The sequence below is a fragment of the Micromonospora zamorensis genome (genome assembly GCF_900090275.1).
GTDB classification, from domain to species: Bacteria; Actinomycetota; Actinomycetes; order Mycobacteriales; family Micromonosporaceae; genus Micromonospora; species Micromonospora zamorensis.
Genome location: NZ_LT607755.1, coordinates 4563334 through 4619692, shown reverse-complemented (window position 1 = coordinate 4619692; position 56359 = coordinate 4563334). Strand labels below are relative to the sequence as shown.

Annotated in this window: 50 protein-coding genes (2 of these 50 running past the window's edge); 29 read left to right on the top strand and 21 right to left on the bottom strand. The window is 72.2% G+C overall.

The features are described 5' to 3' along the window. Nucleotides 1-552, bottom strand: the 5' portion of a protein-coding gene (locus GA0070619_RS20230) for a TetR/AcrR family transcriptional regulator (RefSeq protein ID WP_088949519.1). The gene continues 48 nt to the left of window position 1, outside the view; 552 of the gene's 600 nt are visible here — the first part of the coding sequence; it begins with the start codon at nucleotides 550-552; its stop codon lies beyond the left edge, outside the window. Between the two features lie 122 nt (nucleotides 553-674). Between GA0070619_RS20230 and GA0070619_RS20225 the strand changes: the two genes are divergently transcribed. The 3 genes from GA0070619_RS20225 (at nucleotide 675) to GA0070619_RS20215 (ending at nucleotide 3836) form a co-directional block, all read left to right on the top strand. Next, entirely contained in the window at nucleotides 675-1511 is an 837-nt protein-coding gene (locus GA0070619_RS20225) for an SDR family oxidoreductase (RefSeq protein WP_088949518.1), read from the top strand. A gap of 156 nt (nucleotides 1512-1667) precedes the next feature. Then, the gene (locus tag GA0070619_RS20220; RefSeq protein ID WP_088949517.1) at nucleotides 1668-2894 is read left to right on the top strand and encodes an epoxide hydrolase family protein; all 1227 of its coding nucleotides are present in this window, start codon (nucleotides 1668-1670) and stop codon (nucleotides 2892-2894) included. Then, nucleotides 2895-3836: a redoxin family protein gene (locus GA0070619_RS20215; protein WP_088949516.1), complete on the top strand. Its 942-nt coding sequence runs from the start codon at nucleotides 2895-2897 to the stop codon at nucleotides 3834-3836. On the opposite strand, the gene GA0070619_RS20210 is transcribed toward GA0070619_RS20215, so the two are convergent. Beyond that, on the bottom strand, nucleotides 3823-4707 hold the full coding sequence (locus tag GA0070619_RS20210) for a transglutaminase-like domain-containing protein (protein ID WP_088949515.1): 885 nt from the start codon (nucleotides 4705-4707) through the stop codon (nucleotides 3823-3825). The genes GA0070619_RS20215 and GA0070619_RS20210 overlap by 14 nt on opposite strands. A gap of 65 nt (nucleotides 4708-4772) precedes the next feature. Between GA0070619_RS20210 and GA0070619_RS20205 the strand changes: the two genes are divergently transcribed. Beyond that, nucleotides 4773-5339 (top strand): GNAT family N-acetyltransferase, encoded by a 567-nt coding sequence (locus GA0070619_RS20205; protein WP_172862079.1) that lies wholly within the window; start codon nucleotides 4773-4775, stop codon nucleotides 5337-5339. Between the two features lie 54 nt (nucleotides 5340-5393). Here the strand turns inward: GA0070619_RS20205 and GA0070619_RS20200 are convergent, their stop codons facing one another. Next, nucleotides 5394-5984, bottom strand: coding sequence for a GrpB family protein (locus GA0070619_RS20200; protein WP_157744057.1), 591 nt, complete (start codon nucleotides 5982-5984; stop codon nucleotides 5394-5396). A gap of 143 nt (nucleotides 5985-6127) precedes the next feature. Between GA0070619_RS20200 and GA0070619_RS20195 the strand changes: the two genes are divergently transcribed. From GA0070619_RS20195 to GA0070619_RS20185, 3 genes are read left to right on the top strand one after another with little or no spacing between them, the layout of a single operon-like run. After that, the gene (locus GA0070619_RS20195; protein ID WP_088949512.1) at nucleotides 6128-7000 is read left to right on the top strand and encodes an AraC family transcriptional regulator; all 873 of its coding nucleotides are present in this window, start codon (nucleotides 6128-6130) and stop codon (nucleotides 6998-7000) included. 20 nt (nucleotides 7001-7020) lie between these two features. Then, nucleotides 7021-7353, top strand: a complete 333-nt coding sequence (locus GA0070619_RS20190; protein WP_088949511.1) for a PadR family transcriptional regulator — start codon at nucleotides 7021-7023, stop codon at nucleotides 7351-7353. Beyond that, nucleotides 7347-8309, top strand: a complete 963-nt coding sequence (locus GA0070619_RS20185) for a hypothetical protein (RefSeq protein WP_231927115.1) — start codon at nucleotides 7347-7349, stop codon at nucleotides 8307-8309. Before GA0070619_RS20190 ends, GA0070619_RS20185 begins: the two co-directional genes overlap by 7 nt. Nucleotides 8310-8315: 6 nt before the next feature. Here GA0070619_RS20185 and GA0070619_RS20180 read toward each other — a convergent pair whose 3' ends face one another. Continuing rightward, nucleotides 8316-8813, bottom strand: a complete 498-nt coding sequence (locus GA0070619_RS20180; protein WP_088949510.1) for an NUDIX hydrolase — start codon at nucleotides 8811-8813, stop codon at nucleotides 8316-8318. 174 nt (nucleotides 8814-8987) lie between these two features. Between GA0070619_RS20180 and GA0070619_RS20175 the strand changes: the two genes are divergently transcribed. From GA0070619_RS20175 to npdG, 4 genes are all read left to right on the top strand, one after another. Then, complete coding sequence (locus GA0070619_RS20175; protein WP_088949509.1) at nucleotides 8988-9191, top strand: hypothetical protein; 204 nt, start codon at nucleotides 8988-8990, stop codon at nucleotides 9189-9191. An 82-nt stretch (nucleotides 9192-9273) separates the two neighbouring features. Continuing rightward, complete coding sequence (locus GA0070619_RS20170; protein WP_197699555.1) at nucleotides 9274-10113, top strand: histone; 840 nt, start codon at nucleotides 9274-9276, stop codon at nucleotides 10111-10113. A gap of 86 nt (nucleotides 10114-10199) precedes the next feature. Further along, nucleotides 10200-11630: an RNB domain-containing ribonuclease gene (locus GA0070619_RS20165; protein WP_088949508.1), complete on the top strand. Its 1431-nt coding sequence runs from the start codon at nucleotides 10200-10202 to the stop codon at nucleotides 11628-11630. Between the two features lie 87 nt (nucleotides 11631-11717). Continuing rightward, nucleotides 11718-12416 (top strand): NADPH-dependent F420 reductase, encoded by a 699-nt coding sequence (gene npdG / locus GA0070619_RS20160; RefSeq protein WP_088949507.1) that lies wholly within the window; start codon nucleotides 11718-11720, stop codon nucleotides 12414-12416. A 108-nt stretch (nucleotides 12417-12524) separates the two neighbouring features. Here the strand turns inward: npdG and panB are convergent, their stop codons facing one another. Continuing rightward, nucleotides 12525-13370, bottom strand: a complete 846-nt coding sequence (gene panB, locus GA0070619_RS20155; RefSeq protein WP_088949506.1) for a 3-methyl-2-oxobutanoate hydroxymethyltransferase — start codon at nucleotides 13368-13370, stop codon at nucleotides 12525-12527. Between the two features lie 192 nt (nucleotides 13371-13562). Continuing rightward, nucleotides 13563-15320: an NAD+ synthase gene (locus GA0070619_RS20150; protein ID WP_088949505.1), complete on the bottom strand. Its 1758-nt coding sequence runs from the start codon at nucleotides 15318-15320 to the stop codon at nucleotides 13563-13565. A 261-nt stretch (nucleotides 15321-15581) separates the two neighbouring features. Between GA0070619_RS20150 and glnA (GA0070619_RS20145) the strand changes: the two genes are divergently transcribed. The 4 genes from glnA (GA0070619_RS20145) to GA0070619_RS20130 all read left to right on the top strand — a co-directional run bounded on the left by glnA (GA0070619_RS20145) (nucleotide 15582) and on the right by GA0070619_RS20130 (nucleotide 18823). Beyond that, nucleotides 15582-16931 carry a type I glutamate--ammonia ligase gene (gene glnA / locus GA0070619_RS20145; RefSeq protein WP_088949504.1) on the top strand — a complete coding sequence of 450 codons (1350 nt, stop codon included), beginning with the start codon at nucleotides 15582-15584 and terminating at the stop codon, nucleotides 16929-16931. Between the two features lie 134 nt (nucleotides 16932-17065). Then, a complete protein-coding gene (locus tag GA0070619_RS20140; RefSeq protein ID WP_088949503.1) occupies nucleotides 17066-17491 on the top strand; it encodes a DUF350 domain-containing protein in 426 nt (141 codons plus the stop codon). Between the two features lie 134 nt (nucleotides 17492-17625). Next, nucleotides 17626-18318, top strand: coding sequence for a helix-turn-helix transcriptional regulator (locus GA0070619_RS20135; protein WP_088949502.1), 693 nt, complete (start codon nucleotides 17626-17628; stop codon nucleotides 18316-18318). A 127-nt stretch (nucleotides 18319-18445) separates the two neighbouring features. Next, the gene (locus tag GA0070619_RS20130; protein ID WP_088949501.1) at nucleotides 18446-18823 is read left to right on the top strand and encodes a VOC family protein; all 378 of its coding nucleotides are present in this window, start codon (nucleotides 18446-18448) and stop codon (nucleotides 18821-18823) included. Nucleotides 18824-19067: 244 nt separating this feature from the next. Here the strand turns inward: GA0070619_RS20130 and GA0070619_RS20125 are convergent, their stop codons facing one another. Further along, nucleotides 19068-19550 (bottom strand): hypothetical protein, encoded by a 483-nt coding sequence (locus GA0070619_RS20125; protein WP_088949500.1) that lies wholly within the window; start codon nucleotides 19548-19550, stop codon nucleotides 19068-19070. Nucleotides 19551-19734: 184 nt separating this feature from the next. On the opposite strand from GA0070619_RS20125, the gene GA0070619_RS20120 reads away from it, so the two are divergent. Beyond that, on the top strand, nucleotides 19735-20616 hold the full coding sequence (locus tag GA0070619_RS20120; RefSeq protein ID WP_088949499.1) for a Vgb family protein: 882 nt from the start codon (nucleotides 19735-19737) through the stop codon (nucleotides 20614-20616). Nucleotides 20617-20780: 164 nt separating this feature from the next. Here GA0070619_RS20120 and GA0070619_RS20115 read toward each other — a convergent pair whose 3' ends face one another. Next, entirely contained in the window at nucleotides 20781-21716 is a 936-nt protein-coding gene (locus GA0070619_RS20115; RefSeq protein ID WP_088949498.1) for a S66 peptidase family protein, read from the bottom strand. Between the two features lie 114 nt (nucleotides 21717-21830). On the opposite strand from GA0070619_RS20115, the gene GA0070619_RS20110 reads away from it, so the two are divergent. Genes GA0070619_RS20110 through mptB (GA0070619_RS20090) form a run of 5 tightly spaced genes read left to right on the top strand, consistent with a single transcriptional unit; the run spans nucleotide 21831 to nucleotide 30327 of the window. After that, nucleotides 21831-22598: a type 1 glutamine amidotransferase gene (locus GA0070619_RS20110; RefSeq protein WP_088949497.1), complete on the top strand. Its 768-nt coding sequence runs from the start codon at nucleotides 21831-21833 to the stop codon at nucleotides 22596-22598. Next, nucleotides 22598-25618 carry a bifunctional [glutamine synthetase] adenylyltransferase/[glutamine synthetase]-adenylyl-L-tyrosine phosphorylase gene (locus tag GA0070619_RS20105; protein ID WP_088949496.1) on the top strand — a complete coding sequence of 1007 codons (3021 nt, stop codon included), beginning with the start codon at nucleotides 22598-22600 and terminating at the stop codon, nucleotides 25616-25618. Before GA0070619_RS20110 ends, GA0070619_RS20105 begins: the two co-directional genes overlap by 1 nt. After that, nucleotides 25611-27233 (top strand): hypothetical protein, encoded by a 1623-nt coding sequence (locus GA0070619_RS20100; RefSeq protein ID WP_231927114.1) that lies wholly within the window; start codon nucleotides 25611-25613, stop codon nucleotides 27231-27233. Before GA0070619_RS20105 ends, GA0070619_RS20100 begins: the two co-directional genes overlap by 8 nt. A 47-nt stretch (nucleotides 27234-27280) precedes the next feature. Continuing rightward, nucleotides 27281-28681 carry a polyprenol phosphomannose-dependent alpha 1,6 mannosyltransferase MptB gene (mptB, locus tag GA0070619_RS20095; RefSeq protein WP_172862078.1) on the top strand — a complete coding sequence of 467 codons (1401 nt, stop codon included), beginning with the start codon at nucleotides 27281-27283 and terminating at the stop codon, nucleotides 28679-28681. A 14-nt stretch (nucleotides 28682-28695) separates the two neighbouring features. Beyond that, on the top strand, nucleotides 28696-30327 hold the full coding sequence (mptB, locus tag GA0070619_RS20090) for a polyprenol phosphomannose-dependent alpha 1,6 mannosyltransferase MptB (protein ID WP_414855610.1): 1632 nt from the start codon (nucleotides 28696-28698) through the stop codon (nucleotides 30325-30327). A 450-nt stretch (nucleotides 30328-30777) separates the two neighbouring features. Here mptB (GA0070619_RS20090) and glnA (GA0070619_RS20085) read toward each other — a convergent pair whose 3' ends face one another. Further along, nucleotides 30778-32202: a type I glutamate--ammonia ligase gene (gene glnA / locus GA0070619_RS20085; RefSeq protein WP_088949494.1), complete on the bottom strand. Its 1425-nt coding sequence runs from the start codon at nucleotides 32200-32202 to the stop codon at nucleotides 30778-30780. Nucleotides 32203-32465: 263 nt separating this feature from the next. Here glnA (GA0070619_RS20085) and GA0070619_RS20080 point away from each other — a divergent pair, with 263 nt between their 5' ends. After that, on the top strand, nucleotides 32466-32864 hold the full coding sequence (locus GA0070619_RS20080) for an RDD family protein (protein WP_088949493.1): 399 nt from the start codon (nucleotides 32466-32468) through the stop codon (nucleotides 32862-32864). Nucleotides 32865-32933: 69 nt separating this feature from the next. Here GA0070619_RS20080 and GA0070619_RS20075 read toward each other — a convergent pair whose 3' ends face one another. Beyond that, the gene (locus GA0070619_RS20075; RefSeq protein ID WP_088949492.1) at nucleotides 32934-33620 is read right to left on the bottom strand and encodes a DUF4191 domain-containing protein; all 687 of its coding nucleotides are present in this window, start codon (nucleotides 33618-33620) and stop codon (nucleotides 32934-32936) included. Nucleotides 33621-33827: 207 nt separating this feature from the next. Here GA0070619_RS20075 and GA0070619_RS32855 point away from each other — a divergent pair, with 207 nt between their 5' ends. After that, nucleotides 33828-33998 carry a hypothetical protein gene (locus tag GA0070619_RS32855; RefSeq protein WP_172862077.1) on the top strand — a complete coding sequence of 57 codons (171 nt, stop codon included), beginning with the start codon at nucleotides 33828-33830 and terminating at the stop codon, nucleotides 33996-33998. A gap of 119 nt (nucleotides 33999-34117) precedes the next feature. Then, nucleotides 34118-37027, top strand: coding sequence for a helix-turn-helix transcriptional regulator (locus tag GA0070619_RS20070; protein ID WP_088951924.1), 2910 nt, complete (start codon nucleotides 34118-34120; stop codon nucleotides 37025-37027). 477 nt (nucleotides 37028-37504) lie between these two features. Here the strand turns inward: GA0070619_RS20070 and GA0070619_RS20060 are convergent, their stop codons facing one another. Continuing rightward, nucleotides 37505-39253 carry a hypothetical protein gene (locus GA0070619_RS20060; protein WP_088949490.1) on the bottom strand — a complete coding sequence of 583 codons (1749 nt, stop codon included), beginning with the start codon at nucleotides 39251-39253 and terminating at the stop codon, nucleotides 37505-37507. A gap of 53 nt (nucleotides 39254-39306) precedes the next feature. After that, a complete protein-coding gene (lipA, locus tag GA0070619_RS20055) occupies nucleotides 39307-40302 on the bottom strand; it encodes a lipoyl synthase (RefSeq protein WP_088949489.1) in 996 nt (331 codons plus the stop codon). A gap of 453 nt (nucleotides 40303-40755) precedes the next feature. On the opposite strand from lipA, the gene aspS reads away from it, so the two are divergent. Beyond that, the gene (gene aspS / locus GA0070619_RS20050) at nucleotides 40756-42042 is read left to right on the top strand and encodes an aspartate--tRNA(Asn) ligase (protein WP_088949488.1); all 1287 of its coding nucleotides are present in this window, start codon (nucleotides 40756-40758) and stop codon (nucleotides 42040-42042) included. Between the two features lie 21 nt (nucleotides 42043-42063). On the opposite strand, the gene lipB is transcribed toward aspS, so the two are convergent. From lipB to GA0070619_RS20035, 3 genes are all read right to left on the bottom strand, one after another. Beyond that, nucleotides 42064-42705 (bottom strand): lipoyl(octanoyl) transferase LipB, encoded by a 642-nt coding sequence (lipB, locus tag GA0070619_RS20045; protein WP_088949487.1) that lies wholly within the window; start codon nucleotides 42703-42705, stop codon nucleotides 42064-42066. A gap of 81 nt (nucleotides 42706-42786) precedes the next feature. After that, a complete protein-coding gene (locus tag GA0070619_RS20040; protein ID WP_157744055.1) occupies nucleotides 42787-44028 on the bottom strand; it encodes a hypothetical protein in 1242 nt (413 codons plus the stop codon). A gap of 57 nt (nucleotides 44029-44085) precedes the next feature. Then, nucleotides 44086-45918 carry a DUF2079 domain-containing protein gene (locus GA0070619_RS20035; protein ID WP_088949485.1) on the bottom strand — a complete coding sequence of 611 codons (1833 nt, stop codon included), beginning with the start codon at nucleotides 45916-45918 and terminating at the stop codon, nucleotides 44086-44088. A gap of 218 nt (nucleotides 45919-46136) precedes the next feature. On the opposite strand from GA0070619_RS20035, the gene GA0070619_RS20030 reads away from it, so the two are divergent. After that, nucleotides 46137-47384, top strand: a complete 1248-nt coding sequence (locus GA0070619_RS20030) for an extracellular catalytic domain type 1 short-chain-length polyhydroxyalkanoate depolymerase (RefSeq protein WP_088949484.1) — start codon at nucleotides 46137-46139, stop codon at nucleotides 47382-47384. A gap of 109 nt (nucleotides 47385-47493) precedes the next feature. Here GA0070619_RS20030 and GA0070619_RS20025 read toward each other — a convergent pair whose 3' ends face one another. After that, nucleotides 47494-48393 (bottom strand): TIGR01777 family oxidoreductase, encoded by a 900-nt coding sequence (locus tag GA0070619_RS20025; protein ID WP_088949483.1) that lies wholly within the window; start codon nucleotides 48391-48393, stop codon nucleotides 47494-47496. Nucleotides 48394-48496: 103 nt separating this feature from the next. Here GA0070619_RS20025 and GA0070619_RS32515 point away from each other — a divergent pair, with 103 nt between their 5' ends. Beyond that, nucleotides 48497-48634: a hypothetical protein gene (locus GA0070619_RS32515; RefSeq protein ID WP_157744054.1), complete on the top strand. Its 138-nt coding sequence runs from the start codon at nucleotides 48497-48499 to the stop codon at nucleotides 48632-48634. A gap of 26 nt (nucleotides 48635-48660) precedes the next feature. Here GA0070619_RS32515 and GA0070619_RS20020 read toward each other — a convergent pair whose 3' ends face one another. Continuing rightward, nucleotides 48661-49659 (bottom strand): aldo/keto reductase, encoded by a 999-nt coding sequence (locus tag GA0070619_RS20020; protein WP_088951923.1) that lies wholly within the window; start codon nucleotides 49657-49659, stop codon nucleotides 48661-48663. 54 nt (nucleotides 49660-49713) lie between these two features. On the opposite strand from GA0070619_RS20020, the gene GA0070619_RS20015 reads away from it, so the two are divergent. After that, nucleotides 49714-50133 (top strand): MerR family transcriptional regulator, encoded by a 420-nt coding sequence (locus GA0070619_RS20015; RefSeq protein ID WP_088949482.1) that lies wholly within the window; start codon nucleotides 49714-49716, stop codon nucleotides 50131-50133. Here the strand turns inward: GA0070619_RS20015 and GA0070619_RS20010 are convergent. Together GA0070619_RS20010 and GA0070619_RS20005 are read right to left on the bottom strand one after the other, a co-directional pair. Then, nucleotides 50123-50611 (bottom strand): hemerythrin domain-containing protein, encoded by a 489-nt coding sequence (locus GA0070619_RS20010; protein ID WP_231927113.1) that lies wholly within the window; start codon nucleotides 50609-50611, stop codon nucleotides 50123-50125. The genes GA0070619_RS20015 and GA0070619_RS20010 overlap by 11 nt on opposite strands. Nucleotides 50612-50703: 92 nt before the next feature. Continuing rightward, nucleotides 50704-52041, bottom strand: a complete 1338-nt coding sequence (locus GA0070619_RS20005) for a low temperature requirement protein A (protein WP_088951922.1) — start codon at nucleotides 52039-52041, stop codon at nucleotides 50704-50706. Nucleotides 52042-52195: 154 nt separating this feature from the next. On the opposite strand from GA0070619_RS20005, the gene GA0070619_RS20000 reads away from it, so the two are divergent. Then, nucleotides 52196-53131 carry an SDR family NAD(P)-dependent oxidoreductase gene (locus tag GA0070619_RS20000; RefSeq protein ID WP_088949480.1) on the top strand — a complete coding sequence of 312 codons (936 nt, stop codon included), beginning with the start codon at nucleotides 52196-52198 and terminating at the stop codon, nucleotides 53129-53131. A gap of 62 nt (nucleotides 53132-53193) precedes the next feature. Here the strand turns inward: GA0070619_RS20000 and sucB are convergent, their stop codons facing one another. Together sucB and lpdA are read right to left on the bottom strand one after the other, a co-directional pair. Next, on the bottom strand, nucleotides 53194-55047 hold the full coding sequence (gene sucB, locus GA0070619_RS19995; protein WP_088949479.1) for a 2-oxoglutarate dehydrogenase, E2 component, dihydrolipoamide succinyltransferase: 1854 nt from the start codon (nucleotides 55045-55047) through the stop codon (nucleotides 53194-53196). A 67-nt stretch (nucleotides 55048-55114) separates the two neighbouring features. After that, nucleotides 55115-56359, bottom strand: the 3' portion of a protein-coding gene (lpdA, locus tag GA0070619_RS19990) for a dihydrolipoyl dehydrogenase (RefSeq protein WP_088949478.1). The gene runs 147 nt beyond the window's last position; only the last 1245 of its 1392 coding nucleotides appear in the window; its start codon lies beyond the right edge, outside the window — the gene reads right to left on this strand; its stop codon occupies nucleotides 55115-55117.

The following is a 56359-nucleotide window of genomic DNA, read 5'->3' as shown; positions in this document are numbered from 1 at the left end:
GAGGTCGGCGTACTCGGCGGTGAGCGGTCCGCTGCGTTGCAGCCATCGGCTGAACAACGGTCCCCAGATCAGGTCCACCGCCGCGTCGAGGTCGATGTCGTCGGCGAGTTGCCCGGCCTGCTGGGCGCTGCGTAGGCGCTGCCGTTTGGCCTCCTTCAGCGGCCCGTCCAGCCGTTCGGCGTAGGCCACCGCCAGCTCGGGGTCGAGCGCGATCTCGGTGGCCAGGGCGCGCATCGGTTGCTCGTACCGGGGATCGTTCATCTCCTCGACCGTGGCGCGAAGCACCAGGGTCAGGTCGGCGGCCAGGTCGCCGGTGTCCGGCAGGGTCGGCGGCCCGCCCTCGGTGGCCTCGCTGAGCATGAGGAACGCGTCGAAGATGACCGCGCCCTTGGACGGCCACCAGCGGTAGATGGTCTGTTTGCCGACGCCGGCGCGCGCGGCGATGCCCTCGATGCTGACCTTCGCGTACCCGATCTCCTGGAGCAGGTCGAAGGCCGCGGTGAGGATGGCGCGCCGGGAGGTCTCTCTCCGGCGGGCCGTGTTGGGGGTCATGGGGCGCCACGATATCAGTGACGAGACGAACCGTCTCGTCTTGACGGCCGGGATGACGCGGCTTAATCTTGCCTTCATGACGAGACGGACCGTCTCGTCTCGCTAAGGGATGGAGCTCCGACATGCGCACCTGGTTCATCACCGGCGCCAGCCGCGGCCTGGGCCGCGCCTTCACCGACGCCGCGCTCGACCGTGGGGACCGGGTGGTCGCCGCCGCCCGGACCATCGCCCGGGACGACTTCGACGAGCGCCACGGCGACCGGCTGCTGACGCTGACCCTCGACGTGACCGACCGGGCTGCGGTCTTCGCCGCCGTGGCCACCGCCGTCGAGCACTTCGGACGGCTCGACATCGTCGTCAACAACGCCGGGACCCTGTCGATGGGAATGGTCGAAGAGTTCACCGAGGCGGAGGCGCGAGCCCAGTTCGAGGTAAACCTCTTCGGCGCGCTGTGGGTCAGTCAGGCGGTGCTGCCGCATCTGCGCGCCCAACGGTCCGGCCACATCGTGCAGGTGTCCAGCATCGCCGCGTTGGGTGGTTTTCCGAGCACCGGCATGTACAGCGCGAGCAAATTCGCCCTGGAAGGCATGAGTGAGGCGTTGGCAATGGAGGCGGCGGCCTTCGACATCAAGCTCAGCATCGTGCAGCCGGGCGGTTACTGGACCGACCTTTACACCAGTTTGAGCGCCACCACCCCGATGGAGGCGTACGCGCCGCTGCGCGCCGAACTGGAACGACAGTGGGCGGAGGGTTCGATCGACAGCGAGCCCCGGCTGGCCGCCGAGGCGTTGCTGCGCCTGGTCGACAGCGACGACCCGCCGCTGCGGCTCCTGCTCGGGAGCATGGTGTACGACCTGGCGTTCGACGTCTCCCGTCGGCGGATGGACACCTGGGCGGGCTGGGAGCAGATCAGCCGAGCCGCCGAGCACGCGGTAGCCGCCCCCGGGCAGGACCAGTGAGGGACTGCTCGTATCGCCACGAGCCCGGGGCGCGGCGTTCTAGGCTCCGAGATATGGCGGCGGCGTGCCCATCTCGAATTGGCACACAGGTCCGGGCAGTGCCTTCACCCCATGATTCCCCTCACGAGGCGCAAACCTAGACGGAGAGGAACACGCATGGCTGTCAAAACCAAGACTCGCCCCGGCACCACGGAGATTCGGCCGTTCTCGGTCGACATTCCCCAGGCGGACCTGGACGACCTGAAACGGCGCATCGCGGCCACCCGCTGGCCGGACAAGGAAACGGTTGACGACCAGTCGCAGGGCGTGCCACTCGCGACGATTCAGGCCGTCGCCCGCTATTGGGAAAAGGAGTACGACTGGCGCAAGGCCGAGGCACGAATGAACTCGGTGCCGCAGTTCATGACCACCATCGACGGCGTCGACATCCACTTCATCCACGTGCGCTCGAAGCACGAGGACGCGCTGCCGCTGATCGTCACCCACGGGTGGCCCGGGTCGATCATCGAGCAAATGAAGATCATCGAGCCGCTGACCGACCCCACCGCGCACGGCGGCAGCGCGTCGGACGCCTTCCACCTGGTGATCCCGTCGCTGCCGGGCCACGGCTTCTCCGGCAAACCGACAACGTCGGGATGGAACCCGCAGAAGATCGCGACCGCCTGGACCGAGCTGATGAAGCGTCTCGGCTACTCGCGGTTCGTCGCGCAGGGCGGCGACTGGGGCGCGGTCATCGTCGACCAGATGGGCATCCAGGCGCCCCCGGAACTGCTCGGCATCCACACCAACATGCCCGGTGCGATCCCACCGGAGATCGACCTGTTGTTCCAGGGCGACACCACCGGCGCGAACAACGCCATGGGCTCGCTGCCATCCGGCCTGTCCGACGATGAGATGCGTGCCGCCGAGGAAGCCAACTACGTCTGGAAGCACGTCGCGTACGCCCTCATGATGGCGACGCGACCGCAGACGCTGACCGGGCTGGCGGACTCTCCGGTCGGCCTGGCGTCCTTCCTGCTCGACCACGACGCGAAGAGCCTGGCACTGATCGCGCAGGTCTTCGACGGGGCCAAGGCCGGTCTCACCCGCGACGACATCCTGGACAACATCTCGCTCTACTGGTTGACGAACACCGCGATTTCCGCCGCCCGGCTGTACGCGGAGAACAAGCTCTCGTTCTTCGCCGCCAAGGGCGTCAAGGTCCCGGTCGCCGTGAGCGTCTTTCCCGACGAGCTGTACGAGGCGCCGCAGAGCTGGGCCGAGCAGGCGTACTCGAACCTCATCTACTACAACAAGCTCGACGTGGGCGGGCACTTCGCGGCCTGGGAACAGCCGAAGATCTTCTCCGAAGAGCTTCGCACCGCCTTCCGGTCGCTTCGCTAGATGGCCGTGCACCTGCCCCCGCTGAACGGGGCGGCCGAGTGGCTCAACTCCGAGCCACTCGGCCCCGCCGACCTGCGCGGGCGCGTCGTCCTGGTGAACTTCTGGACGCTGACCTGCATCAACTGGCTGCGCCAGGAGCCGTACGTCCGTGCCTGGTCGCAGGCCTACCGCGACGACGGGCTGGTCGTCATCGGCGTGCACACGCCCGAGTTCTCGTTCGAGCACGACGTCGACGGGGTGCGGCGGGCGGTCGCGGCGCGATCGATCGACTATCCGGTGGCGGTCGACAACGACTACGCGATCTGGCGCGCCTTCGGCAACCAGTACTGGCCGGCGCTGTACTTCGTCGACACCGACGGGGTCATCCGCGACGAGCACTTCGGTGAAGGGCGCTACGAGCAGTCCGAGCGGGTTCTCCAGCAACTGCTCGGCATCGAGCGCGCCCCCGTACCCGTGAAGGGTCTTGGCCCGGAGGCGGAGGCCGACTGGGGCGAACTGCGGACGCCCGAGACGTACCTCGGATTCAGTCGTGGCGAACACTTCGCGTCGCCGAACGGCCCGGCACTCGACGAACGCCGCGCCTACGAGCTGCCGGAGAGCCTGGGCCTCAACCAGTGGGCCCTGGCGGGCGAGTGGACGATCGGGTCGGAGAGCGTCGTGGCCGATCGGGCCGGCGGCAGCATCGCCTTCCGGTTCCACGGCCGCGACGCGCATCTCGTGCTGGCCCCCGGGACGGGACGGTCGATCCCGTTCCGGGTGCTCCTCGACGGCGAAGCACCCGGCCCGTCACACGGCGTCGACGTCGACGAAGACGGCAACGGCGTGCTCCAGGACGGCCGCCTCTACCAGCTCGTCCGCCAGGCCGGCGCGGTCCGGGAGCGGACCCTGGAGATCACATTCGGCGAGCCGGGCGCCCAGGCGTACGCCTTCACGTTCGGCTGAGGCGCAGATCGACTGTGCTCACCGTGTTGGAGACCGGTGAAAAGCTCTGTACCTGAGCGCCGGGACGCAGGCGGCTGTCCGTCGCGTACCGGTCGGCGAGCGCCTTCTCCGCGCCCTCGTCGCCGTCGTCGGCGGCGAGCAGCAGGGCGGCGATCTCGTCGGCGAGAGTGAGGTCGGCGTCGGTGAGGTCGTCGGTCATCGCGCCGAAGCTGTCCCACAGCAACAGCTCGTCCTTCTGCCGGTGAGCCAGCTCCTGGATGACGTAGCCGTGGATGAACCAGGCACCACGGATCGGCGATTCCGGGGCCACGCCGTAGACGTCGGGGTCGATCGCCCCGGCCCGGTACGCCGACCACACCCGTGCTGCCGAGTCGAAGAGCCCTGCCGTCGGGTCGATGTCGTAGCCGTCGAACCGCCAGTCGCCGGCAGGGTCGATCTCCGGGTCGGCCCAGACCCATCGTTCGCCGTTCCAGTACTCCAGCAGCACGTGATCGTGGTGCCAGCCGGGCGTGAAGTAGGAGGCGAACCCGACCCGGCTGCGGCTGGGAATGCCGTGTTGGCGCAGCACCGCCACCGAGAGCAACGTGTGGTCCCGGCAGCAGCCGGCCACCCGGTCGACGACCGGGCGCTCAGCGGTGAGTGGCAGGGGAAAGCGGGACTGGTCCGTGTCCAGGATGCGGTCCACCCAGCGGCAGTTCACCTCGTCCAGCCGATCGTCGGGCAGCTCTACGCCGCCGGCCCGGTAGTGGACGATCACGTTGCGGGCGGTCGCCGCCACGGTGGGGATGTCGGTCGCCACGGCGTCGAGAAGCCCACCGTGCCGACCGGGGTCGCTGTAGGGGGAGTGTCTCCGGTAGTCATCGAGGTCCATGGGGCCAGTCTCCGGTCCGCCACCGTGTCAGGGTCAAGGCGCTTTTCCGGATAGTGTCGACTGCTGTGACAGCGCCCGAGATCACCATCGCCACCCCAGCGGACCGTCGAGCAGTGGTCGACACGCTGGTCGCCGCGTTCGTCAAGGATCCCGTGCTGCGGCACCTGTTTCCCGACGATGAGACCTATCCCGAGTACGCCGCCACCTTCTTCGGGAACCTCTTCGACAAGCGGGTGCACCGGTCGTCGATCTGGACGATCGCTGGGGGAGCGTCGGTCGCAATCTGGGAGCCACCGGCCGAGCCGGCGGCCGGCCACACAACGCCAGCTCGATACCCCGCTGACGTGCAGGCTCGGGTGCAGAGCTACGACGATGCCGTGCACGCAGCCCTGCCCGCGTTCCCGTTCTGGTATCTCGGCGTCCTGGGCACCCACCCCGACAGCGCCGGACGCGGTTGGGGCCGCGCCGTCATGCGGGCCGGGCTGGAGCGCGCCGCCGCCGACGGTCTGCCGGCGATCCTGGAAACCAGCAAACCGGCCAACGTCGAGCTGTACCGCCGCGCCGGCTGGGAGGTGGCGGGCTTCCTGCCGGAGCCCGTGCCCACCTGGGTCATGCAGCAGTCGCCCCGCTGAGAGCCACCCGCGCAGGCCAACTCGTCGCGCTCGGCCCCGGATCGCCGACCAGCTTCAGGCGGCGAAGATGCGCGCGTAGATCTCGTCGATGACGTCGTTCTTCGCCAGGCTGTAGTCGCGGGGTCGGGGCGCGGTGTCCTGCGCGAGGCGTCGTTTGGTCGCGGCGTAGAGCTCCCGGTCGTGTGGATGCGAGCGCAGCCAGTCGCGGAACAGCCGGTGCCGGACCGGTTCGGGCGCACCCTGCGGCCAGACGTGCAGGTTGACGTCCTCGGCGGCGCTGAGCAGCATCCGGTGCCCGTGCCACCAGGGCTCCCGTAGGACGAGCCGGTAGCCGAGCCGTTCCAGGGCGGGGAGATAGCCGGACTCCTCGGCGGTGTCCTCGATGACCAGGTCGATGTCGATGACGGGTTTGGCAGCGAGCCCCGGCACCGCCGTGGACCCGACGTGTTCGACCGCGATGATCAGAGCGCCCAACGCCTCGGTGAGCGACGACCGGACTGCGGTGAACCGCTGCGCCCAGGCCCTGTCGTACTCCTCGATGACGACGGACTCCCACGTGCGCGGCGGGTCGCCCACCAGGCCGGCGTCGACCTGTTCGGGGCTGCCGTGGAAGCGCTGCACGACGTCCTGCGGATACTCGGCCACGTCAACCTCCTGGAGAAGCAAAGTCCGCCAGGCTACGACACGACGACTGGTGCGGGCGCACCCGACCGATGCGGGCATCGGATGTCGGGTGGGCCACCGACCCCGCGACCTAGCGTCAGTGCTCGAAAGGGAAGGAGGCCCGGGTGCTGGATCGGCTCAACGAGGCGATGGCCTACATCGAGCGTCACCTCGACCAGAAGATCGAGGTGGCCGACCTTGCGCGGATCGCGCTGACGTCGGAGTACCACTTCCGGCGGCTGTTCTCCGCACTGGCCGGGATGCCGCTGTCGGAGTACATCCGGCGGCGTCGGCTCACGGTCGCCGGCGCGGACGTGCTCGCGGGGGAGCGGACGTTGCTCGACGTCGCTGTGCACTACGGCTACGGGTCCGCCGAGGCGTTCGCGCGGGCGTTCCACGCCGTGCACGGCGTGGGGCCCGGAGAGGCTCGGCGTACGGGGGCAGCGCTGCGTGCCCAGCCCCGGATGTCCTTCCGACTCACCGTCGAAGGGAGCGGCAGCATGGAGTACCGAATCGTCAGCAAGGACGCGTTCGCGCTGGTGGGGCGCAAGGCACGGGTCCCGCTGGTGCACGAGGGGATGAACCCGGCGATCGTCGCGTTCATCCGGAGCATCGACAAGGAGACGACCGCACGGATCGAGGCGCTCTCCGATCAGGAGCCGGCGGGGATCGTCAACGTCAGCGACAACCTCGCCGACAGCCGGGAGGAGGGCACCGAGCTGGACTACTGGCACGGGGTGGTGACCGGTGCCGTGCCACCGGAGGACCTGGACGCGCTGCCGGTGCAGGCCGGGACGTGGGCGGTGTTCACCACCTCCGGAGCGTTCCCGCAGGCGGTGCAGCACCTGTGGCGTGACGTGTTCACCCAGTGGTTTCCGTCCAACCCGTACCGGAGCCGACCTGGACCGGAGATCTCCCGGGTCCGGGTGTCCGCGGACGGCACCGAGGCGGACGCCGAGCTGTGGATTCCCGTCGAACGGGCACACACCCCTATGTAGAGTTCCGATACAGTGGTCGGATGCGGATGACCATTCCGGTCGCGAAGGTGCTCGCGGCGCTGCTCGCCGAACCCGACGAGCAGCGCTACGGGCTGGACCTGATGCGATTGACCGGCCTGCCCAGCGGCACCCTCTACCCGGTGCTGCACCGGCTGAGCGCGGCCGGCTGGCTGGACGCCGACTGGGAGGCGATCGACCCCGTCGCGGCCGGCCGGCCGGCCCGTCGCTACTACCGGTTGACCGCCGTCGGGGTGACGCAGGCCCGCCAGGCTCTCGCCGACCTGCGCGCCGCGATCCCCGACGCTCGTCCCTCGTGGGGCGGCACCGAGCCCACCGGAGCGCCAGCGTGGTGACCCGCCGGGCCGCCGAACTGCTGCTGGAGATGGCCGCGCGCCGCTGGCCGGCCGACGTCCGCGTCGACCTGCGCCGCGAGTGGGCCGCCGAGCTGCACGTGCTCGCCGAGAGCGGTCACCGGACGAAGATGCTCGGCTTCGCGGTGAGCCTGGCCGTCGGCCGGGCCGGCGCCCCGATCGTCGACCGCACAGTGATGCGCGGTCGGATCGGCCGCACCGCGGCCGCGTTGCTGCTGTCCCCGATCGCCTGCGTCGGGATCGTGCTCGTCGGTGCGTACGCCCTGTACCCGATCGAGCGCGTGTTGGCCGAGAGCTGGTCGGAGCGGGCGCAGAGGCCGCTCTGGTCGGCGTTCACCGTCGGGTTGGCGCTGCTGCTGGCGGTGTTCGCCGCGCGCTGGGCCCGGCACACCGCACTCGACGGACCGCTACGCATCGCGCTCGGGGTGGTGCTCCCCATCGGGGCGGCCGCAGTCGTGTTCCTGTCGGCCATCTCCCCGGATGACCTGGCCACCTTCGTACCCGGGCTGCTGCTCTGGTTGGCCGGTCTGACGCTGGCCCTCTGGGCCGCGGCGAGCCTCGCCGTTCGGCATCGCCTCCACGCGGCCTGGTGGGTGGGCGGCCTCGGCGCACTCGCCGCCGCCGACCTCGCGATGATTCTCGCCGTTGTCGACGCCATCTCGGCGGGCTATCGCGCTGGCCCGGTCATCGGTCCGACGCCGGTGGAGAGCATCGACCGGATCTCCGCGCCGCTGTGGCTCCTCGCCGCCTGGACAGACTGGAACATCGGCCTACCCCGACCCACGATTCCATGGGAGATCTTTGGAATCATCAGCAACCGGGTGCCGACGGAACCCATGCTCTACCTGGCCTGCACGCCGTACGCGCTCGCGTACACCATCCGGGCGGCCCGGTCGGCGCCGACCGCTCCGGTCGTGCTCGCGTCCACCCCGGCGTGAACCCCTTCAGTCGGGCACGTCGTCCCACGTCACGCCCGGCTCCAGGTAACCGGCCGACTGGTTGTCGCGCAGGGCGTAGGCGATGACCAGCAGGGCGTGCTTGTCCAACTCTGGCAGCTGGTCCAATCCGAACCACCGCACGGCCAGCGACTCGTCGTCGTTGACCCGGGCGGTGCCGGCCACCACCCGGCAGAGGAAGCCCAGGTTCAGGTATTCGCACTGGTCCCCGTTGGGGTAGGTGTGCGGGTGCGACACGGCGCTGGACATCCGCACCGGCGCGACGTCCAGGCCCGTCTCCTCCCGCACCTCGCGGACCAGCGCGGTGGCTGGCTGTTCGCCCGGCTCGACGAACCCGCTGATCACCGACCAGCGCCCGTCGTCGGAACGCTGGCCCAGCAGCAGCTCACCGGCGTCATTGCGGACCACCGCGCTGACGCTGGGCAGCCAGAGCAGGTCGTTGCCGACGTGCTTGCGCATCCCCACGATGTAGTCCGGTGTCCCCATCCGGCGATCATAGGCCGCTGCGCGGGGAGACTGACCTGCGCATCTTTTCGGTCTCCAGTCCCACGCGTTTCGCTGTTCGGGCCCCACGGGCCCCATGCATATCTACTGTGGAGAGGGTCGGCGACTTGTGCGATCCGGTGGCGGCCTGACGGTTCGCGGTGCACAGTGATTCCCATGAGCGACAGCGAACGTGGTGGGCAGTTCTACTGGTGCACCCGGCATCACCGGGTCGAGACGGACGCCGACGTGTGTCCGGCGAAGCACGTTCTCGGCCCGTACAACTCGGCGGCCGACGCGGAGAACGCCCTGCAACGCGTGCAGGAGCGGAACGAGGCGTGGGATGCCGAGGACGCTCGTTGGGCCGGGGAGAACAAGTAGGCGGCGCGGGACGGCCCGCGCCGAGGCATTTCGTGCTCCGCGAGGACGCACGCGAGAGCACGTCCCCAAGGAGGGAACCACGATGGCCGAAGCACAGCAGGCCACCACCCGCCCGGCCGCCCGACGCACCACCGCGAAGAAGACCGCCGCGGCGGAGCGCAACACGGCCGCGAGCCGGACCACCCCCGTCCGCAAGTCCACGGCGGGTGCGAAGGCGGCGAAGGCCCCGGCGAGGAAGGCCGCCGGCGGCGCGGGACGTGCCCCGGCGAAGAAGACCACCACGGCGGCCACGAAGGCTCCCGCGAAGAAGACCACGACCAAGGCCACCACGACGGCCAAGAAGGCCCCCGCGAAGAAGACCACCACCCGCTCGACAACTGTCGCGGCGAAGCGGGCCCCGGCGTCCGCGACGCGCAAGACCACCGCAGCCGCGAAGAAGACGACGGGCACGGCGAAGAAGACCACGGGTACGGCGAAGAAGACCACCAGCGCCGCGAAGAAGACCGTGGGCGCCGCGAAGAAGACCACCACCTCGGCGGCGAAGAAGACCACCGCAGCGGCGAAGGCGCCGGCGCGTAAGACCGCGACCAAGGCGTCCGCCGTCAAGAAGACAGCGGCGAAGAGGACGGCGGCGACGAAGACGGCCGCCAAGAAGGCGCCGGCGAAGAAGACCGCGTCGACCGGTCCCAGCGGCGGTGCTCGCAAGGCTCCGGCGAAGAAGGCCCCGGCCGCGAAGGCGACGGGCACCTCGTCGACCACCGCGCGCAAGGCGGCGGCCAAGAAGGCCCCGGCGAAGAAGACCGTCGCGGCCAAGGCCCCGGCCCGCAAGGTGACCGCCCGCAAGTCACCGGCCCGCCCTGCCGCCGCACGGGCCACCGCGCCCCGGAGCCCGCGCAGCGCTGCCCGGAAGGCGACCGGCTGAGCGCAGGTCGACCCGGCTCGCCCGGGGAGAGATATCTCGGCCGGTCACCGGAAGCGGATCACCGGCGGCGCTGTCAGGATTGACCCGTGGTCATTCGACGCGTACTCGCGCCCCGCATCGACTTCGGCGCACTGCGCCGCGAACTCGGCCTGCCCGGGGAGTTCCCGGCCGACGCCCAACGTGAGGCCGACGAGGCGGCCGGCGCGCCGCCGCGCCCGCCCGTCGACCGCACCGACGTACCGTTCGTCACTGTCGACCCGGCCACCTCCCGCGACCTGGACCAGGCGATGCACCTCGCCCGCCGTCCAGGTGGCGGCTACCGGGTGCGGTACGCGATCGCCGACGTCGCCGCCCACGTCGCCCCGGGCGGCGCGTTGGAGGCGGAGACCTGGCGGCGCGGGCAGACCATCTACCTGCCCGACGGGAACGTGCCGCTGCACCCACACACGCTCAGCGAGGGTGCGGCCAGCCTGCTGCCCGACGACGACCGGGCCGCGGTGGTCTGGACCATCGACCTGGACGCCGACGGCGGCACCGTGGCCGTGGAGCTGGAACGTGCCCTGGTTCGCAGCCGGGCCAAACTCGACTACACCGGGGTGCAGGCGGCAGCCGACGCCGGGCGGCTGCCCGAGCCGATCGCACTGCTGCCCGAGATCGGCGACCGGCTGACGGCACGCGGGTTGCGCCGGGGCGCCATCAACCTGCCGTTGCCCGAGCAGGATCTGGAGCCCGACGGCGACGGCTGGCAACTGGTGCTGCGCGCGCCGGTGCCGATGGAGGAGCACAACGCCCAGATCTCCCTGCTGACCGGGATGGCCGCCGCCGACATCATGCTGGCCGGCCGGATCGGGTTGCTGCGGACGATGCCCGCGCCGAAACCGGAGGCCGTGCAGCGGCTGCGGGCCGCCGCCGCGCCGCTGCGCGTGCACTGGCCAGACGACGTGGGCCCGGGTCAGGTGATCGCCGGCCTGGACGCCTCCCAGCCGCGCGCCGCCGCGTTCATCGACCAGGCGGCCGAGTTGATGCGCGGCGCCGCGTACACCGCCTTCGACGGGACGGTGCCGGAGCAACCGGAGCATGGGGGCGTGGCAGCCACGTACGCCCACGTCACGGCGCCGTTGCGGCGTCTGGCCGACCGGTACGCCACGGAGGTCTGCCTGGCCCTGCACGCGGGCCAGCCGGTGCCCGACTGGGCCCGCGCCGCGCTGCCCCGGCTGCCCGAGGTGATGGCCAGCACCGACCGGATCGCCTCGACGGCCACCCGGGGCGCCGTCGAGCTGGCCGAGGCGGTGCTGCTGGAGCACCGGGTGGGTGAGACCTTCGACGCGGCAGTGCTGGACGTCGACGCGCCGCCCAACGGTCGGGCCCGCACCCGACCGCCCGGCGGCACTGTCGCGCTGGACGCCCCGCCGGTGCGCAGCCGCTGCCTCGGCGACCTGCCGCTCGGCGAACGAGTCCGCGTCCGGCTGGTCACCGCGGACCCGACGGCCCGCACGGTCCTGTTCGAGCTGGCCTGACCCTGCGGTCGCGGCCCTCGGGGGCAGCGGGGATCGTCACAGTGCTCCGCGCTGCTGCCGGACCGGTCGGTTTGCGAGGATGAACCCATGGCATACGACGCGAGCACGCTCCCCGACGTGTCCGGGCTGACGGTCGGCATCATCGGTGGCACCGGCGACCAGGGGCGAGGTCTCGCCTACCGGTTCGCGCGGGCCGGGCAGACGGTGTTGATCGGCTCCCGCAACGCTGAGCGGGCCGCCGAGTCCGCAGCCGAGATCGCCGCCCTGCCCGGTGTGCCAGCCACCGGCAGTGTCACGGGCGCGGCCAACGACGAGGTGGCCCGACGCAGCGACGTGGTGATCATCGCGGTGCCGTGGGACGGACACGCCGCCACCGTCGCCGCCCTCGCCGAGCCACTCGCCGGCAAGATCGTCGTCGACTGCGTCAACCCGCTCGGCTTCGACAAGCAGGGCCCGTACGCGCTGACCGTCGCCGAGGGCAGCGCCGTGCAGCAGGCCGCCGCGTTGCTGCCCGACTCCCGGGTCTGCTCGGCGTTCAATCACGTCAGCGCCCCGCTGCTGGCCGACCCGGAGGTCGACCGGATCGACCTGGACGTGCTGATCTGCACCGAGGACCGGGAGCTGGTCGACGTGGTCGGCGCGCTCGCTGCCCGGATCCCGGGGATGCGCGGCATCTACGCCGGGCGGTTGCGCAACGCCCACCAGATCGAGGCGTTCACCGCGAACCTGATCGCGATCAACAAGCGTTACAAGGCACACGCGGGCATCCGCGTCACCGACATCTGAGTCATTCTCTGGCGGCGTGATCCACTCCGGTTTCGTGAAAACGCGGTGTCCCGAGGTCAGGGACACCGCGTTTTCGGCAAACCCGAGTGGATCACGCCGTGAGCATTCCTAGAAGGTGTGCTCCGCGGCCGGGAACTCGCCGCCCCGGACCTCGTCGGCGAAACGCCGGGTGGCGTCGGTGAGCACGCCGGCCAGGTCCGCGTACCGCTTGACGAAGCGGGGCGCCTTTCCGGTCCGCAGGCCCGCCATGTCCTGCCAGACCAGCACCTGCGCGTCGGTGTCCGGGCCGGCGCCGATGCCCACCGTCGGGATCGGCAGCTCGTGGGTGATCCGCTTGGCCACCTCGCCGGGCACCATCTCCAGCACCACAGCGAACGCCCCCGCCTCCGTGACCGCCCGCGCGTCGGCGAGCACCTCGTCGGCGGCGTCACCCCGGCCCTGCACCCGGTAGCCGCCCAGCGTGTGCTCGCTCTGCGGGGTGAAACCGATGTGCGCCATCACCGGAATGCCGGCGCCGACGATCGCCGCGATCTGCTCGGCGCAGCGGCGGCCACCCTCCAGCTTCACCGCGTGGCAGCCACCCTCCTTCATGAACCGGACGGCGGTGCGCAGCGCCTGCGCCGGCCCCTCCTCGTACGAGCCGAACGGCAGGTCACCGACGATCAGCGCCTGCCGGGTCGCCCGCACCACGGCGCGCACCAGCGGAAGCAACTCGTCGGCCGTGACCGGCAGAGTCGTCTCGTAGCCGAACACGTTGTTCGCGGCCGAGTCGCCGACCAGCAGCACCGGCACACCGGCCTGGTCGAAGATCGACGCCGTGTACTGGTCGTACGACGTCAGCATCGGCCACCGCTCACCGCGCTCCTTCGCGGCGATCAGGTCCCGGGTGCGGACCCGTCGGGTGGCCGGGCCGCCGTACAGCGCGGTCACCTCGTTCGGAGTGGACTCCACCATCTCTGTCTCCCTTCCTCGAGGCCGCCTGCGCGGTCCCCGGGTTCCGTCGCGATCGTCGCACCGTGAGACGGGGTGACGGCAGGGCCCAGTGCAAGATGTCACTCCACAGCGAAACCGCGAGGCCCGCGCCGCGCGGCCCCCGCGAGGCGGCGCCGGGTCCCGCCACCGACCCGACACCCCCAGGGGTACGCCTCAGCCGTGCTCGCGCCACCGGTTGGTGATCGGCAGACGGCGGTCCCGACCGAACGCCTTCATGGAGATCTTCGTGCCCGGTGCCGACTGCCGCCGCTTGTACTCGGCGGTATCCACCAGCCGCAGCACCTTGTCCACGATCGCCGGGTCGTGACCCGACTCGACCAGCCCGTCGCGGCCGAGGTCGCCGTCGACGTAGCCGATCAGGATCGGGTCCAGTACGTCGTAGTCGGGCAGGCTGTCGCTGTCCAGTTGGCCCGGGCTCAGCTCGGCGCTCGGCGGCTTGCCGATCGAGTTCTCCGGGATCGGGGCGGTCTCGCCGCGCCGGGCCGCGTCCCGGTTGCGCCACTTCGCGAGCCGCCAGATCAGGGTCTTCCAGACGTCCTTGACCGGGTTGAAGCCGCCCACCGAGTCGCCGTACAGGGTGGAGTAGCCGACCGCCAGCTCACTCTTGTTGCCGGTGGTCAGCACCAGGTGGCCCTCCTGGTTCGACAGCGCCATCAGGATCACGCCACGGACCCGGGCCTGGAGGTTCTCCACGGCCACACCGGACAGCGACAGGTTGGCCAGGAAGCCGTCCACCATCGGCTGGATCGGCTCGACGCGGTAGTCCAGGCCGGTGCGCTTGGCCAGGTCGGCGGCGTCCTCCCGGGAGTGCTCCGAGGAGTGCTGGCTGGGCAGCGACACACCGACCACCCGGTCCGGTCCGAGCGCGTCGACGGCCAACGCGGCCACCACCGCCGAGTCGATGCCGCCGGAGAGGCCGAGCACCACCGACGGGAACCGGTTCTTGTTGACGTAGTCGCGCAGACCCAACACCAGGGCCTGCCACACCTCGGCCTCGTCGGCCACCGGCTCGATCAGACCGCCGGTGGCGCCCGGGCCGGTCGGCGCGGCCGGAATGCCGTCCAGCGTGCTGTGCACGATGCGCATGCCGTCCGCGACGGCCTCCGTGGTCGTCGTGGCGGTGGCGGCCGGCAGCTCGACGTCGTGCACGAGCAGGTGCTCGACGAACTGCGGGGCGCGGGTGAGCAGCTCACCGTCGGCGGTCACGATCATCGAGTCGCCCTCGAAGACCAGCTCGTCCTGTCCGCCGATCATGTTGACGTACGCGATGGCGGCGCCCGCCTCGGCGGCCCGGCGGCGGACCAGCGGCAGCCGGATGTCGTCCTTGTTCAGCTCGTACGGCGAGCCGTTGATGTTGACCACGAGGCCGACGCCGGCCTGCCGGGCGGCGGCGAACGGGCCGCCGGCCTGCCACAGGTCCTCGCAGATGGTCAGCGCGACGTCCACGCCACCGATCCGCACCACCGTCAGCGTGTCGCCGGGGAGGAAGTAGCGGTCCTCGTCGAAGACCCCGTAATTGGGCAGGTGGTGCTTGAAGTAGCGGGCGGCGACGACCCCCCGGTGCAGCAGCGCGGCGGCGTTGCGGGCACCCCGGCCCGGCTCGGCGTCGCCGCTGACCTGCGGCGGCCCGTCGGCGTCCAGGTAGCCGACCACCACCGGCACCTCGCCGAGGCCGTCCGTGGCGAGGTCGGCCGCGAGCCGTTCCACGGCGGCCCGGGACGCGGCCACGAAGGAGCGCCGGAAGACCAGGTCCTCCACCGGGTAACCGGTGAGCATCATTTCCGGGAAGAGCACCAGCTGGGCACCGGCATCGGCGGCCTGGCGAGTCCAGCTGCGGACCAGGTCGGCGTTTCCGGCGAGGTCGCCGACGCTCGGGTTGACCTGGGACAGGGCGAGACGCAGGGTGGGCATGTCCTCATCTTGCCCCAGCCCCAACGGGACAATCCCCACCCTCCGACGAGATGGCCGCCACGCTGCGGCGACGGCGCCCGCCGTCCGGCGGGGCACGGGCTCGTCGGCGGCAGGGCCCCCGCCCGCCGGGCGGGATGCGAGGGGACGGCGGGCGGCAGTTCGCGTAACGTCTGCGTAACCAGGCCCGGTAAGACTGGGCGATCAGGTCGGGCGCGCAGCCCGACCAAGGCGGACAGCAGAGCGTCGCGAGGGGTTGGGGAAGTGGACCGTCAGCAGGAGTTCGTCCTCCGCACGCTGGAAGAGCGGGACATCCGGTTCGTCCGGCTGTGGTTCACCGACGTGCTGGGCACGCTCAAGAGCGTCTCGGTGGCGCCGGCGGAGTTGGAGGCGGCCTTCGAGGAGGGCATCGGCTTCGACGGTTCGGCGATCGAGGGCTTCGCCCGGGTCTTCGAATCGGACATGGTGGCCATGCCCGACCCGACCACCTTCCAGGTCTTCCCGTTCGAGGGCGGGGTCAGCGGCGAGAGCGCCCGGATGTTCTGCGACATCCTGCTGCCCGACGGCGGTCCGTCCTGGGCCGACCCCCGGCACGTGCTGCGCCGGGCGCTGTCCAAGGCCGCCGAGAAGGGCTTCACCTTCTACACACACCCCGAGATCGAGTTCTTCCTCCTGGAGAACGGCCCGCAGGACGGCTCGGTGCCCACCCCGGTCGACACCGGCGGCTACTTCGAGCACACCACGCACGCCGTGGCTCGCGACTTCCGCCGCCAGGGCGTGCTGGCCCTGGAGCGCATCGGCATCTCGGTGGAGTTCAGCCACCACGAGGTCGCGCCCGGCCAGCAGGAGATCGACCTGCGCTACGCCGACGCGCTGACCACCGCCGACAACATCATGACCTTCCGGCACGTCGTCAAGGAGGTGGCGCTCTCCACCGGAGTGCAGGCCAGCTTCATGCCGAAGCCGTTCACCGACCAGCCGGGCAGCGGGATGCACACCCACCTGTCGCTGTTCGAGGGGGAGCGCAACGCCTTCCACGACAGCGGTGACCCGATGAAGCTCTCCAAGGTGGCCAAGTCGTTCATCGCCGGCCTCCTGGTGCACGCCCGGGAATACACAGCGGTCACCAACCAGTGGGTCAACTCGTACAAGCGGCTCTTCCCGCAGGCCCTGCCGGACCGGATCACCGAGAGCCCCGCGTACGTCTGCTGGGGTCACCTCAACCGGTCCGCGCTGGTCCGGGTTCCCGCGTACGGCAAGCCCAACTCGGCCCGCGTCGAGGTCCGCTCACCCGATTCGGCGGCCAACCCCTACCTGGCCTTCGCGGTGCTGCTCGGCGCCGGCCTGAAGGGCATCGAGGAGGGCTACGAGCTGCCGCCGGGCGCCGAGGACGACGTCTGGTCGCTGACCAGCGCCGAGCGGCGTGCCATGGGATACGAAGCGCTGCCGGAGAACCTCGCCGAGGCGATCGACGTGATGGCCGGTTCCGAGCTGGTCGCCGAGGTGCTCGGCGAGCACGTCTTCGACTTCTTCCTGCGCAACAAGCGGGCCGAGTGGGAGCAGTACCGGCGCGAGGTCACCCCGTACGAGCGGCAGCGTTACCTGGCGCTGTAACCGCGGGCTGACGCGGTTGCAGCGGCAGCGCTACCTGGCGCTGTAACCGCGGGGCTGACGCGCTTGCGCGCTGCCGCTATCGTCTCGATCACCGCGCCGGTACCCCCTCCGGGCGGAGAGTCGGGAGGCAGTCGGTGCTGGAGGATCTGCTCAGCGGTGCTTGGCAGAGCGTCGTGTTCGGGATCGTCGGCGTGGGGCTCATGGCGGCTGGCTTCGTGCTGGTCGACCTGCTCACGCCCGGTCGGTTGCGCGACCTGATCTGGGTGCAGCGCAACTCCAACGCGGGGTTGCTGCTGGCCGCCAACCAGCTCGGCATCGCCGGGATCGTGTTCACCGCGATCCTGACCAGCTACAGCGACTTCGGCAGGGGGCTCGCCTCCACGGTGGTCTTCGGCATCGTCGGGCTGGCCATCATGGCGTTGGCCTTCTTCGTGCTCGACCTGCTCACCCCGGGCAAGCTCGGCGAGGTCATCTGCTCGGACGAGCCGCACCCGGCGGCCCGGGTCAGCGCCGCCACCCACTTCGGCGCCGCGCTGATCGTCTGCGCCTGCATCGCCTGAGGCGGCTGTCCGCTTCGCTGTGGCGGCTGTCCGCTTCGCTGTGGCGGCCGTCCGCGTCTTGCTGTGGCGGCCGTCCGCGTCGCAGTGCGGGCGGTCGCCGACGGGCGTCGTACCCCGGCCGTAGCGTGCCGGGCATGAACCGTACGGACCGTCTCTACGCGCTGGTCGAGGAGCTGCGGGCGGTGTCGCCGAGGCCGCGCAGCGCCCGCTGGTTGGCCGCGCGTTTCGAGGTGAGCAGCCGCACCATCGAACGGGACATCGGCGCGCTACAGGAGGCCGGGGTGCCGATCTGGGCCGAGCCTGGGCGCACCGGCGGTTACGTGGTGGATCGCGCCCGCACTCTGCCGCCGGTCAACCTGACCGCGGCCGAGGCGGTCGCGATGGCCGTCGCGCTACGCCGGCTCGCCGGCACGCCGTTCGCCGGGCCGGGTGGCACCGCGCTGCGCAAGTTGATGGCGGTGCTGCCGGCCGCCGACGCCGTCGAGGCGCACCGCCTCGCCGGCCGCGTGCACCTGGTCGGCGACGGGCCAGCCACGCCCGTCCCGGCCCTCGTCGCCGACGCGGTCGCCGCGCGGCGGGTGCTGCGCATCAGGTACGCGGACCGGGCCGGCGCCGGCTCGGTCCGTGACGTCGAGCCGCTGGGCTACCTCGGTAACCCGCGACACTGGTATCTGCTGGCCTGGTGCCGACTGCGCGACGAGCTGCGCTGCTTCCGCACCGACCGGATCGAAAGCGTCCAGGCGCTGCCCGACGTGGTGTCCCGCGAGCTGCGCCCGACCGACCTGGACATTCCGCGCGAGCGGGTCCGCTCACTGAGCCTGGTCTGACCGGGTTTCCGGTAGCGGGTCTCCGTCGGGTGATCCGGAAACACCGACAGGACGGTGTCGCGGACGACCCAGAGACTGCTCCAGACGACGGCCGAACGGCCGGCACGGAAACTCTGGAGGCAGCAGAATGTCCACGACGCCCATCACCTGGTTCGAGATCGGCACCGACCGGCCGGAGGAGGCGGAGCGCTTCTACGGAGAGCTGTTCGGCTGGACCTTCGAGGAGCAGGGCGCAGGCAGCGGCGGGTCCTACCGGGTGACCGGCGCCGGTGGCGACACCGGGATCGGCGGGGCGATCCGGGCCACCGACGGGACGTCACCGAACTACGCGGTGTTCTACGCCGAGGTCACCGACGTGTCGGAAACCTGCCGGCGAGCGGAGGCGGCCGGCGGCAAGGTGCTGGTGGCGGCCCGTACGGCACCGAGCGGCCTCACCCTCGCCCACCTGCTCGACCCGGCCGGAAACCACCTGGGTGTGTTCAGCCCTCCGCCCGCCCAGGGCTGATGCGCTCCCGGCCGGCGCCTCGGGGTTGACCCGTTGCGTCGGTGCCGGTGCGGCTCGGGGCTGGCGTACCTGCCTCGCTGGGGCTCGGCAGTGATGATCAACTCCGGCTCAAGGAAATGGCGGTGTCCGGGTGCGCCGGACACCGCCACTTCACGAAACCCGAGTGGATCAAGCCGGGGTGGGCCCGGTTCGACCAGAGGGCTGCCGGGGTTACCTGCCCGGCCTACCCGCGGGTCTGCCGGGGTTACTTGCCCGGCGTACCCGCGGGACCGCCGTGACCGCCCGGACCGCGGTGGCCGCCGGGGCCGGGGAAGACGCCGGCCTCGACGGCCTTGGTGATGGCGTCGGCCTGCTCCTGGGTGAGCTTGCCGTCCTTGACCGCCTGGTCCAGCCGCTCCTTGAGCGCGGCCTGCCGGTCCTCGGCTGACGGGCGCTCCGGCCGCTCGGCCGGCTTGTGCTGCTCGCGCAGCTTCTCCAGCGCGGCGGTCACCTTGTCGGTGGGGACGCCCAGCTCGGTGGCGAGCTTCTCGGCGAACTCGCCCTGCCGCTCGCCCTTCTTGTCGCCCTGCCGGTCCTGCTGCTGCGGCTGCTCACTGCTGCTGGGGCTCGGCGTCGGGGTGCTGCCGTCAGCGGCGAACGCCATCGTGGGGGCGGCGATCCCCACGCCGAGCACACCGGCGGCGGCCACGCTGGCCAGCAGGTGCTTCTTCGACATCGTGCGGAACATCAGTCCTCCAGGTTGTCGTTGATGCTGCGATGACGTCACCGACAGTGACCGGAAAGTCTGGGCGCGGCCCATGGCGAACCTGTCAGCGGGCTGACAATCTGCGACCAGCGGCCGGACAAACCGGTTGCAACGTCGACGTCCCTGCGATCAGGGTGGGAAAACCCCGACGAAAGGACCACGCCTCGTGACGACCGCCGAGATTCGTGAGATCCCACTCGCCGCGCCGGGCGCCGGCCCGTACGGCATCACTGCCGGCCCGGACGGCGCGCTCTGGCTGACGCTGGTCCACGCCGGTGCGATCGCCCGGTTGGCCCCCGACGGCGGGATCCGGACCTACCCGTTGGACCCGGCCGGTGGCCGACCGCTGATCATCACCACGGGACCGGACGGCGCCCTCTGGTTCACCCGCTCCGGGGATGACCGGATCGGCCGGATCAGCGTCGACGGCGAGCAGCGCGTGGTCGTCCTGCCAACCGACACTGGGCCGTGCGGCATCGCGGCCGGCCCCGACGGCGCACTCTGGTACGCCGGAATGAACTCCGACACGATCGGCCGGGTGGGCACCGACGGCACCGTCGAGATCTTCCCGCTGCCGGTGACCGGCGGGTTCGCCTCGATGATCACCGCTGGCCCGGACCAGGCGCTCTGGTTCACCCTCAACCAGGCGAACGCGATCGGCCGGATCGACCTCGACGGCCGGGTGACGCTGCATCCGGTGCCCACCGCGAACGCCGGCCCGGTCGGCATCACCCTCGGCGGTGACGGCGCGATCTGGTTCGTGGAGATCGCCGCCGGTCAGCTCGGCCGGATCACCCCGGATGGCGAGATGACCGAGTTCCCGCTGCCGGACCGGGCGGCCCGCCCACACGCGATCGTGGCCGACCCGGACGGCGGCGCCTGGTTCACCGAGTGGGGTGCCAACCGGATCGGCCACATCGACGGCACGGGCCGGTTCGACGGCCACGACCTGCCCACCGCCAACGCCGAACCCCACGGCATCACCCTGACCCCCCAGGGCGTCTGGGCCGCCCTGGAAATAGGAGCAGTAGCCCACCTGATCCCCTGACCCCCGCCCCGCCCTCCCCGCGCCGCCTGGTTGATCAAGAGGTTTGCGTCAGAATCCCGCCCGAAGTTGACGCAAACCTCTTGATCACCGGGGCGGGGAAGGGCGGGGGAGCGCGGGGAGGGGCGGGGGAGCGCGGGGAGGGCAGGGGTGGGTGTGGGGGTGCGTTACTGGACTGCGGGGGATGCGGTCAGGGTGCCGTTTTCGGCATTGAGGGTCGCTTGGGTGCCCACCGGGACGGTCAGCTGGTTGGGGCCGTGGCCGATGGGGAGGCCGCCGAGGACCGGTACGCCCAGGTCGCCGAGGCGTTCGGTGAGCACGTCGACGATCGTGGTGTCCCAGCCGTCACCGCAGTCGGTGAACTGCCCGACCGCCACCCCGGCCAGCCCGTCCAGCGCGCCGGCCCGGCGCAGCTGGGTGAGCATCCGGTCGACCTTGTACGGGGGCTCCTGCACGTCCTCGATCAACAGCACCGCCCCGGTCAGGTCGGGCAGGTCCGGTGTGCCGATCGAGGCGGCGATCATGCACAGGTTGCCGCCGAGCAGGGTGCCGGTGGCGAGGCCCGGGACGCGTACGCCGAAGGTCTCCTCGGTGGGCACCGCGGTGATCGACACCGGTTCGGTCGTCATGAGCGCCGCGTGCAGGGACTCGGCGGAGCGCAGCGGGGTCCGCTCGTCGCGCCAGGCCGCTCCCGGGCCGTGCACTCCGGTCAGCCGGGCACCCCGCCACAGTGCGAACTGCAACGCGGTGATGTCCGAGAATCCGGCCACCACCTTCGGGTCGCGGCGGACGGCGGCCATGTCGATGGCGTCCACGACCCGCTGGACGCCGTACCCGCCCCGGGTGCAGATCACCCCGCGGATCTCCGGGTCGGTGAAGGCCGTGTTCAGGTCGGCGGCCCGTAGGTCGTCGGTGCCGGCGAGGTAGCCGTGGCGGGCGTACGCGTTCGGCGCCGGCATCGGGCGCAGGCCCCACCCGGTGAGCAGCTCCATGCCCCGGGCCACCCGCTCGGGCGAGGTCGGGCCGGACGGCGACACCAGCAGCACCGCGTCGCCCGGGAGCAGCACGGGCGGGCGGACGGCTGCGGTGTCGTCGCTGATCACAACCGCTGAGCCTAACGACCACGCCAGGTCCCGGCCGCCGCAGAGGGACACCACCGGAAGCATGGGCCTGTGGCGGGGCGCTGCGCCGCGCGGCGCACCGGCTAGCCTCGACCTGTGGCAACCGCGCTGGTGATCGAGAACGACCCGACCGACGACGCACGCCGGCTGGGCGAGTGGCTGACCGAGGCTGGGCTGGAGCTGTGGGTGGTTCGCCCGCACGCCGGCGACGAGCTCCCCGCCGACCTGGAGGGATACGCGGCGCTGGTGGTGCTCGGCGGCGACCAGCAGGCGTACCCGCTGCCGGACGGCTCGCCCGGCGCACAGTGGTTTCCGGCGGTGGAGGGCCTGCTGCGCAAGGCGGTCCGCTACCGGGTGCCGACCCTGGCCGTCTGCCTGGGCGCGCAACTGCTCGCCACCGCGCATGCCGGCCTGGTCGAGCGGAGTCCATCCGGGCCGGAGATCGGCCCGGGTGTGGTCGGCCGGCGCGACGCCGCCGAGAACGACCCGCTGTTCCGGTACGTGCCGTTGATCCCGGACGTGCTCCAGTGGCACGCCGACGAGATCACCGAGCTGCCCCGGGGTGCCACCCTGCTGGCCGCGTCCACCCGCTACCCGCACCAGGCGTTCCGGCTCGGTGACCGGGCCTGGGGTCTGCAGTTCCACATCGAGTGCGACGCCGCGATGATCGCCGACTGGGCCACCGACTCGGCCCAACTCGCCGAGCTGGGCTACGACCCGGAGCTGGTGGTCGCGGCCTGCGCCTCGGTGCTGCCCGACATCGAGGAGGTCTGGCAGCCGTTCGCCGCCCGGTTCGCCGCGCTGGCCCTCGGTGAGTTGGACGACAGCACGATGCGGCGTGGCCTGCCGCTGCTCGGGCACTGATGAGCCGGCCGACCAGGGCAACGGGCCGGCTCGCCCGGTACGGCTTCGGCACCGCCGAGGGCGACGGCGGCGCCCGTGCCGCCGACCTGCTCGGCCCGGACGGGCTGCGGCTGTGGCGGCTGGAGGAGCAGGAGCCGGCCGACGAGCCGGCCGGTGAGCTGCTCGCCGCGATGTCCCGGGCCGCCGACCCGGACCTGGCGCTGCGCCAACTGCACCGCATCGTCGAGGCCGAACGCCGCACGACCGACGGCGCCGTCGACTCGCCGCTGCTCGCGGAGCTGCACGCCGACCCGGGGCTGCGGCGGCGGCTGATCGCGGTGCTGGGTGCCTCGTCGGCGCTCGGCGATCACCTGGTGGCCCATCCCGACCACTGCACGGCACTGCGGACCGCCCCGGACGGGCTCGCGCCGATCGCCGAGGGGCGGTTGGAGCCGGCCGCCGGTGGCAACCCGGTGGCGGTGCTGCGGACCGCGTACCGGTTGGCGCTGCTGCGGATCGCGGCGGCCGACCTGACCGGCGGGCGCGGTCTGGAGCAGACGATGGCCGCGCTCTCCGCGTTGGCCGACGCGACGTTGGCCGCCGCCTACGAGGTGGCCGTCGCGGAACTGGCGGAGGGCACCGAGCGGCCTCGGCTCGCGGTGGTGGCGATGGGCAAGTGCGGCGGCGGCGAGCTGAACTACGTCTCCGACGTGGACGTCATCTTCGTGGCCGCCGAGGACGCCGACCTGGCCGCCGCGACCCTGGTGGCGACCCGGCTGATCCACATCTGCGGGCTGGTCGCCTGGCCGGTGGACGCCGCCCTGCGCCCAGAGGGCAACCGGGGCCCGCTGGTGCGGACCCTCGCCAGCCACCTGGCCTACTACCAGCGGTGGGCGCGCACCTGGGAGTTCCAGGCGCTGCTCAAGGCCCGCCCGGCCGCAGGTGACCTCCCGCTGGCCCAGGAGTGGATCGACCAGCTCGCGCCGCTGGTCTGGCGGGCGGCCGAGCGACCCGAGGCGGTCGAGGACGTCCGCGCCATGCGGCGCAGGATCATCGACCACATCCCGCCGAAGGAATTGGAGCGCGAGATCAAGCGCGGCCCCGGCGGGCTGCGCGACATCGAGTTCGCCGTCCAGTTGCTGCAACTCGTACACGGTCGCGGGGACGAGACGCTGCGGGCGCCGGGCACCATCCCGGCGCTGCGCGCGCTGGTCGCCGGTGGCTACGTCGGCCGGGCCGACGGCGAGGCGCTGCTGCGCGGTTACCGTTTCCTGCGCAGCGTCGAGCACCGGCTGCAACTACAGGGCCTGCGTCGTACGCACACCGTTCCCACCGAGCCGGGCGCGCTGCGGTGGCTCGCCGCCGCGCTGGGTTTCACGGCGGCGCCGGGGCGCAGCGCCGTGGAGAGCTTCCGGGCCGAGTGGGTCACCCACGCCACCGAGGTACGCCGGCTGCACGCCAAGCTGCTCTACCGGCCGCTGCTGGAGTCGGTGGCCCGGGTGCCGGCCGACGGGCTGCGCCTCACCCCGGAGGCGGCCAGGCACCGGCTGGAGATCCTCGGGTTCGCCGACCCGGCCGGGGCGCTGCGGCACCTCCAGGCGCTCACCGGCGGGGTGAGCCGCACGGCGGCCATCCAGCGGACCCTGCTGCCGGTGCTGCTCAGCGAGTTCGCGGACGCGCCGGAACCGGACCGGGGGCTGCTCAACTACCGGAAGGTCTCCGACAAGCTGGGCAGCACCCCCTGGTATCTGCGGCTGCTGCGCGACGGTGGCCCGGTCGCCCGTCGGCTGGCCCGGGTCCTGGCCCTGTCCCGGTACGTCGCCGACCTGCTCGCCCGCGACCCGGAGGCACTGCGGCTGCTGGCCGAGGAGAACGAGCTGGCGCCCCGCTCCCGCGAGGTGCTCCGGGAGGGGTTCCTCGCCGCAGCGGCCCGGCACGCCGACCCGGTCGAGGCCACCCGCGCGGTACGCGCACTGCGGCGCCGGGAGCTGGTCCGGGTGGCCTGCGCCGACGTGCTCTGCCGGGCGGGCGCGCTCGCACCCACACCCACCCGACCGGACGGCGCGAACCGGCCGGCACCGGGGCTGGCCGACATCACCCAGGTCGGCACGGCCCTCGCCGACGTCACCGACGCCACCTTGGCCGCCGCACTGCGCGCCGCCCAGGCCAGCCAGCCGGCCCCGGAAGGGCTGCGGTTCGCGGTGATCGGCATGGGACGGCTCGGCGGGTACGAGTCGAACTACCTCTCCGACGCCGACGTGCTCTTCGTCTACGACCCACCCGCCGGGTCCAGCGAGAGCGCCGCCAGCGCCGCCGCCCACGCGATCGCCGAGGAGCTGCGCCGACTGCTCGGCGTGCCCGCCCCCGACCCGCCGCTGGGCGTCGACGCCGACCTGCGCCCGGAGGGCCGGCAGGGTCCGCTGGTCCGCAGCCTCGCCGCGTACGCGGCGTACTACGCCCGCTGGTCGCGGGTGTGGGAGGCACAGGCCCTGCTGCGCGCCCGGTTCGTCTGCGGCGACGCCGAGCTGGGCGCCGAGTTCGAGGCGATGATCGACCCGGTGCGTTACCCGGCCGAGGGGCTGACCCGCGAGCAGGTCGTCGAGATCCGGCGGATCAAGGCCCGGGTGGAGACCGAGCGGCTGCCCCGGGGCGCCGACCCGGCCACCCACACCAAGCTGGGGCGCGGCGGGCTGGCAGACGTGGAGTGGGCCGTGCAACTCGTCCAGCTCCGGCACGCGGGCAGGGTCCCGTCGCTGCGCGGCACGCGTACCCTCGATGCCCTCGCGGCCGCCGAGCGGGCCGGCCTGATCGACCCGACGGACGCCGCGGAGATGGCCGCCGGGTGGTCCCTGGCCGCGCAGGTCCGCAACGCGTTGATGCTGGTCCGGGGCCGGGCCGGCGACCAGTTGCCCCGGCACGGGGTGGAGTTGGCCGGCGTGGTCCGACTCCTCGGGCGGGACGACCCGGGGGAGTTCCTCGACGAGTACCTGCGCGTCGGCCGCCGCTCCCGTGCCGCGACGGAACGGGTCCTGAATGCCTGACGCGTCGACCCGCCCGGCCACGCGGTCCCCGCAGGTGGTCTGGGCGGCGGCGACCGGGGCCGCGGTCGTGCTCGCCGCCGCGTTCCTGCTCGCGCCGCGGATGGGCACGGACCTCGCGGCCCAGGTGGCCCGCGCCGAGTTCGCCGACCGGTACGGTGCCGCGCCGATCGACCTCGGCTGGTACGGCGGCGTCAACCAGTACGGCTACAGCCTGTTCACGGCCAGGTTGGGCGCGCTGATCGGGATGCGTCCGCTGGGGGCCGTCGCCGCCGTGCTCGGCGCGGCGGCGCTGGGCTGGCTGTTCGTCCGGGGCCGGGCCCGCCGGTCGTTGCTGGCCGGCGTCCTCGGTGCCGTGGTCCTCGTCGGCAACCTGGCGAGCGGTCGGGTCACCTTCGCCGTCGGGCTGGCGTTCGGGCTGCTGGCGCTCTGCGCGGTCAGCGCGGAACGCCCGCCACGCCCGGTTCGCCTGGCACTCGCCGCCGGTTGCGCCGCCCTGGCGACGGCGGCGAGCCCGGTCGCCGGCCTGTTCACCGGTCTGGCCGGCGCGGCGCTGCTGCTGGCCGCCCTGCGCCGAGGCGACGGGCCCGGCCGTGCACTGCCCGGTGGGTGGCGCTCGGAGCGACCACTGGCGGAGGGGCTCGTGCTGGCCGTGGCGCCCGCCGTCACCCTGGCGCCGATCGCGTTGCTCTTCGGCAACGGGGGCACCCAGCCGTACTCGGCCGAGTCGATGCGGATCAACGTCGCGCTCGCGGTGCTGGTGGCGGTCGTGCTGCCGCGTCGTCGCCGGGTGCTGCGCGTCGGCGCGCTGCTCACCGTGCTGCTCCTGGTCGGCGCGTACTACGTGCCCAGCCCGATCGGATCCAACGCGCTGCGCCTGCCGCTGCTCTTCGCGCTGCCCGTGCTGGCCGGGTACGCGCCGCTGCCCGGCCCGTGGCTTGCCGGGCTGCTCGCCGCGACGGTCTGGTGGCAGTCCCCGGTGATGCTGAGTGACGTCACCCGGGCCGGCGCCGCCGAGAGCGCCCCGGCCTTCTACCGCCCGCTCGTCGCGGAACTCGACCGACGGCAGCCCGTCGGGCGGGTCGAGGTGGTGCCGCTGCGCGACCACTGGGAGTCCGCGTACCTGCCACCGACCGTGCCGCTGGCCCGTGGCTGGGAGCGCCAGGTCGACAGCGACCGCAACGCGCTGTTCTACGACGGCACCCTGAGCGCCCAGACCTACGAGCAGTGGCTCCGCGACAAGGCGGTCACCTACGTGGTGGTCGCTCCGGACGCTCCCGCCGACCGGTGGGGCCGCGACGAGGCCGCGTTGATCCGCGGCGACCTGCCGTACCTGCGGGAGGTCTGGCGCGATCCGACCTGGCACCTGTACGAGGTGGTCGATCCGACGCCGCTGGTCGGAGCCCCCGGCCGGCTCGTCACCGCCGACCGGGGCGCGGTCCGGCTGACGGCCACGCCCGGCGACGTGCCGGTCAAGGTGCGGTGGTCACGGTGGCTGTCGCTCGATGGCCCGGACGGCTGCCTGCGACCCGGCGCGGACGGGTGGACCGAGGTGCGGGTACGCGCGGCCGGCGACTACTCGATCTCCAGCAGCCTGGCACCGGCCAACCACTGCTGACGGTCCTGCCGTCGGTCACCCACCGGCGTGCTGGCAGCATGTCGGGCGTGCCTCCCCACCTCGCGCGCTGGACCGGCCTGGCCGGCTCGATGCTGCTCGCGCTGTCCGCGTTCCTCGGCGGCGCGTTTCCCAGCGGCCCCCTGCGCAGCACCCCGGTCAGCATCTGGCAGGGCACCAACGGCCCGCTGATCCTGGCCGCCTGGGCGGTCGGCACCGGCCTGATGGCGTACGCCTGGTGGGCGCTGCGCGACGGCGGCCCGTCGACTCGCTGGGCGCTGCTCACCGTGGGGCTGTGGCTGCTGCCGCTGCTGGTCGCGCCGCCCTTCGGCAGCCGCGACGTGTACGCGTACGCGTGTCAGGGCGCCAGCTTCGCCGGTGGCATCAGCCCGTACGAGCAGGGCGTCTCCGCGCTGCCCTGCCCCTGGCTGGACTCGGTCTCCTACATCTGGCGGGACACCCCCGCGCCGTACGGGCCGCTCTTCGTGCTCGTCGCGGCTGCGGTGGTCAAGGTCGCCGGCTCGCTGACCGCCAGCATCGTGCTGTTCCGGGCGCTGGCGCTGCTCGGCGTGGTGTTGAGCGCGTGGGCGCTGCCGGTGCTGGCGCGCCGGGCCGGGGTGCCGGCCAAGCGGGCGGTCTGGCTGGCGCTGGGCTCCCCGCTGGTCGCCGCGCACCTCATCGGTGGTCCACACAACGACATACTGATGCTCGCCGCGCTGGTGGGCGGGCTGGCCGTGGTGGCCGCACACCCGCGCCGACGCGGCATGCTGCTGGTCGGCGGGCTGCTCCTCGGAGTCGCCGTGTCGATCAAGGTCACCGCCGTGGTGGTGGTCCCGTTCGCCGCGCTGGCGGCCACCGCCGGCCCGTACCGGCTCCGGACGCTGATCCGCGACGGCGGCTGGGTGGTCGGCGGCACGGTCGCCGCCGTGCTGGGAGTGACAATCGCCGGCGGACTGGACTTCGGCTGGGTCGGCGGGCTGTCCGGGGGCGGCGCCGCCGTCGCCTGGACGTCCCCGCCGACCGCCGTCGGTCAGACCGTCGGTTACGTCGCCGCGCTGTTCGGCGCTCACATCGACGCGTTGCCGGTGACACGCGGGATAGCCGTGGTGGTCCTGGCCGTCCTCCTCGTCTGGCTCTGGTGGCGGGCCCGCACCCGCGACCCCCTGTACTACGCCGGCCTCGCGCTCGCCGTCACCGTCGCGCTCTCTCCAGTGGTGCACCCCTGGTACTGGACGTGGCCGTTGTTCGTGCTGGCCGCCACCGCCCGCAGTACCGGCTGGTTCACAGTGGTCGCCCTCGTCGCGTCGTTCCTGGTGCTGCCGGACGGCACCGGGCTGCCCCGGTTCACCAAGACGGTCGGGGCGCCGCTGATGACGCTGTTGGTGATCGTGGTGGTCGTCCGGTTGGTACGGTCGGCTCGGGCGGCCCGTCAGCCGGTCGCCGCCGACTGAGGGAAGGTGCGCCGGTGACCGCTTCCGGCGCGCCTGTTCCGCCGCCTGTTCCGCCCTCGCGTGTTCCGTCGCCGCCTGGGCCTCTGTCGGCACGCCTCGCCCGGTACGCGGGCCTGGCCGGCGCGGTCCTGCTGACCGTGGCCGGCTACCTCGGCGGGGCGCTGCCCGACGCCCCGCTCGGCGCGACACCGGCGTCGATCTGGCGAACCCCGGACGGCCCGGCGACGCTGATCTGCTGGCTGGTCGGCACCGCGCTGCTGGTCGGTGCCTGGTGGTCGCTGCGCGAGGGTGTGCCGTCGACCCGTTGGGCGTACGTCACGGCCGGGGTGTGGGCGCTGCCGCTACTCGTCGCGCCACCGCTGGGCAGCCGGGACGTCTACTCGTACGCCTGCCAGGGCTGGACGTACGCGCACGGCGTCGACCCGTACGCGGTGGGGGTGGCGGCGGCGGGCTGCCCGTGGCTGGACACGGTTGCACCGATCTGGCGGGACACTCCGGCACCGTACGGGCCGGTCTTCGTCCTACTCGCGGCACTCGCGGTCACGCTCGGCGGCGGGCTCACCGGCACTGTGGTGCTGCTGCGGGTGATCGCCGTGGCGGGGCTGGTGCTGGCCGCGATCTGCCTGCCCGGCCTGGCACGGGCAGCCGGGGTGCCGACCCGGCGGGCCGCGTGGCTGGCGTTGGCCGCCCCGCTGGTCGGGGTGCACCTCATTGCCGGCGCGCACAACGACGCCGTGATGCTGGGCCTGTTGCTGTGTGGGCTGCTGGTGGCGATCCGGCGACCGGGTTGGCCTGCGGCACTGCTCCTGGCCGGGGCGCTGCTCGGGTTGGCGGTGACGGTGAAGGCCAGCGCGGTCGTGGTGGTGCCGTTCGCCGCACTGGCCGCAGTCCGTGGTCGTCACACCGTACGGGCATTGCTGCGCGACGGCGGCTGGCTGGTCGGTGGGCTGCTCGGAGCGGTGCTGGTCACCTCGGCGGTGTCCGGGCTCGGGTTCGGCTGGGTGGGCGGGCTGACCCACAGCGGCGACTCGGAACAGTGGACGTCACCACCCACCGCCGTCGGGTTCGTGGTGGACTACGCCGGTGCGCTGGTCGGCCGGGACCCGCAGGCGGTGCCGGTGGTCCGGGCAGTCGCCCTGCTGCTGCTGGCCGGGGTGCTGGTGGTGCTCTGGTGGCGGGCCTGGCGGGCACTGCGCGGCTTCAGCGATGCCCGGCGGGTGGCACGGGTCGAGGGCGCGCGGATGGATGGGGCGCGGGTCGATGGGGCGCGGGTCGAGGGCGCGCGGGTGGATGGGGCGCGGGTCGAGGGCGCACGGGTCGATGTGGCGCGGGTCGAGGTTGCGCGCCCTCGGGTGGTGCTGCACGGCGCCGCGTTGGCGCTGGTCGCCACCGTCGTCCTGTCCCCGGTCTTCCACCCCTGGTACGCGACCTGGCCGTTGGCGCTGCTCGCACTCACCGCCGCCCGAACGACGTGGTTTGTGCTGCCAGTGGCGGTGGCGGCCTTCCTGGCCCTGCCCGACGGCACGAACCTGGCCCGCTTCACCAAGGCACCCGGCGCCCTGGCGATGACCGCCCTGCTCCTGACCCTGACCGTGATCGTCCTCCCGCGCACCACCCACCGCCCGGGTCCAACCCGTCGATCATGAGGTTGGCGGGGACAATTCGGACGGAACGCCCGGCCAAGATCATGATCGACGTGTCTGGGCGGCCAAGATCGTGCTCGATCATGGATATAGGGGCTTCGAGCCGCCCTGGTGGCCACTACAACCATGATCGAGCGCGATCCCCGTCCCGGCCCAGTCCAAGATCCGGGCAACTTCAGGGAAAGTGCTGCCTACGGTGCCTGGGAGGCAGCAACATCCCTGAAGTTGCGCGGGCGCGGGCGCGGGCGCGGGCGCGGGCGCGGGACGCGGGGCCTGTGGGACGTGGGGCGCGGGGCCTGTTGGACGTGGGGCGCGGGGCCTGTGGGACGTGGGGCGCGGGGGCCTGCGGGGTGCGGGGGTGGGCGCGTAACGGGGCCGGGCCGGCTCCGCGATCGCGGAGCCGGCCCGGCCGGTGGTGCGGTGACTACTCAGCAGTCGTCGTGCCCAGACTGCTCAGCAGTCGTAGTACATGGCGAACTCGTGCGGGGTCGGGCGCAGGCGCACCGGGTCGACCTCGTTGGCGCGCTTCCAGTCGACCCAGGTGGAGATCAGGTCGGGCGTGAAGACGCCGCCGTCGAGCAGGTAGTCGTGATCGGCCTCGAGCGAGTCGAGCACGGCCGACAGCGAGCCCGGCACCTGCTTGACGTCGCCCCACTCCTCCGGCGGAAGGTCGTAGAGGTCCTTGTCGATCGGCGTCGGCGGCTCGATCTTGCTCTTGATGCCGTCGAGGCCGGCCATCATCATGGCCGAGAAGGCCAGGTAGACGTTGGCCGACGGGTCCGGGACGCGGAACTCGACGCGCTTGGCCTTCGGGTTGCTGCCGGTCACCGGGATGCGGGTGCAGGCCGAGCGGTTGCGCTGCGAGTAGACCAGGTTGACCGGCGCCTCGAAGCCCGGCACCAGACGACGGTACGAGTTGATCGTCGGGTTGGTGAAGGCCAGCAGCGACGGCGCGTGGTGCAGCAGACCACCGATGTACCAGCGGGCCATGTCGGACAGGCCGGCGTAGCCGGTCTCGTCGTAGAACAGCGGCTCACCGTTGAGCCAGAGGCTCTGGTGGGTGTGCATGCCGGAGCCGTTGTCGCCGAAGAGCGGCTTGGGCATGAACGTCGCGGTCTTGCCGTTGGCCCAGGCCTCGTTCTTCACGATGTACTTGAAGAGTTGGAGCTGGTCACCGGCGTGCAGCAGGGTGGAGAACCGGTAGTTGATCTCGGACTGGCCGGCCGTGCCCACCTCGTGGTGCGAGCGCTCCACGTTGAAGCCGGTGTCGACGAGGCGGCGCACGATGGAGTCGCGCAGGTCGGCGTAGTGGTCGACCGGCGGCACCGGGAAGTAGCCGCCCTTGTAGGCGGTCTTGTAACCACGGTTGCCGCCCGGCTCTTCGCGGCCGGTGTTCCAGGCGCCCTCGATCGAGTCGATGTAGTAGAACGACTGGTGCGCCGAGGTCTCGTGGCGGATCGAGTCGAAGATGTAGAACTCCGCCTCGGCGCCGAAGTAGGCGGTGTCGGCGATGCCGCTGGCCGCCAGGTACGCCTCGGCCTTCTTCGCCACGTTGCGCGGGTCGCGGCTGTAGGCCTCGCGGGTGAACGGGTCGTGGATGAAGAAGTTCAGCGCGAGAGTCTTCTGCGCGCGGAACGGGTCGATGAACGCGGTGGCGACATCCGGGAGCAGGAGCATGTCCGACTCGTGGATCGCCTGGAAACCGCGGATCGACGAACCGTCGAACGCGAGGCCGTCGGTGAAGAGATCGTCGTTGACGGACTCGACCGGCAGGTTGAAGTGCTGCATCACGCCGGGCAGGTCACAGAAACGAACGTCGACGAACTTCACGTCCTCGTTCTTGAGGTATCGCAGCAGTTCCTCGGGGTTGGCGAACACACATCCTCCTGGCACGTCCACGGGGTGGCTAGGCTTCTGGCGACGCTATGGCCGGGGGGTTGCCCGGCCGTGTCTCCGTTGTTTCTGCCGTGTTACGTCCCTCGCGGAGCGTCAGCGGCGCCCCTGTTCACGCCTTCGGCCCGCCGCGAACGTCGTACCGACTGTGCCAGTGTAGTGACATCTGATGCCTTTGGCCTGAATCGGCACACAGCGGTGGCGGCACCCGGCGAGCCCTCGTCGCGACGCGGATACCCTTGATCGCTGTGACCAATCCGCACGTCCCGGCAGCGCCGGCCACCGACCCCACCTTCACCCCGCCGACCCTCGGACGCCGCTTCGGGGCGCTGATCATCGACTGGGTGCTCTGCCTGCTGGTGTCCAACATCTTCGCCGACCCGGTACGCGACGGCTGGGCGCCGGTGCTGGTGCTGGTCCTGGTGTACGGCATCTTCCTCGGCCTGTTCGCCCAGACGCCGGGCATGTACGTCACGAAGATCCGCTGCGTGAACTGGCACGACGGCGGTCGGATCGGGGTGCTCCGAGGACTGATCCGGGGCCTGTTGCTGGCCCTCGTCGTCCCCGCGCTGATCATGGATGGGCACCGTCGCGGCCTGCACGACAGGCTCGCCGACTCGGTCATCGTCGACGCGCCGCGCGGCTGAGCCCGCCGAACAACGAGAAAGAGCCGGACCCACACGGGTCCGGCTCTTTTCAGGCGTACGCCAGAGGGGTCAGCGGCCCCGCGACTGGCGGAAGGCGCCCGGCGGTCGCATGTTCTTCGGGATCGCGCCCTTGGGCATCTGCGGCCGGGCGGTCAGCGCCTTGAGTCGCTTGTCCAGCGAGTTGACGTCCTTGCCGGAGAGCGCGCGGGGCAGGCGCAGCAGCGTCGTCCGCAGCTTGCGGATCGGCAGCTCGCCCTCCTCCTGCCCGATCACGTAGTCGTGCAGGGGAGCGGAGCCGATCACCTTGGACAGCCGCCGCTTCTCCTGCCCGAGCAGGCCGCGCACCCGCTGCGGGTTGCCCTCGGCCAGCAGGATCACGCCCGGGCGGCCGATCACCAGGTGGACCATGTCCATCTGGGTGGTCGAGCTGACCGCCGGGGTCACCCGCCAGTCGCCGCGCATGTTCTCCATGATCTGCGCCGCCGCGCCGGGTTGGCCCTCGGCGGCGTTCATCATCGCCTTGTTGGACCGGAGGTTGAGCACGATCAGCACCGCGAGCAGGACGAACAGGATGCCGATCGGCAGCCAGATCCAGCTCCAGAGGATGACCGCGACCACGGTGAGGGCGAGCGGGATGAGCACCGCGGCGGCGACCAACGGCGCGAACCACCGGTCCTGCTTGGCGGTGAACTTGAACACCATCCCGATCTGCTTCAGCCGCTGGCCGAACGAGACCTTCTCCTGGGGCTTTGCCATGCCGCAGAGTCTAGTGGTCGCCGCCTGCCCCGTTGATCCGCGTCCGGGTGCCGGGGCAGCTGAGTACCTTACGTCTCCTCACCGCCCGGGAACGGACGGGTAAGGAGGGTGCCGGCCGGGAAGATGAGGCGGTGTGCCCATGCCCGGGTGGGGCCTTCGCGCGAAGAGTCGTCAGCAGAAGACGACGACGCCACGAAGGAGCCCGACATGTTCGGCAACGACGCAGACTTCCTGCTCTCCCTGCACCGTACGCACACCGCCGAGCTGCGCGCCGAGGCGGCCGCGGAACGGCTCGCCCGGTCGCTGCCGCGTCCGGCCGGCCGCGATTGGCTGGGTCGGCGCAGGCACGCCAGCCGCACCGGCGACGCCCGCCGGTGACCGCGCCAGCCTCGGCGGCCACCCCCACGGCGCCCGCCGTGCCGGCCGGCCGACTCGACGCCGCCCCGCCGCCCGGCCACCGGCCGATCGGCGGGGCTGTCGGCGGGAGCCGTCATGGCATGCTCGAACCTGTGACCGTACGCGCCGCCAGTTCCGTCCTCGTCGGCCGCCATCGTGAGATCGCGGCGCTGCGCGACGCCCTGGGTCGCGCCCGGGTGGGGGAGCCGACCACCGTGCTGGTCGGTGGCGAGGCCGGCGTGGGCAAGACCCGGCTGCTGGAGGAGTTCGGAGGCTGGGCCACCGGCGGCGGGGCGCGGGTGCTGGTCGGCCAGTGCCTGGAGCTGGGCGAGGCGGGCCTGCCGTTCGCTCCGTTCGCCGCCGCGCTGCGCGCCGTGCTGCGGGCCGACGGCCCCGAGGTCTTCGCCGGCTACGAGGCGGAGTTCGCCCCGCTGCTGCCGGAGCTGGGACGAGCGTCCGCGGCGCTGGCCGGCCCTCGTCCCGTCCCGCTCAGTGACGCCCCGCGCGGTTACCTGTTCGACCTGGTCGCCGAGCTGTTCCAACGACTCGCCGACGCCCGCCCGCTGGTGCTGCTCATCGAGGACCTGCACTGGGCCGACCGCTCCACCCGGGACCTGATCGGCTTCCTGGTCCGGGCGGCCCGGCCGGGTCGCCTGCTGCTGGTCTGCACCTACCGCACCGACGAGTTGCAGCGCGGGCACCCGCTGCGCCCGTTCCTCGCCGAACTGGACCGCGCCCGCGGTGTGGAGCGGGTCGAGTTGGGCCGACTGGATCGCGACGGCACTGGCGCGATCCTCGCCGACCTGCTCGGCGCCGAGCCACCCGCCCGGGCCGTCGACGATGTCCACGGCCGCACCCAGGGCAACCCCTTCTTCATCGAGGAGTTGGCCGTCGCCGGCTCCCCGCTCGGCTGCGCCGCGCTCCCCGAGACACTGCGCGACCTGCTGCTGGCCCGGGTGGACCGACTCCCCGAGCCGACCCAGCGGGTGCTGCGCATCGCGGCTGCCGGCGGCACCCGCTTCGCCCACGACCTGCTCGCCGAGGTCGCCGGGCTGCCCGAGGCCGAGCTGGAGGACGCGCTACGCGTCGCCGTCGCCGCCCAGCTGGTGGTGGCCGACCGCGACGGTGACTACGAGTTCCGGCACGCGCTGGTCCGCGAGGCCGTGCACGACGAGTTGCTGCCCGGCGAGCACGCCCGGCTGCACGCCCGCTTCGCCGCCGCCATCGAGGCCCAGCCGCACCTGGTCGCCGCCGGCCGGGCCCCGGCGGAGATCGCCCACCACTGGTACGCCGCGCACGACCACCCGCGTGCCCTCGTCGCGGCACGGGCCGCAGCGGTCGCCGCCGGCGACCGGTACGCGTACGCCGAGCAGCGCCGACTGCTGGAGCGGGCGCTGGAGCTGTGGGAGCTGGTGCCCGACGCCGCCGACCTGCTCGGCATGGACCACCTGGCGTTGCTGGAGCAGACGCTGGCCGCGGCGGTCACGGCCGGCGACTTCAGCCGGGCCATCACGCTGACCCGGGCCGGCCTGGCCGAGGTGGACGCCGACGCCGCACCGCTGCGCGCCGCCCGCCTGCTCAACCAGCGGGGTCGGCTGATGGCCCTGCTCGGCAAGAGTGACGGTCGCCGGGAGCTGGATGAGGCGTACCGGCTGGCCGCTGGCGGCCCCCGGGGAGCGGAGCGGGTCCGGCTGCTCGCCGACATCGCCGCGCACCTGGTCAAGATCGACCCCAAGCAGGCGGCCCGGGTGGCCGCCGAGGCCGCCGTTGACGCCGAGGCGTTCGGCGAGGACGTCGCCCTGCTGCACGCGCGGATCGCCCTGCTCTGCCACGGCGAGCGGGACCCGGAGCGAGGGCTGGCCGAGCTGAGCCAGGCCGAGGCCGTCGTCCGTGCGTCCGGGGACGCGTCGGGGCTGGTGCTCGCCCGGGTGTACCAGTCCGACGTGCTGTGCGAGCTGGGCCGCTACGCCGAGTCCGCGCAGGCCGCCGAGGCCGGCGTCGCCGAGGCGCGTCGGGTGGGGATCAGTCGCTCCACCGGGGCGTACCTGTTGTCCAACCGGGCCGAGGCGTTGATCGCGCTGGGTCGCTGGGACGAGGCCGAGGCGGTGTGCGCGGAGGCCGCGCGGATCGACCTGTCCGGCGTCACCGGCCTGCACTGGCTCCAACTGAGTGCCGGGCTACGGCTGGCCCGCGCCCACCCTGCCGCCGACGAAGTGGTCGACCGGGCGCTCACCTTCCTCGGCCGGCCCTACCTGTGGCCGAGCCACCGGCTGCCCCTGCACGAGTTGGCGATCGAGGCGGCGTTGGCCGCCGACGACAAGGTGGAGGCGGTCCGGGCGGCGCGGGTCGCGGCGGTCGACGAGAGCCTGCCGCAACTGCCCCGCGAGGGTTGGCCGGTGCTCAGCGCCGTCGCGCGTACCGCCGCCCGGGTGGGCGACCGGGACCTGTCGGTCGCGGTGGCGGCGCTCGCCGCCGACCTGCCCGTCCGGCACCCGGCGGCGCGGGCACACGCCGCTCAGGTCGCCGCCCTGCTCGCGGTCGGCGACCAGGCGCTGCCGGCCTGGCGAAAGGCGGTCGACGCGTGGCGGGTCGACGGGCAGCCGTACCCGCTGGGTCGCGCGTTGCTGGCGCTCGCCGAGTCGGCTGCCGCTGCCGGGGAGCGCGACGAGACGGCGGCGGCGGTCACCGAGGCCGCCGAGATCGGCCGACGGCTGGGTGCGGTGCCGCTGGTCGAGGCGGCTGCCACCCTGGCGCGGCGGGTCGGCCTGCGCACCACGGGCCAGGGCGGTGCCGGCGCTGACCTGCTCACCGCGCGGGAGCGGGAGGTGCTGCGACTGGTCGCCGAGGGGCACAGCAACAGCCGGATCGCCGAGCAGCTGTTCATCTCCCCGAAGACGGCCAGCGTGCACGTTTCCCGGATCATCGCGAAGCTGGACGTGACCAACCGGGTGGAGGCCGCCGCCCTGGCGCACCGCCTCGGCCTGCTCACCGAGCCGGCGATTGCGCCGTGACCCTTCTTCCGTCCACTCTCGATAGGTTCGCGTGATCAGCAGAAGGGCCTGTGCGTGGGCGTGCTGCGTGGGCGTCAGCCTGCGCCGTTCCGGACGGTTCCGGTGCACATACCTGCCGGCACGCACGCTTCGTAGGCAGGGCGGGTTGGACTGGCTGAGGGTGGAGGGTGGATGCCATTTCGCGAAGAGCCGGTATTGGTGACCAGGACGGGCTGGATTCTTGCCGGGGTGGGCTCCGTGCTCTGGGTGCTCTCTCCGCTCTTTTGGGTGATGGGGACGCTTCCTCTGGACGCCAGCCTCTTCATCGGCTCGACTGCCCTTCTTCCGTGGTTGACATACCTCGCGACCAGGAAGCGTGCCCCGGGCGGCCCTCAGTAGGACAAGCCCGCTCCGAGTTGACCAGTCGCGAACCGCTCCGGCGGTCGCGGTCTCAGCCGGAGGGGCCTGCGGCATCGCACTGACGCTCACCCGGCGAGGTCACTGCGGCAGGTAGATCCGCCAGCCGTCGATCGTGACCAGATCGAGGGCGCCCGGGTTGGCGCGCTGCCGCTCGTCGAGCGCGTTCGCCAGCGGTGAGCCGGCCGGAGCGACCCAGGCTGGCGCCGACGCGCCGTCCACCTCCCGCCGGTACGCGGGGTAGCGGTCGAAACCGGGTCGCAGCGCGTCGTCGACGACCGCGCAGACCACCTGCTCGGCAGTGGCGAAGGTGAGCCGGTTGCAGGTCCAGTAGCCGGCGCGCACCTGCCGTACGCCGAGCTGCCGCAGGGTGCTGACCAACTCGGTGTGCTGGGCCTCGGCGGCCCGGGTGGCCGGCGCGGTCTGCGCTGACCGCCAGGTGGCCTGGGCTGCGGTGCCCAGCGTGGCCGCGAGCAGCGCCAGGGCGACCGGCCGGGCCAGCGTCCGCCCGAGGCCGCGCCGGCCGGTCGCCGACGGGCGCGGGCCGCGCCGGGCCACCGTCCACACCGGCCAGAGCAGCGCCGGCAGGGAGATGAGCAGGCAGGACAGGTAGCGGGAACTCTCCACCGGGGTGAGGCCGGCGGAACTGCTCACGGTGTACGCCCCGAGGGTGACCACGGCGGCCAGCACGAGCGCCAGCCGGATCGCCGCCGCCACCCGGGGTACAACGAGCACCGGGTGACCAGCATCAGCGGGATCGACCAGCGAGGCAGGGCCGGCTGGCAAGGCAGGGCCGGCTGGCGACGCAAGGTCCGCCGGCGAGGCGGCATCGGCTGGCGAGGTGGGGCCGGCTTCGGTGGTCGGTCGGCGTAGTGCCCGCCAGGCGGTGGCGGCACCGAGGGCCAGCAGCAGCGGCAGGGCGAGCGCCCACCAGAGTTGCCAGGTGTCGCACTGCCCCGGGGCGCAGAAGCCCATGCCCAGCGACGGGCCGAGCAGCAGGCCACCGTGCAGCCGGTCCGCCCAGCTGGCGGTGGCGTTCGCACCGCTGGCGGCGAGCACCGCGTGCAGCGGGTTCCGCCCGTTCAGCAGGCTGTGCAGCAGCAGCGGGGCCGCCCCCAGCACGGCGGCCGCCCCGAGCAGCGCCCCGGCGGCACCCCACAGCTCCCGGCGGCAGAACCCGACGAGCACCGCCCCGGTCGTCACCACGTACGGCAGCACGAGCGGGTCGACCCAGAGCATCAGGCCGGCCAGGAACCCCCACGAGGCCCACCGCGCCAGCCGCCATCCCGCTCGGCCGGCGGCCAGATCCACGGCGAGGATGGCCAGCGCCACCCCGGCGGCGTTCATCTCGGGGTAGCCGCCACCGGCGATCAGCTGGTTCTTGACCACCCGGTCCGAGCCGAGCGCCAGCAACGCCACCACCAGGAGCCCGAACCACCGGTCCCCGGTCAGCCGCAGCGTCAGCCGCCAGGACAGCACAAGGAACAGCAGGTACAGCGCCAGGGTGGGCAGCCGCAGGCCGAGCAGTGACGGCCCGCCAGCCAGGGCGAACACCGGCGCGGCCAGGTACGCCTCCAGCGTGCCCATGTACTGCTGGCCGTAGAACCAGACCGGGAAACCCTCGCCTCGGGCGATGTGCAGCGCGGCCAACCCCATGGTGGCCTCGTCGCTGTTCGTCGGCGGCGCCGCGTTGACCAGCAGCCAGAGCCGGTAACCCACCCCGGCGACCACGGCCACCGCGGTGAGCCAGCCGACCAGGCGCAAGCGCGTACCGGGCCGCGGGCGCGGGGAGTCCGCGCCGCGCGGCTGTTCGCGTACGCCGGCGGTCATCGCACGATCATGGCATTCGGACGCCGCACGGCCCGTGCGGCGCTGCTGGCGGATCAGCCGGCGGTGGTGACGGCCACTCCGGCGCGGGCGTCGAGCGCCTGCTTGTAGAGCCGGCCGGCCCGGTACGACGAACGCACCAGCGGCCCGCTCATCACCCCGGCGAAGCCGATCTCCTCGGCCTCCTCGCGCAGCTCCACGAACTCCTCCGGCTTGACCCAGCGGGTCACCGGGTGGTGCCGGGGCGAGGGGCGCAGGTACTGGGTGATGGTGATCAGCTCGCAGCCGGCCTCGTGCAGGTCGCGCAGCGCCTGCGAAACCTCGGCCCGCTCCTCGCCCATGCCCAGGATGAGGTTGCTCTTGGTGACCAGGCCGTCGGCGCGGGCCTGGCGGATCACGTCCAGCGAGCGGTCGTAGCGGAACGCCGGCCGGATGCGCTTGAAGATGCGCGGCACGGTCTCCACGTTGTGGGCCAGCACCTCGGGACGGGAGCCGAAGACCTCGGCGAGCTGCTCGGGAACGGCGTTGAAGTCGGGGATCAGCAGCTCGACGCCGCAACCCGGCTGAAGGGCGTGGATCTGTCGGACGGTCTCGGCGTACAGCCAGGCACCGCCGTCGGGCAGGTCGTCACGGGCGACGCCGGTGATGGTGGCGTACCGCAGCCCCATCGAGACCACCGACTCGGCGACACGACGCGGCTCGTCGGCGTCGAATTCGGCCGGCTTACCGGTGTCGATCTGGCAGAAGTCGCAGCGCCGGGTGCACTGGTCGCCACCGATGAGGAAGGTGGCCTCCCGGTCTTCCCAACACTCGTAGATGTTGGGGCAGCCGGCCTCCTGGCAGACGGTGTGCAGCCCTTCGCGCGAGACGAGCCCACGCAGCTGGGTGTACTCCGGACCCATCTTGGCCTTGACCTTGATCCATGGCGGTTTGCGCTCGATCGGCGTCTCGGCGTTGCGCGCCTCGATCCGCAGCAGACGCCGCCCTTCGGGGGCCGCCGTTGCGGTGCGCGCTGCCTGGCCGGTCGTCGGCGCGGAGTGCTCGATCGTCACGAAAACGAGCCTACGCCGGACGGCGGGTGTCTATGTGCGTCGGGCGACCGGCGTCACGCCCCGAACGTTGTGACGCCGGACACCGGAGTGTCGAAAATGTGCGTCACACGAGCGGGATTCGGGTGCTACGGTCACCGCCAACAGCGACGACGGAGCCGAGTAGCGCGCCGACCCGCCAGCGCAGAGAGCCGCCGGTGCTGAGAGGCGGTCTGGCGCCGGTGTGCGAAGACCCTCCCGAGCTGCGGGAAGAACGGTTGCGGGTCACCCGTGCCCAGTAGAGCCCGCCCGGCTGGCCCCGGTCATCAGGCGACGAACGAGGCCCCCGCTTCGGCGGGGGTGAAGGTGTGGTGGCACCGCGAGGTTCCCGCTCGCCCACACCTCCCTGGGGCTGATGCGACGCTTCGCCACCCCAGGGCGGCGAAGGCGTGGCGATCGACCGAGGAGCAGCCCGCCATGCAACGAACCCTGTCCCACCACCTGCCCACCCGGATCGGCACGACAGTGCGGATCGCCGGCTGGGTGCACCGCCGCCGCCTGCTCAAGTCGGTGGCCTTCCTGATCGTGCGCGACGCCACCGGCCTCGCCCAGGTGGTCGTCACCGACCCGACCGTCCGCGCCGAGCTGGAGAAACTCCCCGAGGAGACGGTCGTCGAGGTCACCGCGACGGTCACCGCGAACGAAACGGCGCCCGCCGGGGTCGAGCTGACCGACCCGACGGTACGTCCACTGGGGCCGCCCGCCGTGCCGCCACCGTTCGACCTGTACCGGCCGGCGCTGACCGCGAGCCTGCCCACCCAGCTCGACAACGCGCCCACCGCGCTGCGGCACCCCACCCGGTCGGCGGCGCTGCGGATCTCGGCGGCGGCGGTGGCCGGCTTCCGGGCCGCCCTGGACACCCGGGACTTCGTGGAGATCCACACCCCGAAGGTGGTCAACTCCTCCACCGAGAGCGGGGCGAACGTGTTCGCGCTGGACTGGTTCGGTGGGCCCGCGTACCTGGCCCAGTCGCCGCAGTTCTACAAGCAGTTGATGGTCGGCGTCTTCGAACGGGTCTACGAGGTGGGGCCGGTCTTCCGGGCCGAGCCGCACGACACCGTCCGGCACCTCGCGCAGTACACGTCGCTCGACGCGGAGCTGGGCTTCGTCGCCGACCACCACGACGTGATGCGGGTGCTGCGCGACACGGTGGCCGGGATGCTGGGCACTGTGGGGGAGCGGGCCGGTGGCGCCCTGGCGACGCTCGGCGTCACGCCGCCGGAGGTGCCCACGGAGATCCCGGAGGTGCACTTCACCGAGGCGCTGACGATCGCCGGCGCGCCCGCCGACGAGCCGGACCTCGCGCCGGCCCACGAACGGGCGCTGGGCGAGTGGGCCCGCCGTGAACACGGCTCCGACTTCCTCTTCGTCACCGGCTACCCGATGGCGAAGCGACCGTTCTACACCCACCCCGACCCGGAGCGGCCCGCGTACTCGAACGGTTTTGACCTGCTCTTCCGTGGTCTGGAGCTGGTCACGGGCGGGCAGCGGCTGCACCGGCACGCCGACTACCTGGCGGCGTTGGCAGCCCGGGGTGAGCCGGTCGAGCCGTACGCCGGCTATCTGGACGCGTTCCGGCACGGCATGCCGCCACACGGTGGTTTCGCCATCGGCCTGGAACGGTTCGTGGCCCGGCTGGTCGGTGCGGCAAACATCCGGGAGGTCACCGCGTTCCCGCGTGACCTGCACCGCCTGACCCCGTAGGGCCGTGCGCTGGCTGTCTGCTCAGACCTCGGTCAGGGTGGACAGTCGGCGCTCGACCACCGGCAGCACGTCGGCGACGCTGATCGGGCGGCCCAGCTCGGCGGTGAGCGAGGTGACGCCGGCGTCGCGGATGCCGCACGGCACGATCCGGTCGAAGTACGTCAGGTCGCAGTCACAGTTGATCGAGAAGCCGTGCAGGGTGACGCCCCGGGCCACCCGGATGCCGATGGCCGCCACCTTGCGGGCCGGCCCCCTGTCGTCCTCGGGCACCCAGACCCCGCTGCGCCCCTCGACCCGGCCGGCGGTCAACCCGAACTCGGCGCACACGTCGATGAGCAGCTCTTCGGTCCGCCGCACGTAGGCGACCACGTCCACCGGGTCGGGCAGGCGCAGGATCGGGTAACCGACGAGCTGCCCCGGCCCATGCCAGGTGATCTTGCCACCGCGGTCCACGTCGACGACCGGAGTGCCGTCCATGGGCCGGTCCCACGGCTCGGTGCGCTTGCCCGCGGTGTAGACGCTCGGGTGCTCCAGCAGCAGCACGGTGTCGCCGCGCTCGCCAGCCACCACCGACTCGTGCAGGCGTCGCTGCTCGTCCCAGGCGGCCTGGTAGTCGAGCAGGCCGCCGCGGACGGCCGTCAGGCCGGGGGTCGTCGTCGTCACGGCGTCCAGCCTAGTCCCGCAATGGGCGATCTTCCCTGGTGAGCCGCCTCACCGGGCAACCCTGCCGCGACTCGGCCGGGCTCAGGCGCTGGGTGTCGGGGCGGCCGAACGGCGGCGCCGCAGACGGCGGGTGAGGAGGGCGACGGCGAGCAGCAGTGGGACGGCCAGCGCCAGGTAGAGCCAGCGCGGGGCGGCGAACGGTGACGGCCGGGGCTCTGGCCCACCGAACGCGGCCCGGGTCAGCAGGTCGCCCGGCACCATCAGGTCGGTCGACCCGACCGGCGTGGTCACCAGCACCTCGCGACCGCCGTCGGGCGACAGCGCGGCGAGAAAGGCTTGCCGGTCTGTGTCCGCCTCCGTTTCGCTGACATACCGCAGGATCGGGTCGTCTCCGCGCCAGCCGATGATCCCGCTGACCGAGGTGCCGGCCGGCAGGGCCTGGCCGACGGCTTGGCCGGTGGCAGTGTCCAGGAACTCGATCCGCCAGGTGCGCGCCGCCGCCTGCTCGGACGTGCACCGGGGCCCGGCGCAGCCGTCGAAGGCGAGCAGCGCGAGCCGCCGGCCGTCGGGATGCCATGCGGCGGGGCCGGCCAGTATCCGCCGGTCGCCGAGGTCGACCTGCCAACGAGTGCCGCCGCCGGCCGGGTCCACGACCACCAGTCGCTGGCGCTCGGCGAGCTGGGCTGGCACGTCCGGCGAGCCGGTGACCGCCACCAGGTCGCCACCGCGTGACCAGGCCGCCGCGGCGTGCGCGGCGAAAGTGCCCACGTCGAGCGTCCGCTCGGTGCCCCGGAACGGGTCGACGACGAGCAGGTCGTCGGGCTTCTCCGGATCGTTGAGCTGCTGGTTGTCCGGTCCGTAACTGATCACACTGTCATCGTTGCTGCGGGTGCCCAGCACCTGCTGCCCGTCCGAAGACCAGGCCATCGGGTAGACGCCGGTGCTCATCGTGCGGCGTTGCCGTCCGGTGGTGAGGTCCAGCAGCTCGCCGGAGTCCGGCCGCAGGTAGTGCCGTCCATCCGGGGAGAGCAGTCCGTGCCCCTCGCCGATGCGGATCGGGATCAGCCGGTACGCGCCGTCCCGGTCGACCAGCACACCTGTCGACTCGAAATAGCGGGTGCGGTCGGTGAAGAACAGCAGCGCGGCCGGACCGGCCGGGCGTTGCCCCACGGTGGCCTGCCACAGCCAGGGATCGTGCACCCGGGTCGGCACCACCCCGGCCGCGCTCCCGGCGGCCGTTGCGGCTGGTGTGTTGAGCGCGACGAGCCCCAGCACGAGCGCGACCACGGCAGCACGCCGCATTCGCCCGCCGGTCAATCTCATCGGCCCATTAGACGCGATGGCGGCCGGTCGTGATGGCCCGGCTGGCCGCGTCGTGGTCTACCGGTCGGCGGGCGGGATGCGCCAGAGCCAGACGTCGTCGACCCGCTGCGGCTCGCCGAACAGGGCGGTGCCGGTACGCAGCAGCGCCTCCTCGTCGACCTCGAACTTCGCGCCGTGCACCTGGTCGGCGAGCACCACCGTCTCGATCCGCCAGTGCCGCAGGTCCGACTGGACCTCCCGGATGGTCCCGTCGGTCACGATCGGCACCAGCCCGGTACGGCCGGCCTGGTCCATCAACGCGCTCAGGGTGCGCGGCACCGGGCCGATCCGGCCGCGCCCGTCCGGCCCGCCCGGGCCGAGGAAGAACCCGCCCGGGATCTCGAACTCGCCCTGCCGGTGCGACAACGCGTACGCCTGCCAGCGCTGGCCGTCGGGGTAGATGTCCACGGTCAGCGGCACCGGGGTGAGCACGCCGTCCGGTGAGACGTACTGGCGCCACGTGCCGGAGGTGATGAACCGCGGGATCGGTTCCCGCTCGTCGGTCAGCAGCGGGGTGGGCAGCAGCGGCACCAGGGCCGCCGCGAACCCGAGCACCCAGGCCAGCTCCGTGGGGCGGTACCGGGGTGGCGCGGCGCGCAACTGGTCGACGGCGTACGCCAGCAACAGCCCGATCACCGGTGCCACCACCAGCGCCAGCCGGGCGGGCAGAGCGGCGTTCACCACCGGCAGTTGTCCGAGCAGGTCGAACGGCATGGGAAGGTCGGTGCGTCGGCCGTCGACCTTGGCGATCGGGCCGAAGGAGAGCACCGAGAAGATCAGCGCGAGGACGCCCAGTGCCCAGAGGGTGGCCCGGCGGCTCGGGTCGGCCCGCCGCCAGAGCGCGACGAAGCAGACCACGGTGAGCACCAGCAGCGGGATGCCGAAGAACGAGTTCTCCTCGGTCGGGTTCGGTGCCAGCGAGGTGCCCAGCCCTGCCTCACCGGCCAGCGAGCGGCGCGGGAAGGCGGCGAACGCCGCGATGTCCTCGGAGTGGATCACCGGGTCGAAGCCGGTGCCGTGGAACCGTTGCGGCCCGGCGAAGTGCAGCCACAGCGGGTACGACAGGAGCACGCCGGCGACCACGGCGGTCACCCCGAGCCCTCGCAGGAAATTGGGCAGCGCGGCGCGCGCCTCGGCCCGGTTGGCCGGGTGCAGCGCCCACACGGCCACGAACACCCCGAGCGCCAGCGCCGTGAAGAACAGCCCCTCGGCGGCGATCGAGAAGGCCACCGCGACCAGCACGCCGAGGATCACCCCGTCGCGGAGCCAGTGCCCGGCTCGGCGCAGCGCGAACAGCCGCCAGATCAGCAACGGCACCAGCCAGCCGGCGGTCCAGTTCAGGTGCGCGTTGGCGTGCGAGACCATGCCGGGGGAGTAGGCGATGAACAGGGCGCCGATCCCGGCGGCCAGCTGGCTGCGGACCAGGTGCCGGGAGAGCAACCAGTACCAGACCAGCGCGGTGGCGAGCAGGTTCAGGGTGAGGATCACCAGGAACGTCGCCGGTGGCCCGATCAGGTACGTGAGGGGGGCGAAGACCACCGCGTACACCGTGATCGAGGTGTTGACCGCGAGGTTCACGCCGTCCGGGACGTTGATCAGGTACGTGAAGAGCGGGTTGTCCCCGTGGGTGACCGCGTGCCCGCCGAAGGCCAGCAGCCACTCGAAGAGCGCCTGGTCGCTGGAGTTGACGGTGATGGTCCGGGTGTTCGGGTCCCGCCACAGCCCACTGGTCACCCAGACGGCGAGCGCGAGCGCCACCAGCACGACGATCAGGTCGGCCCGGCGGTCCCGGACGACGCGCGGCGGTGACGCTGGTGCGGGCCCGGTGGCCAGCGACGGGGAGGACGGCACGCAGCGGACGTTACCAACCGGACCTGGACGGGCCGGTCAGACCTGCAAGGACAGGACCGTTGGGGACGGATTCGGCCCGCCACGTCGACGGTCTGGCGTACACAGTGTCCGTCGTGAATGTGTGAGCGTGCCCTATGTCATCGCGGCGACACATCGTCGTAACGTCACGGCAATTCGACCGTGACCCAGTTCACAGTCCGCCCCCTCTGGAGGCCGCCGTGCGCCGCTCCTCGTCCACCATCACCCGCCTGATCGGCGGGCTCGCCGGGCTCGCCCTCGCCCTGGCCGGAGCGGTCGCCATCGCCGCCCCCGCCCAGGCAGCCACCCTCACCCAGGTCACCGGGTTCGGCTCCAACCCGGGCAACCTCGCCATGTACGCCTACCGGCCGGACAACCTGCCGGCCAACTCCCCGGCGGTCGTCCTCCTGCACGGGTGCACCCAGAACGCGTCCGGCTACTTCGCCAACTCCGGTTGGCAGAAGTACGCCGACCAGTGGAAGTTCTCGCTGATCGTCGCCCAGCAGCCGTCCGGCAACAACGCCAACTCCTGCTTCAACTTCTTCGAGTCGGGCGACACCACCCGCGGTCAGGGTGAGGCGCTGTCGATCAAGCAGATGGTCGACCACGCCAAGGCGAACTTCGGGGTGAACGGCTCCCGGGTCTTCGTCAGCGGGCTCTCCGCGGGCGGGGCGATGAGCGCGGTCATGCTTGCCACCTACCCGGACGTCTTCGCCGCCGGATCGATCATCGCGGGAATTCCCTACCGCTGCGCCACCAGCATGGTCAACGCGTTCAGCTGCATGAACCCGGGCGCGGACAAGACCCCGGCAGTCTGGGGCGACCTGGTCCGTGGGGCGTACTCCGGCTACACCGGCCCGCGACCCCGGGTGGCCATCTGGCACGGCACCTCGGACACCACTGTCACCCCGCTCAACGGCACCGAGTCCCGCGACCAGTGGACCAACGTGCGGGGGGTCTCGCAGACCCCGAGCAGCACCTCGTCGCTGCCCGGCAACACCAGCCTGGAGGTGTACGGCAACGATGACGTACGCCTCTACCGGGTCTCCGGGATGGGCCACGGCACTCCGGTCGACCCGGGTTCCGCAGCGGAGCAGTGTGGCACCGCCGGCGCGTACTTCCTGGACACCATCTGCTCGACGTACCGTGACGCGCTCTTCTTCGGCCTGAACGGCGGCGGCACCAACCCGACCCCCACCCCGACGGCCACGCCGACCCCCACCCCCACGGCCACGCCGACCCCGACCCCGACTCCGACGCCGACCCCGACCACGCCGGCGACCTGCGTGACCGCCAGCAACTACGCGCACGTGGTGGCCGGTCGGGCGTACCAGTCCGGTGGCTACGCCTACGCGAACGGCTCCAACCAGCGGATGGGCCTCTACAACACCTTCTACACCAGCGCCCTCAAGCAGACCGCCCCCAACTACTGGGTGATCGGCTGCTGACCCCGCGCCCCAGGCCCTGTTGATCAAGAGGTTTGCGTCAGATTCCGGCTCCCGGATGACGCAAACCTCTTGATCAACCGCGTCGGCGTCGGCGTCGGCGGGGCTCGGGTCAGGGGGTCAGGGCCGCCTGGAGGGCTTCGGGCAGGGTGGGGTGCTGGTAGCGGTAGGCGGCTCTCGTCAGGACGCCGGGGAGGACGCGGGTGCTGGTCAGGGCCTCGTGGGAGAAGCCGCCGAGGGCCACCTTGAGCGCCAGCGCGGGGATCGGGATGATCGCCGGGCGGTGCAGCTGTCGGGCCAGCTCGCGGGTGAACTCGGCGTTCGTCACCGGGTTCGGCCCCACCACGTTGACCGGGCCGGCGACCTCGTCGTGGTCCAGCAGGAAGAGGGTCGCGCCCAGCCAGTCGGCCAACGAGATCCACGGCAGCCACTGCCGGCCGCTGCCCAGCCGGCCGGCGATGCCCAGCTTGAATGGCAAGAGCTGCGGCTTGAGCAGCCCGCCGTCGCGGTCCAGTGGCAGGCCGGTGCGCATCCGGATGACGCGTACCCCGGCGTCCTCGGCTGGCCGGGTCGCGGCCTCCCACACCCGGCAGACGTCGGCCAGGAAGCCCTCGCCGGCCGGCGCGTCCTCCTCGACGGCCCGGTCACCGGTGTTGCCGTACCACCCAACCGCCGAGGAGTTGAGCAACACCCGTGGTCGGTCGGCGGCGGGAAGCCCGGCGATGGTGGTCGCCAGTGTGGTGGTGCTGTCCACCCGGCTGGTCCGGATCAACCGCCGGTAGTCGTCGTTCCAGCGCTTGTCGCCGACGCCCGCGCCGGCGAGGTTGATCACCGCGTCCGCCTCGGCGACCACGGCCGGGTCGAGCTGCCCGGCGGCGGGATCCCACCGCCGCTCCTGCGGGTCGCGCGGCGGCCGACGGACCAGCCGGGTGATCTGGTGCCCGTCCGCCGTGAGCCGGTCGGCCAGCCGCGTGCCGAGGAAGCCGGACGCGCCGGCCAGAAGGATGCGCATACCCCCATCTTCGTCCAGAACGCCACCGGGAGATGCGCGGGGCCGCCGGTGGCGGGGGCGTTCCGGTGAGCGAATTCGCGACGGAACCCTCTACCCGACCGAGGTGATCGAGTGGTTCCTGGAGATGGGGCGCTGTCCCGACGGCAACGGCTGGGTCGCCCCGGACGTCGAGCAGGTGACCGGACGCCCCGGGCGCACGTTCCGGCAGTGGGCCGCCGAGCACGCGGACGACTTCCGGTGACGGCGCCCGGGCGTGGGCCGCGGCGGTCAGGCCGCGTGGGCCGGGCGCAGGTCGGCGAGCAGTCGCTCCACCTCGGCGTACGTCTCGGCGCTCAGCGGGCCGAGCGTCAGGGTCGCCAGGTTCTCCTCGGCCTGGGCCACCGTGCGCAGGCCGGGGATCGGCACGGTACGCGGGCTGCGCGCCAGCAGCCAGCCCAGCGCGCCCTGTGCGAGGGTCCGTCCGTCGGCGGTGAGCGCCGCGCGGACCTGCTCCACCCGGGCCGCCCAGCGCGGTGTCGGCCGGCCGTCGGTGAACCACTCCAGCCACTCCGGCGCCCGCCCGCGCACGTCGTCCGCCCCGACGGCCCGGGTCGACCCGGTGAGCAGCCCCATCGCCAGCGGCCCGCGGTTGAGGCTGGCCAGGTCGTGGCTGTCGCAGACCGCCAGCACCGCCGCGTTGTCGCGCAGCACCGACTCGTCGTGCTGGATGGCGGCGCAGTGCGGGCCGGCCGCCGCGAACGCCTCCGCCGAGGCGGGGTTGTCGGTGCTCCACCCGTACGCCCGGATCTTGCCCTGGTCGACCAGGGCCTCCAGGGTGTCGACCAGATCGAGTGCGGCGGGCACCGGCAGGTCGTTGAGGTGCAGTTGGTAGAGGTCGACGTGGTCGGTGCCGAGGCGGCGCAGCGAGTCCTCCAGGCTGCGTACCGCGAAGGCCGGGCTGGCGTCGGTGCCGAGCGCCCGCCGGGTGGCCTCCTCGCTGACGTTGCCGAACTTGGTGGCGATCACCGCGCTGTCGCGCCGGCCGGCCAGGGCCCGGCCGAGGATCCGCTCGCTGTGCCCGGCGCCGTAGTTGCTGGCCGTGTCGAACAGGGTCACCCCAAGCTCGATTGCCCGGTGGATGGTGCGGATCGACTCGTCGTCGTCGACCTCGCCCCAGCCGAACGGCTGCCCGCCATCACCCCAGAGCGGGCCACCGATCGCCCAGCACCCCATCCCGATCGCGCTCACCTCGATGCCGCTGCGCCCCAGCGTTCGTGTCGTCGTCATGGTCACCAGCCTCCAACCTGGAGTGCGCTCCAGGTCAAGCACTACGATCTCGACATGAGCGGTTACGCCCCCGCGGAGGCTGCCCGCCGCAGCGGCTTCAGCCTCGACACCCTGCGCTACTACGAGAAGATCGGCCTGCTCGCAGACGTGGGCCGGACGACGGGCGGTCAGCGGGTCTTCACCGACGACGACCTCGGCTGGCTGGTTCTGTTTCGCTGTCTGCGCGACACCGGGATGCCGATCGCCCAGATGTGCCGCTACGCGGAGCTGGCCCGCGAAGGCGACCACACCGTCGACGAGCGGCGGGAGCTGCTGAAACAGCACGCGGCTCGGGTCGAGGAGCAGATGCTCCTGCTGAGCCGCCAGTACGAGCACCTGCGGGAGAAGATCCGCTTCTACGAGCGGCTGCCCGGGCCGGCGCCGGAGGCCGAGCGGCCCACCGCCAACCGGACCGACCCGGCCGTCAGTCGGTGACCTGCGGAGGCACGGTCAGACCGAGGAGTTCCTCGGCCGTCCCGGGCCGGCCGGTGAGCGCGTTCAGCGCGGAGACCAACCGCTTCTCCTCGTAACGGAAGTGCGACTCCAGCAGGGCGGCCAACCCGTCCAGCTCGCCGCGCACCTGGGCGAGGGGCACCGCCGTGTCGCCGGCGAGCAGCGCCTCGACCCGCTCCAGGATCCCCGCCACCACCTCGTGATCGGTGATCAGGTTCGCGATGACCGGGCGTAGTTCGGGGACCTGCTCGGCCAGCAGCCGGAACGCGCCCGCGTCCTCGCCGGTGTGGTGTCGGCCCAGTGCGGCGCAGAAGGTCAGGCAGTGCGCCCGCAGGTCCCGGGACGGGGCGTCGAGGTTTGCCCGGAGACGGGTCAGTTCCGCCCTGAGCCAGAGGTGGATCTCGATCATTTGATTGCCGACGGCGGCGAGCCGGTCGGCCGGTGAACCGGTCGGGTGCACGTTTGTCCCATGCTGTCCCCGCGCCTCCATGCCCACGGCGGCCTTCGTGCCGGGTACACCGCGACGCTGCGCCGGAGTCTATCCCGAACCGATCACGGCGTGGTTGGCTCGTCGGTCTCCCGGACGTCGTGCCAGCGCGCCCGCCAGGCGGCCTCGTGGGCCTCGTGGCTGGTCCGCTCCTGGAAGACGGCGGAGCGCAACGCGTGCCGGGAATCCGACATCACCATCACCTCCACGGCCACCAGCGCCACGCAGATCACTGTCGCGAGGGTGAGCGCGCCCAGCGCCGGCAGGTGCTGACCGACCGGGAGGGCCGCGGTGAGCACCACGATGACGCCGACGCGGGTCCAGCTGACGGTGTGCAGGGTGCGCAGCTGGAACAACAGGTTGACGGCGAAGTAGCAGATCAACCCGCCGAAGAGCATCGGCACGGCCGGTCCCTCGACCTTCTCGGCGATCCCGCCGGCCGGATCAGTGATCTCGTGCAGAACCTCCTCGTTGCCGATGGAAAAGAGGATCACCCCGGCGATCATCGGCAGGTAGAGGTACGCGTACGCGTCGCGGGCCATGGCCACCCGGGGGGCGCCCTCCGCCGCGTGCAGGGCGATCCGGGCGGCCGGCCCGATGAAGTCGAAGTGCGCCCACCACAGGGCGGCGGTGACCACGATGCCGAGCGCCGCGGCAGCCACCGCCGGCCAGGTCACCGGCTTGCCGAGCAGATTGCCGCCCACCCCGGTGGAGATGATGGACTCGCCCAGCGCGATGATCAGGATGAGGTCGTAGCGCTCCGTCCAGTGCTCGGCGCTGGTCACCCCCCAGCCCCAGGTGCCGACGATGAAGCCGGTGGCGTACTGCACCACCACCACGGTGATCCACAGTCCGTCGCGCACCATGGCGGCCTGGTCGGGGTTGGTGATCTGCGGCGGAATCAGCGCGGCGGCCAGCAGCAGCACGATGCTCACCGCCAGCTCCGGGGCGAAGCGCCGCAGTTGCCGCCGCTCCTGCGGGCTGTCCCGCACCACATGCTGGTAGAGGATCCAGTGGATGCCGCGAACCACGACGTAGCTGGTGGCCACCAGCATCGGGCCGGCGGCGCTCCCCTTCGGGTCGTTGAAGGCCTGCGGCAGCGCCAGCGCGAACGCGAACAGGGCGACCATTGCGATCACCATGAGCACCGGGACGTAGCCCTCGCCGAGCCGGACCCGGGTGGCCACCAGGCTGTGCACCACCCAGATCCACCAGAGCACGGCGAGCACCAGAGCGGCGTGCAACAGCTGCCGGCCGGAGATGTTGGCGGCGGTCGCCCGCGTGATGATGAAGAACGAGAAGACGAAGACCAGGTCGAAGAAGACCTCGAACTTGTCCACGCGGGCACCGGGAGCAATCGGGACGGCCGGTCCCAGCTGTCCACCCCGCCGGTAGCCGCCCACGATCCCACTCTGGCAGCGTCCGGCCTGCTCGGAGGTCTGAACGGCGATGGCGACGGTGTCCGGCGTTACCTCCGGTCCGGCTCGGGAAAACACCGGGACTACCGCCTCCGGCAGCGGGCCGGTCGGTCCGACCCACCCTGGACAAGGATGGATCATGACGACGAACAACCCGATCACCACCTCGTTCGCCCATACCTCCACGGCCATGGACGTGATCCGGGGTGTGGACCTCGTCCGGCGGCGGGCGATCGTCACCGGCGGGTCGTCCGGCATCGGCGTGGAAACCGCCCGCGCCCTGGCCAGCGCCGGCGCGGAGGTCACCCTGGCCGTCCGCAACCCCGACGCCGGCCACAAGGCCGCCGACGACATCACCGGCACCACCGGCAACGACCGCGTCCTGGTCGCCCCGCTCGACCTCGCCGACCAGGGTTCGATCGCCGACTTCGTCGCCAACTGGGACGGACCGCTGCACATCCTGGTCAACAACGCCGGCATCATGGCCGCGCCCCTGTCCCGCACCCCGCAGGGCTGGGAGATGCAGTTCGCCACGAACCACCTGGGCCACTTCGCGCTCGCCACCGGGCTGCGCCCGGCACTCGCGTCCGGCGACGGGGCCAGGATCGTCTCGGTCAGCTCCGCCGCCCACCTGCGCTCACCGGTGGTCTTCGAGGACATCCAGTACGACCAGCGGGAGTACGAGCCGTGGCAGGCGTACGGGCAGTCCAAGACGGCCAACGTGCTGTTCGCCGTCGAGGCGTCCCGGCTCTGGGCCGACGACGGCATCACGGCCAACTCGCTGATGCCCGGCGCGATCCGGACCAACCTCCAGCGCTACGTCAGCGAGGAGGAACTGGACCGGCTGCGCGCGGGCAACGCGGCGGCCTGGAAGACCGTCGAACAGGGCGCCGCCACCTCGGTGCTGGTCGCCACGTCGCCACTGCTCGACGGTGTGGGCGGGCGCTACTTCGAGGACTGTCAGGAGGCCGCCCCCGCCCAGCCCGGCGGGCGGACGGGAGTCGCCGCGTACGCGCTGGACCCGGATGCCGCCGAGCGGCTCTGGAAGGTGTCGACCGCGCTGCTCAAGGCCTGAGGACGCACACGAGAGGGCGCCCCGGTCGACGACCGGGGCGCCCTCTCGGCGTTGCGGGCTGATCAGGCCAGGCCCAGCTCCGACTCGAAGTTGCCGGCCTCCAGCCGCTCCTTGACCGCGGTCAGGAAGCGAGCGGCGTCGGCGCCGTCGATCAGCCGGTGGTCGTAGGACATGGCCAGGTAGACCATCGACCGGATCGCGACGACCTCGCCCAGCTCCGGGTCGTTGACCACGACCGGCCGCTTGACCACGGCGCCCGTGCCGAGCATCGCCGACTGCGGCGACGGCACGATCGGGGTGTCGAAGAGCGCGCCCCGGCTGCCCGTGTTGGTCACCGTGAAGGTCGCCCCGGCCATCTCGTCCGGGGTGATCTTGTTGGCCCGGGTGCGCTCGGCCAGGTCGGCGATCCGCTTGGCGATGCCGCCCATGTTGAGCTCACCGGCGTTGTGGATGACCGGCACGAGCAGCCCGCGCTCGGTGTCCACGGCGACGCCCAGGTGCTCGGCCGCCGGGTAGGTGATCGTGCCACCTTCCAGGTCCATGCTGGCCTGGACGATCGGGTACGTCTGGAGCGCCTCGATGGCGGCGAGCGCGAAGAACGGCAGGAAGGACAGCTTCACGCCGTGCTTGGCCTGGAACGACTCCTTCGCCCGCGTCCGCAACCTGGCGACCCGGGTGACGTCCACCTCGACCACGGTGGTGAGCTGGGCCGTCTCGTGCAGCGACTGCTGCATCCGCTTGGCGATGGTCGCCCGGATGCGCGGCAGCTTCTCGGTGGTGCCCCGCTTGCTGCTCGGCTGCGGCTTCTCGGCCGGCTTGGCCGGGGCCGCCGACGGTGCGGCGGCCGGCTGTGCGGCAGCGGGGGCGGCCTTGGCGGCCTTCGCCTTCTCGGCGGCCTCCAGCACGTCCTGCTTGCGGATCCGGCCACCCACACCGGTGCCGTTGAGCGAGGACAGGTCGACGCCGTGCTCACCGGCCAGCTTGCGCACCAGCGGGGTCACGTACCCGGCGGCCTCCTCGCCGCCACCCTGCGCCGGGGCGGACGGACGCGGCGGCGTCGAGGCCGGCGCGGCAGGCTGCGAGGCCTGCTCGGTCTTCGCCGGCTGCGCCGAGCTCTCGGTCTCCGCGGCCGGCTCGTTGTACGACATGCCGGGGGTCGGCTCCTCGACCTTCGGCTCGGCCTTCGGCGCCGGCTTGGCCTCCGCCTTCGGCTCGGGCTTCGGCTCGGGCTTCGGCTCGGGCTTGGCCTCGGCGGGGGCCGCACCGGCAACGCCGATGATCGCCAGGTCGGCGCCGACGTCGGCGGTCTCGTCCTCGGCGACCTTGATCTCCAGCACAGTGCCGGCGACCGGCGACGGGATCTCGGTGTCCACCTTGTCGGTGGAGACCTCCAGCAGCGGCTCGTCGACCTCGATGGTCTCGCCGACCTGCTTCAGCCAGCGGGTGACAGTGCCCTCGGTGACGCTCTCACCCAGGGCCGGCATCTTCACCGCGGTGCCCTCGCCCGAGGAAGCGGCGGCCGGAGCCGGCGCCTCGGTCGGGGCCTCGGCCGGCACCTCGTCCTGGGCCACCTCGTCGGCGGTGCCCTCGGCGGCGGCCGTCGGCTCGGCGGCCGGCTCGACCTCCTCGGCCGGGGCCTGCTCCTGCGGGGCGGCCTCGCCACCGCCGGTCGACTCGCCCTCACCGGAGATGACAGCCAGCTCGCTGCCCACCTCGGCGGTCTCGTCCTCACCGACCACGATCCGGCTCAGCACGCCGGCAGCGGGCGACGGGATCTCGGTGTCGACCTTGTCGGTGGAGACCTCGAGCAGGGGCTCGTCGACCTCGACCGTGTCGCCCTCCTGCTTGAGCCAGCGAGTGACGGTGCCCTCGGTGACGCTCTCGCCGAGCCGGGGCATGGTGACCGATACCGGCATTTTCTGAGACTCCTTCATTCCCCTGGTGGGATCTTCGCCCGTCGCCGGACGCCGCGGTTGTGGATGATCAGGCGTGCGCGTGCAGCGGCTTGCCGGCGAGGGCCAGGTGCGCCTCGCCCAGGGCCTCGTTCTGGGTCGGGTGGGCGTGCACGAGCTGGGCGACCTCCGCCGGGTAGGCCTCCCAGTTGTAGATGAGCTGCGCCTCACCGATCAGCTCACCCACCCGGGCGCCGATCATGTGCACGCCGACCACCGGGCCGTCCTCGACCCGGACCAGCTTCACGAAGCCGGTGGTCTTGAGGATCTGGCTCTTGCCGTTGCCACCCAGGTTGTAGTTGTACGTCTTGACCTTGTCGGCGCCGTACTGCTCCTTGGCCTTGGCCTCGGTGAGGCCCACCGACGCCAGCTCCGGGTCGCAGTAGGTGACGCGCGGGATGCCGACCTCGTCGATCACGGCCGGAGTCTGCCCGGCGATCTCCTCGGCGACGAAGATGCCCTGCTGGAAGCCGCGGTGCGCGAGCTGGAGGCCGGGCACGATGTCGCCGACCGCGTAGACGTTCGGCACGCTGGTGCGCAGCCGCTCGTCGGTCAGCACGTAGCCGCGGTCCATCTTGACGCCCTGCTCCTCGTACCCGAGGTTGGCGGTGTTCGGGCCGCGACCCACGGCGACCAGCAGCAGCTCCGCCTCGACGGTCTCGCCGCCGGAGATCGTCAGCTTGACGCCGCTCTCGGTCTTCTCGACCTTCTCGAACGGCTTGCCGACCTTGAAGTTGATCTTCCGCTTGCGGAATGCCCGCTCCAGCGCCTTGGACGACTCCTCGTCCTCGGCAGCGACCAGCCGGGGCAGCGCCTCGACGATCGTCACGTCCACACCGAAGGACTTCCACACGCTGGCGAACTCGACGCCGATCACGCCGCCACCGAGCACGATCACCGACGACGGCACCCGGTCCATCGTGAGGGCGTGGTCGCTGGTGATGATCCGCTCGCCGTCGACCTCCAGGCCGGGCAGGCTCTTCGCGTACGAGCCGGAGGCCAGGACGATGTTGCGGCCGGTGTAACGCTTGCCGTCCACCTCGACCACGTTCTTGCCGACCAGCTTGCCGTGGCCCTCGACGATCGTGATGCCCTTGTTGCCCTTCAACATGCCCTGCAGGCCCTTGTAAAGGCGGGCGATCACGCCGTCCTTGTACGAGTTGACCCCGGCCATGTCGATGCCGATCAGCTCGGCCTTGACGCCGAACTGCTCCGACTCGCGGGCCTGGTCGGCGATCTCGGCGGCGTGCAGCAGGGCCTTCGTCGGGATGCAACC

Excerpts from the sequence above, each read along its gene's own strand:
- GA0070619_RS20135 (WP_088949502.1), top strand. The coding sequence starts at position 17,626 with ATGAACCGTACGGACCGTCTCTACGCGCTGGTCGAGGAGCTGCGGGCG.
- GA0070619_RS20150 (WP_088949505.1), bottom strand. The coding sequence starts at position 15,320 with ATGCCCACCCTGCGTCTCGCCCTGTCCCAGGTCAACCCGAGCGTCGGC.
- GA0070619_RS20170 (WP_197699555.1), top strand. The coding sequence starts at position 9,274 with ATGGCCGAAGCACAGCAGGCCACCACCCGCCCGGCCGCCCGACGCACC.
- GA0070619_RS20125 (WP_088949500.1), bottom strand. The coding sequence starts at position 19,550 with ATGTTCCGCACGATGTCGAAGAAGCACCTGCTGGCCAGCGTGGCCGCC.
- GA0070619_RS20070 (WP_088951924.1), top strand. The coding sequence starts at position 34,118 with ATGCTCGAACCTGTGACCGTACGCGCCGCCAGTTCCGTCCTCGTCGGC.
- GA0070619_RS20100 (WP_231927114.1), top strand. The coding sequence starts at position 25,611 with ATGCCTGACGCGTCGACCCGCCCGGCCACGCGGTCCCCGCAGGTGGTC.
- GA0070619_RS20075 (WP_088949492.1), bottom strand. The coding sequence starts at position 33,620 with ATGGCAAAGCCCCAGGAGAAGGTCTCGTTCGGCCAGCGGCTGAAGCAG.
- GA0070619_RS20060 (WP_088949490.1), bottom strand. The coding sequence starts at position 39,253 with ATGACCGCCGGCGTACGCGAACAGCCGCGCGGCGCGGACTCCCCGCGC.
- panB (WP_088949506.1), bottom strand. The coding sequence starts at position 13,370 with ATGGTGGAGTCCACTCCGAACGAGGTGACCGCGCTGTACGGCGGCCCG.
- GA0070619_RS20190 (WP_088949511.1), top strand. The coding sequence starts at position 7,021 with ATGCGGATGACCATTCCGGTCGCGAAGGTGCTCGCGGCGCTGCTCGCC.
- GA0070619_RS20015 (WP_088949482.1), top strand. The coding sequence starts at position 49,714 with ATGAGCGGTTACGCCCCCGCGGAGGCTGCCCGCCGCAGCGGCTTCAGC.
- GA0070619_RS20130 (WP_088949501.1), top strand. The coding sequence starts at position 18,446 with ATGTCCACGACGCCCATCACCTGGTTCGAGATCGGCACCGACCGGCCG.
- GA0070619_RS20020 (WP_088951923.1), bottom strand. The coding sequence starts at position 49,659 with ATGACGACGACACGAACGCTGGGGCGCAGCGGCATCGAGGTGAGCGCG.
- GA0070619_RS20040 (WP_157744055.1), bottom strand. The coding sequence starts at position 44,028 with ATGAGATTGACCGGCGGGCGAATGCGGCGTGCTGCCGTGGTCGCGCTC.
- npdG (WP_088949507.1), top strand. The coding sequence starts at position 11,718 with ATGGCATACGACGCGAGCACGCTCCCCGACGTGTCCGGGCTGACGGTC.
- GA0070619_RS20025 (WP_088949483.1), bottom strand. The coding sequence starts at position 48,393 with ATGCGCATCCTTCTGGCCGGCGCGTCCGGCTTCCTCGGCACGCGGCTG.
- GA0070619_RS32855 (WP_172862077.1), top strand. The coding sequence starts at position 33,828 with ATGTTCGGCAACGACGCAGACTTCCTGCTCTCCCTGCACCGTACGCAC.
- GA0070619_RS20210 (WP_088949515.1), bottom strand. The coding sequence starts at position 4,707 with ATGGACCTCGATGACTACCGGAGACACTCCCCCTACAGCGACCCCGGT.
- aspS (WP_088949488.1), top strand. The coding sequence starts at position 40,756 with ATGCAACGAACCCTGTCCCACCACCTGCCCACCCGGATCGGCACGACA.
- GA0070619_RS20175 (WP_088949509.1), top strand. The coding sequence starts at position 8,988 with ATGAGCGACAGCGAACGTGGTGGGCAGTTCTACTGGTGCACCCGGCAT.
- GA0070619_RS20180 (WP_088949510.1), bottom strand. The coding sequence starts at position 8,813 with ATGGGGACACCGGACTACATCGTGGGGATGCGCAAGCACGTCGGCAAC.
- GA0070619_RS20105 (WP_088949496.1), top strand. The coding sequence starts at position 22,598 with ATGAGCCGGCCGACCAGGGCAACGGGCCGGCTCGCCCGGTACGGCTTC.
- GA0070619_RS20000 (WP_088949480.1), top strand. The coding sequence starts at position 52,196 with ATGACGACGAACAACCCGATCACCACCTCGTTCGCCCATACCTCCACG.
- GA0070619_RS20220 (WP_088949517.1), top strand. The coding sequence starts at position 1,668 with ATGGCTGTCAAAACCAAGACTCGCCCCGGCACCACGGAGATTCGGCCG.
- sucB (WP_088949479.1), bottom strand. The coding sequence starts at position 55,047 with ATGCCGGTATCGGTCACCATGCCCCGGCTCGGCGAGAGCGTCACCGAG.
- GA0070619_RS20225 (WP_088949518.1), top strand. The coding sequence starts at position 675 with ATGCGCACCTGGTTCATCACCGGCGCCAGCCGCGGCCTGGGCCGCGCC.
- GA0070619_RS20215 (WP_088949516.1), top strand. The coding sequence starts at position 2,895 with ATGGCCGTGCACCTGCCCCCGCTGAACGGGGCGGCCGAGTGGCTCAAC.